The organism is Alteromonas sp. V450, assembly GCF_001885075.1.
Taxonomy (GTDB): Bacteria; Pseudomonadota; Gammaproteobacteria; order Enterobacterales; family Alteromonadaceae; genus Alteromonas.
On the sequence record NZ_MODU01000004.1, the window covers coordinates 4,152,344 to 4,210,014 of the forward strand.

46 protein-coding genes and 1 other RNA gene (2 of these 47 running past the window's edge) are annotated in these 57,671 nt (G+C 44.4%); 28 read left to right on the plus strand and 19 right to left on the minus strand.

What is annotated here, in order from left to right:
• On the minus strand, nucleotides 1–181 hold the 5' end (the start) of the coding sequence (locus tag BK026_RS18370) for a bifunctional diguanylate cyclase/phosphodiesterase (protein WP_071817231.1). Its footprint begins 1,709 nt before the window's first position; the window shows 181 of its 1,890 coding nt (coding positions 1–181); the start codon lies at nucleotides 179–181; the stop codon falls past the left edge of the window.
• A gap of 400 nt (nucleotides 182–581) precedes the next feature.
• On the opposite strand from BK026_RS18370, the gene BK026_RS18375 reads away from it, so the two are divergent.
• The 5 genes from BK026_RS18375 to rnpB all read left to right on the plus strand — a co-directional run bounded on the left by BK026_RS18375 (nucleotide 582) and on the right by rnpB (nucleotide 6,478).
• A complete protein-coding gene (locus BK026_RS18375; protein WP_071817232.1) occupies nucleotides 582–1,238 on the plus strand; it encodes a nitroreductase family protein in 657 nt (218 codons plus the stop codon).
• Nucleotides 1,239–1,409: 171 nt separating this feature from the next.
• Nucleotides 1,410–1,787 (plus strand): hypothetical protein, encoded by a 378-nt coding sequence (locus tag BK026_RS18380; protein WP_256253902.1) that lies wholly within the window; start codon nucleotides 1,410–1,412, stop codon nucleotides 1,785–1,787.
• A gap of 84 nt (nucleotides 1,788–1,871) precedes the next feature.
• Nucleotides 1,872–4,448: a protein translocase subunit SecD gene (gene secD / locus BK026_RS18385; RefSeq protein ID WP_071817772.1), complete on the plus strand. Its 2,577-nt coding sequence runs from the start codon at nucleotides 1,872–1,874 to the stop codon at nucleotides 4,446–4,448.
• 178 nt (nucleotides 4,449–4,626) lie between these two features.
• Nucleotides 4,627–6,090 (plus strand): potassium/proton antiporter, encoded by a 1,464-nt coding sequence (locus BK026_RS18390; protein WP_071817234.1) that lies wholly within the window; start codon nucleotides 4,627–4,629, stop codon nucleotides 6,088–6,090.
• A 37-nt stretch (nucleotides 6,091–6,127) separates the two neighbouring features.
• Nucleotides 6,128–6,478, plus strand: an RNA gene (gene rnpB / locus BK026_RS18395) — RNase P RNA component class A.
• Between the two features lie 140 nt (nucleotides 6,479–6,618).
• Here rnpB and BK026_RS18400 read toward each other — a convergent pair.
• Entirely contained in the window at nucleotides 6,619–9,012 is a 2,394-nt protein-coding gene (locus BK026_RS18400) for a TonB-dependent receptor (protein WP_071817235.1), read from the minus strand.
• Between the two features lie 367 nt (nucleotides 9,013–9,379).
• Here BK026_RS18400 and BK026_RS18405 point away from each other — a divergent pair, with 367 nt between their 5' ends.
• Complete coding sequence (locus tag BK026_RS18405) at nucleotides 9,380–10,324, plus strand: DMT family transporter (RefSeq protein ID WP_071817236.1); 945 nt, start codon at nucleotides 9,380–9,382, stop codon at nucleotides 10,322–10,324.
• Nucleotides 10,325–10,351: 27 nt separating this feature from the next.
• On the opposite strand, the gene BK026_RS18410 is transcribed toward BK026_RS18405, so the two are convergent.
• The 3 genes from BK026_RS18410 to BK026_RS18420 are packed head-to-tail and all read right to left on the minus strand — an operon-like array spanning nucleotide 10,352 to nucleotide 15,194.
• The gene (locus tag BK026_RS18410) at nucleotides 10,352–11,116 is read right to left on the minus strand and encodes an ABC transporter substrate-binding protein (RefSeq protein WP_071817237.1); all 765 of its coding nucleotides are present in this window, start codon (nucleotides 11,114–11,116) and stop codon (nucleotides 10,352–10,354) included.
• A 23-nt stretch (nucleotides 11,117–11,139) separates the two neighbouring features.
• Nucleotides 11,140–13,971: an ATP-binding protein gene (locus tag BK026_RS18415; RefSeq protein ID WP_256253903.1), complete on the minus strand. Its 2,832-nt coding sequence runs from the start codon at nucleotides 13,969–13,971 to the stop codon at nucleotides 11,140–11,142.
• Between the two features lie 47 nt (nucleotides 13,972–14,018).
• Nucleotides 14,019–15,194 carry an ABC transporter substrate-binding protein gene (locus BK026_RS18420; RefSeq protein ID WP_071817239.1) on the minus strand — a complete coding sequence of 392 codons (1,176 nt, stop codon included), beginning with the start codon at nucleotides 15,192–15,194 and terminating at the stop codon, nucleotides 14,019–14,021.
• A gap of 352 nt (nucleotides 15,195–15,546) precedes the next feature.
• On the opposite strand from BK026_RS18420, the gene BK026_RS18425 reads away from it, so the two are divergent.
• A complete protein-coding gene (locus tag BK026_RS18425) occupies nucleotides 15,547–16,050 on the plus strand; it encodes an exonuclease domain-containing protein (RefSeq protein WP_083575125.1) in 504 nt (167 codons plus the stop codon).
• Between the two features lie 3 nt (nucleotides 16,051–16,053).
• On the opposite strand, the gene BK026_RS18430 is transcribed toward BK026_RS18425, so the two are convergent.
• Nucleotides 16,054–16,542 (minus strand): hypothetical protein, encoded by a 489-nt coding sequence (locus tag BK026_RS18430; RefSeq protein ID WP_071817241.1) that lies wholly within the window; start codon nucleotides 16,540–16,542, stop codon nucleotides 16,054–16,056.
• Between the two features lie 162 nt (nucleotides 16,543–16,704).
• On the opposite strand from BK026_RS18430, the gene BK026_RS18435 reads away from it, so the two are divergent.
• Nucleotides 16,705–17,226, plus strand: coding sequence for a hypothetical protein (locus tag BK026_RS18435; RefSeq protein ID WP_143142145.1), 522 nt, complete (start codon nucleotides 16,705–16,707; stop codon nucleotides 17,224–17,226).
• A gap of 100 nt (nucleotides 17,227–17,326) precedes the next feature.
• Here BK026_RS18435 and metK read toward each other — a convergent pair whose 3' ends face one another.
• The gene (gene metK, locus BK026_RS18440; RefSeq protein WP_071817243.1) at nucleotides 17,327–18,472 is read right to left on the minus strand and encodes a methionine adenosyltransferase; all 1,146 of its coding nucleotides are present in this window, start codon (nucleotides 18,470–18,472) and stop codon (nucleotides 17,327–17,329) included.
• A 430-nt stretch (nucleotides 18,473–18,902) separates the two neighbouring features.
• On the opposite strand from metK, the gene tkt reads away from it, so the two are divergent.
• From tkt to BK026_RS18460, 4 genes are all read left to right on the plus strand, one after another.
• A complete protein-coding gene (gene tkt / locus BK026_RS18445) occupies nucleotides 18,903–20,894 on the plus strand; it encodes a transketolase (protein WP_071817244.1) in 1,992 nt (663 codons plus the stop codon).
• A gap of 18 nt (nucleotides 20,895–20,912) precedes the next feature.
• A complete protein-coding gene (gene epd / locus BK026_RS18450; RefSeq protein WP_071817245.1) occupies nucleotides 20,913–21,923 on the plus strand; it encodes an erythrose-4-phosphate dehydrogenase in 1,011 nt (336 codons plus the stop codon).
• A 116-nt stretch (nucleotides 21,924–22,039) separates the two neighbouring features.
• Complete coding sequence (locus BK026_RS18455; RefSeq protein ID WP_071817246.1) at nucleotides 22,040–23,215, plus strand: phosphoglycerate kinase; 1,176 nt, start codon at nucleotides 22,040–22,042, stop codon at nucleotides 23,213–23,215.
• Between the two features lie 323 nt (nucleotides 23,216–23,538).
• The gene (locus BK026_RS18460) at nucleotides 23,539–24,438 is read left to right on the plus strand and encodes a fructose bisphosphate aldolase (RefSeq protein WP_071817247.1); all 900 of its coding nucleotides are present in this window, start codon (nucleotides 23,539–23,541) and stop codon (nucleotides 24,436–24,438) included.
• 53 nt (nucleotides 24,439–24,491) lie between these two features.
• On the opposite strand, the gene BK026_RS18465 is transcribed toward BK026_RS18460, so the two are convergent.
• On the minus strand, nucleotides 24,492–24,839 hold the full coding sequence (locus tag BK026_RS18465; protein ID WP_256253904.1) for a hypothetical protein: 348 nt from the start codon (nucleotides 24,837–24,839) through the stop codon (nucleotides 24,492–24,494).
• A 422-nt stretch (nucleotides 24,840–25,261) separates the two neighbouring features.
• On the opposite strand from BK026_RS18465, the gene BK026_RS18470 reads away from it, so the two are divergent.
• Entirely contained in the window at nucleotides 25,262–27,274 is a 2,013-nt protein-coding gene (locus BK026_RS18470) for a S9 family peptidase (protein ID WP_143142170.1), read from the plus strand.
• A gap of 231 nt (nucleotides 27,275–27,505) precedes the next feature.
• Here the strand turns inward: BK026_RS18470 and ppx are convergent, their stop codons facing one another.
• From ppx to BK026_RS18485, 3 genes are all read right to left on the minus strand, one after another.
• A complete protein-coding gene (gene ppx, locus BK026_RS18475) occupies nucleotides 27,506–29,068 on the minus strand; it encodes an exopolyphosphatase (protein ID WP_071817250.1) in 1,563 nt (520 codons plus the stop codon).
• A 16-nt stretch (nucleotides 29,069–29,084) separates the two neighbouring features.
• Nucleotides 29,085–31,157, minus strand: a complete 2,073-nt coding sequence (ppk1, locus tag BK026_RS18480; RefSeq protein WP_071817251.1) for a polyphosphate kinase 1 — start codon at nucleotides 31,155–31,157, stop codon at nucleotides 29,085–29,087.
• A 139-nt stretch (nucleotides 31,158–31,296) separates the two neighbouring features.
• A complete protein-coding gene (locus BK026_RS18485; RefSeq protein ID WP_071817773.1) occupies nucleotides 31,297–31,806 on the minus strand; it encodes a glycine cleavage system protein R in 510 nt (169 codons plus the stop codon).
• A gap of 197 nt (nucleotides 31,807–32,003) precedes the next feature.
• Here BK026_RS18485 and BK026_RS18490 point away from each other — a divergent pair, with 197 nt between their 5' ends.
• The 5 genes from BK026_RS18490 (at nucleotide 32,004) to BK026_RS18510 (ending at nucleotide 38,970) form a co-directional block, all read left to right on the plus strand.
• Nucleotides 32,004–34,232 (plus strand): ABC transporter permease subunit, encoded by a 2,229-nt coding sequence (locus BK026_RS18490; RefSeq protein ID WP_071817252.1) that lies wholly within the window; start codon nucleotides 32,004–32,006, stop codon nucleotides 34,230–34,232.
• Nucleotides 34,225–35,781, plus strand: coding sequence for a phosphate ABC transporter permease PstA (gene pstA, locus BK026_RS18495; RefSeq protein WP_071817253.1), 1,557 nt, complete (start codon nucleotides 34,225–34,227; stop codon nucleotides 35,779–35,781). The genes BK026_RS18490 and pstA overlap by 8 nt, the downstream gene beginning before the upstream one ends.
• A gap of 16 nt (nucleotides 35,782–35,797) precedes the next feature.
• Nucleotides 35,798–36,604 carry a phosphate ABC transporter ATP-binding protein PstB gene (gene pstB, locus BK026_RS18500; RefSeq protein WP_071817254.1) on the plus strand — a complete coding sequence of 269 codons (807 nt, stop codon included), beginning with the start codon at nucleotides 35,798–35,800 and terminating at the stop codon, nucleotides 36,602–36,604.
• A 37-nt stretch (nucleotides 36,605–36,641) separates the two neighbouring features.
• Nucleotides 36,642–37,358: a phosphate signaling complex protein PhoU gene (gene phoU / locus BK026_RS18505; protein ID WP_071817255.1), complete on the plus strand. Its 717-nt coding sequence runs from the start codon at nucleotides 36,642–36,644 to the stop codon at nucleotides 37,356–37,358.
• Between the two features lie 340 nt (nucleotides 37,359–37,698).
• Nucleotides 37,699–38,970, plus strand: coding sequence for an inorganic phosphate transporter (locus BK026_RS18510; RefSeq protein ID WP_071817256.1), 1,272 nt, complete (start codon nucleotides 37,699–37,701; stop codon nucleotides 38,968–38,970).
• Between the two features lie 64 nt (nucleotides 38,971–39,034).
• On the opposite strand, the gene BK026_RS18515 is transcribed toward BK026_RS18510, so the two are convergent.
• A complete protein-coding gene (locus BK026_RS18515; RefSeq protein WP_071817257.1) occupies nucleotides 39,035–40,015 on the minus strand; it encodes a universal stress protein in 981 nt (326 codons plus the stop codon).
• A gap of 229 nt (nucleotides 40,016–40,244) precedes the next feature.
• Between BK026_RS18515 and BK026_RS18520 the strand changes: the two genes are divergently transcribed.
• Complete coding sequence (locus BK026_RS18520; protein WP_071817258.1) at nucleotides 40,245–41,153, plus strand: hydrogen peroxide-inducible genes activator; 909 nt, start codon at nucleotides 40,245–40,247, stop codon at nucleotides 41,151–41,153.
• A 15-nt stretch (nucleotides 41,154–41,168) separates the two neighbouring features.
• Here BK026_RS18520 and BK026_RS18525 read toward each other — a convergent pair whose 3' ends face one another.
• From BK026_RS18525 to BK026_RS18535, 3 genes are all read right to left on the minus strand, one after another.
• The gene (locus BK026_RS18525) at nucleotides 41,169–41,684 is read right to left on the minus strand and encodes a hypothetical protein (RefSeq protein WP_071817259.1); all 516 of its coding nucleotides are present in this window, start codon (nucleotides 41,682–41,684) and stop codon (nucleotides 41,169–41,171) included.
• 22 nt (nucleotides 41,685–41,706) lie between these two features.
• Nucleotides 41,707–42,363 carry a hemolysin III family protein gene (locus BK026_RS18530; RefSeq protein ID WP_071817260.1) on the minus strand — a complete coding sequence of 219 codons (657 nt, stop codon included), beginning with the start codon at nucleotides 42,361–42,363 and terminating at the stop codon, nucleotides 41,707–41,709.
• Between the two features lie 164 nt (nucleotides 42,364–42,527).
• Nucleotides 42,528–42,968 (minus strand): MarR family winged helix-turn-helix transcriptional regulator, encoded by a 441-nt coding sequence (locus BK026_RS18535; protein WP_071817261.1) that lies wholly within the window; start codon nucleotides 42,966–42,968, stop codon nucleotides 42,528–42,530.
• Nucleotides 42,969–43,105: 137 nt separating this feature from the next.
• On the opposite strand from BK026_RS18535, the gene BK026_RS18540 reads away from it, so the two are divergent.
• The 3 genes from BK026_RS18540 (at nucleotide 43,106) to BK026_RS18550 (ending at nucleotide 46,452) form a co-directional block, all read left to right on the plus strand.
• A complete protein-coding gene (locus BK026_RS18540) occupies nucleotides 43,106–43,534 on the plus strand; it encodes an organic hydroperoxide resistance protein (RefSeq protein WP_071817262.1) in 429 nt (142 codons plus the stop codon).
• A gap of 218 nt (nucleotides 43,535–43,752) precedes the next feature.
• Complete coding sequence (locus BK026_RS18545; protein WP_071817263.1) at nucleotides 43,753–45,693, plus strand: M1 family metallopeptidase; 1,941 nt, start codon at nucleotides 43,753–43,755, stop codon at nucleotides 45,691–45,693.
• A gap of 222 nt (nucleotides 45,694–45,915) precedes the next feature.
• Complete coding sequence (locus BK026_RS18550; protein ID WP_071817264.1) at nucleotides 45,916–46,452, plus strand: redoxin domain-containing protein; 537 nt, start codon at nucleotides 45,916–45,918, stop codon at nucleotides 46,450–46,452.
• Between the two features lie 134 nt (nucleotides 46,453–46,586).
• Here BK026_RS18550 and BK026_RS18555 read toward each other — a convergent pair whose 3' ends face one another.
• Genes BK026_RS18555 through BK026_RS18565 form a run of 3 tightly spaced genes read right to left on the minus strand, consistent with a single transcriptional unit; the run spans nucleotide 46,587 to nucleotide 48,984 of the window.
• The gene (locus tag BK026_RS18555) at nucleotides 46,587–47,189 is read right to left on the minus strand and encodes a YigZ family protein (RefSeq protein WP_071817265.1); all 603 of its coding nucleotides are present in this window, start codon (nucleotides 47,187–47,189) and stop codon (nucleotides 46,587–46,589) included.
• Nucleotides 47,190–47,218: 29 nt separating this feature from the next.
• The gene (locus tag BK026_RS18560; protein ID WP_083575126.1) at nucleotides 47,219–47,953 is read right to left on the minus strand and encodes a LytTR family DNA-binding domain-containing protein; all 735 of its coding nucleotides are present in this window, start codon (nucleotides 47,951–47,953) and stop codon (nucleotides 47,219–47,221) included.
• Complete coding sequence (locus tag BK026_RS18565; protein WP_071817267.1) at nucleotides 47,953–48,984, minus strand: sensor histidine kinase; 1,032 nt, start codon at nucleotides 48,982–48,984, stop codon at nucleotides 47,953–47,955. The genes BK026_RS18560 and BK026_RS18565 overlap by 1 nt, the downstream gene beginning before the upstream one ends.
• A gap of 225 nt (nucleotides 48,985–49,209) precedes the next feature.
• Between BK026_RS18565 and BK026_RS18570 the strand changes: the two genes are divergently transcribed.
• Together BK026_RS18570 and BK026_RS18575 are read left to right on the plus strand one after the other, a co-directional pair.
• The gene (locus BK026_RS18570) at nucleotides 49,210–50,205 is read left to right on the plus strand and encodes a hypothetical protein (protein WP_071817268.1); all 996 of its coding nucleotides are present in this window, start codon (nucleotides 49,210–49,212) and stop codon (nucleotides 50,203–50,205) included.
• A 219-nt stretch (nucleotides 50,206–50,424) separates the two neighbouring features.
• Nucleotides 50,425–51,717 (plus strand): TMEM143 family protein, encoded by a 1,293-nt coding sequence (locus BK026_RS18575; RefSeq protein ID WP_071817269.1) that lies wholly within the window; start codon nucleotides 50,425–50,427, stop codon nucleotides 51,715–51,717.
• Nucleotides 51,718–51,840: 123 nt separating this feature from the next.
• Here BK026_RS18575 and BK026_RS18580 read toward each other — a convergent pair whose 3' ends face one another.
• Complete coding sequence (locus tag BK026_RS18580; protein WP_071817270.1) at nucleotides 51,841–52,758, minus strand: LysR family transcriptional regulator; 918 nt, start codon at nucleotides 52,756–52,758, stop codon at nucleotides 51,841–51,843.
• Nucleotides 52,759–52,999: 241 nt separating this feature from the next.
• Between BK026_RS18580 and BK026_RS18585 the strand changes: the two genes are divergently transcribed.
• From BK026_RS18585 to sbcD, 4 genes are all read left to right on the plus strand, one after another.
• Nucleotides 53,000–53,968: an aldo/keto reductase family oxidoreductase gene (locus BK026_RS18585; protein WP_071817774.1), complete on the plus strand. Its 969-nt coding sequence runs from the start codon at nucleotides 53,000–53,002 to the stop codon at nucleotides 53,966–53,968.
• Nucleotides 53,965–54,366 (plus strand): heme-binding protein, encoded by a 402-nt coding sequence (locus BK026_RS18590; protein WP_256253908.1) that lies wholly within the window; start codon nucleotides 53,965–53,967, stop codon nucleotides 54,364–54,366. The genes BK026_RS18585 and BK026_RS18590 overlap by 4 nt, the downstream gene beginning before the upstream one ends.
• A gap of 183 nt (nucleotides 54,367–54,549) precedes the next feature.
• Nucleotides 54,550–56,367: an alpha-amylase family glycosyl hydrolase gene (locus BK026_RS18595; protein ID WP_071817271.1), complete on the plus strand. Its 1,818-nt coding sequence runs from the start codon at nucleotides 54,550–54,552 to the stop codon at nucleotides 56,365–56,367.
• A 208-nt stretch (nucleotides 56,368–56,575) separates the two neighbouring features.
• A protein-coding gene (sbcD, locus tag BK026_RS18600; RefSeq protein WP_071817272.1) for an exonuclease subunit SbcD crosses the window boundary here: on the plus strand, nucleotides 56,576–57,671 show its 5' portion. 371 nt of this gene lie beyond the right edge of the window; only the first 1,096 of its 1,467 coding nucleotides appear in the window; it begins with the start codon at nucleotides 56,576–56,578; its stop codon lies off the right edge, out of view.

Genomic DNA, 57,671 nt, shown 5'->3' on the forward strand with positions numbered 1-57,671 from the left:
GTGCACTACTTACTAATATGGTCCCAAGCAACAAAGCTTGGCCATATAAGCTGAGACTACCTAACGCGAAAAGAAATACTACGCCTATAACAGTTAAGATCTGACAAAGCGCAAACCGACGTCGATGACGAACCTGCATCATCTCTTGTTGCCCTGTGGTAGTTTCGTGGGGTTGGGTCATATCAATGTAAAATTGTTAGATTTCCGAATGAAAAAGTTGCAGGCGTTAGTCTTAACTGTGATTGTGATAGTTTGTCCATAATAGGTGAGTTATTTAAACTTATCAATGAACCTTTAATTTATGAGTGTGGCATGAAAAGTATTGAAATTACTTACTTTTACATAAGGCTTTTCTAATTAGAGACCCATCAAACTTAACGCTCTGCAAGAGAAATCTATTCTAAGCGGGCATCAATAGACATTTTTATTACCCCCTCATTATTTATCTTTGCTAACTCAAACTATTGTCAAAATAAATTTGAAACTGATTCGTCTTTTATCGGGATTATCATTGAAAAGCTTAAGCGATACTATACGTACAACTTTTAATTTAACCCCGACTATGTATTGAGGAGTTAGTAGTGTCTCATCCTATTATTGAAGATTTAAACAAGCGCTATACCGTAAAGCAATACGATGCCAACGAGCGTATTTCAGCCGACGAGCTAACGACGATACTTGAAGCATTGAGGTTGTCAGCGTCTTCAATTAATTCACAGCCCTGGAAGTTCGTCGTTGTCGAAAGTGACGAAGCTAAGCAGCGCTTACATGATAGCTTTGCCAACAAACACCAGTTCAATCAGCATCATGCAAAAGAAGCTTCGCATACTATTTTGTTTGCTTACGACCCTAAGTTCACAAAAGAGAAATTTGTTAAGCGTGTTGATGCAGAAGTATCTTCGGGTCATCTACCTGAAGATATGCGTGAAAACTTCATGGGTGCTTACGCATTTGCTGAAGCGAACACCGATGACAATGGCAATAACGCAGCGTGGACTAAAGCCCAAGTTTATCTCGCTCTCGGTAACGTACTACATACTTTGGCTCGCCTAGGGATCGCTTCTACACCTATGGAGGGTGTTGACTCTGATTTACTTGGTGAGTTGTTCAAAGATGAACTGGATGGTCACATCTGCGAGGTAGCGCTTGCCATGGGTTACCCTGATCTTGAGAAAGATTGGAATCACGGTCTTCCAAAAGCACGCCTAGCGAAAGAAGACGTTATTACAATCGTGTAACTTGTAGTAACGTGACGTTTAAACAAACGCACGTCACTCATATATACGAGATGTAAAAAGAGCCCTTAGCATGGGCTCTTTTTACTACAGCAATTGAATTTGCTTTTTTAGCCCCCACTGTACTTTGCTTACAGACAACAATCACTGCTTCTAACTGCGAATGGAACTCTGGTGAATACAACCTTTAAACGCTTTTACCCCTCTACATTTGCGCCTTTCCTCATGGCGTGGGTATTGTCGTATCTGGTTGTTAGTACTGGGTTTCAGCCACCCGATGTAGCGAGTAATGCCGAGGTAACATCACAGTCACCGCTTGCTAAGTTTGTTCATAACTCGCAAAGCTATTCTCTGCGGTTTAACGCCAGCAAGCTGACAGACAACAACAGTGAGCAGCCTACCGATGCGGATCTCTTAGGGCTAATACCTGCTTCGTTGCACTCGGTTTATGTAGGCCTTTTTGCTGTCAATACACGTTCAGCAGACGTTCCTTTTCAGTCACAAAAGTGGGTTAAACCAAGCCCTCGCGCACCGCCTTCTATCCTGATTTAACAACTCATATGCGTCAACGTGGGGCACACCTATTGTGTTCTTAAATTTGGCGACCTTAAAAACATTATTATTCAGGATTTCAAAATGGCACGATTTTCATTTCGTGGCTTTGTGTATGTGCTCATCGTTATGCTTGGTTTACTGAGCGCTGCGCCCAACATACTGCCACAATCAATTAAACAGCAGCTACCTACATGGTACACCACTTCCACGCTATCTTTAGGCTTAGACTTACAAGGTGGTTCGCACCTGTTATTAGCCGCAGACACCAACGCCCTGTTTGAAAAGCAGCTCAACAGCTTTTCGAGTGACTTGCTTAGCGACTTGCGAAGTCAAAACGTGCGCTATTCAAAAACATCTCATTCACTTACCCATAAAGCGGGAAGCGACAGTAGTCAAGGTAGCGTTGTCTTTACGTTGCGTAATACAGATGATGCGAGAAAGGTAAAAGACGCCGCATATCAAATTTCTGCTCAGCCAAATGGAACAAGCGCACTTGATGTAGAGATAAAGCAAAGCACCGTTACCCTTACGCTTAACGAGCTATATACCGAACAACTGGTTAAAGACACGTTAAGTCGAAGTGTTGAAGTAGTTCGAAAGCGTTTGAACGAAACGGGGCTTAATGAGCCTAGTGTTACGCTACAAGGTAAAGACGCCATTTTAGTTCAAATGCCGGGTATGTCTGACCCCACTCAAGTTAAAAAATTATTGGGCACTACCGCACAAATGACCTTTCACTGGGCCGCGAACAGCCAGTCTGAGCAGGTAATGAATAAGCAAGATGCAGCAGGTAATACCTATCGCTTAGAGCAAAAAGTGGCGCTAGAAGGTGAGCATATTACTGATGCAGCAGGTGTCTTAAGTGGTGAAAATGGCCAGCCAGTAGTGACGTTCCGATTAGACAGCGCAGGTGCCAAGCAGTTTGCTACTATGACCCGTGACAACATCGGCCGCGTGCTTGCCATTGTACTTGACGATAAAGTGGTTACCGCCCCCGTCATCAATAGCGTGATCCCAGGTGGTCGTGGTGAAATAACCGGTAACTTTACGTTGCCCGAGGCGGGTAATACCGCATTAATGCTTCGCACTGGTGCGCTACCTGTGCCACTTACCATTATAGAAGAACGCACGGTTGGGCCCGATTTAGGCAGCGATGCCATTCAAACCGGAGTGGAAAGCGGCGTGGCAGGGGCGTTACTGGTATTGGCATTTATGGTGGCGATTTACGGCAGGTGGGGCGCTATCGCAAGTTTTGCTCTGTGTATCAACATGGCACTGGTGTTTGGCGCATTAACCCTGTTTGGCGCAACACTGACGTTACCGGGTATTGCAGGTTTGATCCTGACCATGGGCATGGCGGTCGATGCGAACATTTTGATTAATGAACGTATTCGTGAAGAAAGTAAAAAAGGTCGTCCGGCAGCCAGTGCAATAGAAGTGGGTTTTGATAAAGCATTCGCGACTATTGTGGATTCAAACTTCACCACACTAATAGCGGTAAGTTTGTTGTTTATGTTTGGTAGCGGCCCCATTAAGGGCTTCGCCATTACTATTGCCCTTGGTTTAGTGTCCTCGGTATTTACTGCTGTAGCCTTAACTAAAATGTTAATGCTAAGAGTAGTTAAGTCGAAGCAAAAGAATACGCAAGATCGCGCGCAGCAGCGCGTTCCTTTGCGCTTTTCATCTCCACTTTTACGGTTAAGTGATAAGCTGAGCGGTATCAATTTTCTGGCAAAACGGAAAATTGCACTCGCTGTTTCGGTAGTGCTAACCGTGCTTTCAATCGGCTTGTTTGCTAAGCCTGGCTTACATTACGGCGTCGACTTTACCGGTGGTACTATGGTTGAGCTGACCGCACCAGCTCTTACTACCGATGAGCTAAGGAACGTGATTGAAAGTAATGGCTTTGATCAGATAGCTATTCAAGAATATGGCAGTGAACATCACTATTTATTGCGAGCCCCTGTTTTAGAAAGCAGTGGTGAGCTTGAAAATAGTAATGCAAAACAGACTGACGCCCTAAAACGAGCGATTTCGCAAGCTGACAGCGAGGTCAGTTTCGATAAAATTGATATGGTTGGACCCAAAGTCAGCGGGGGCTTTGCCGAGCTATCTATTCTAGCATTGCTAATTGCCGGTGGCGGTATGCTTGTGTACCTGTGGGCACGCTTTGAAGCGCATTTTGCAACTGCGGCACTACTTACGGTACTACTCGATTTAACCAAAACTATTGGCTTTTTCGCGCTTACAGGCATTGAATTTAACTTAACGGCTGTTGCGGCACTATTAGCACTCATTGGTTACTCAATAAACGATAAGGTGGTGGTGCTTGATCGCATCCGCGAACTATTGCGTTTAGATCCCAACAAGCCATTGGCAGATACCATTAATGAGGCCGTGAACAGCACGTTAAGCCGCACGGTTTTTACCTCGGTAACTACGCTGCTAGCGCTGCTTCCTATGGCTATTTTTGGTGGTGATGCAGTAGAAAGTTTTGCAGTGCCTATGGTCTTTGCTGTCGTAATTGGCACGTCTTCAACCTTGTTTATTACCTCCACTTTGCTGTATTTATTGGGAAGTAGACGAGAGAAGCAAGGTAAAGCGCAGCTAAAGCCCACTGCAGAAGAGATTAAGGCTTCGTTGTCGCACATCCCTTAGGCGGCACAAGTTCCTTAACCTTTATGTCTTAGCGCGTTTTTGTCTTTCAATACCCTTTGTATCTCAATACTTTGACACAAAAACGCGATAAGGTAGCAGTATTAACAGGAATCCTTGATGCGTGCACGCATAACGCTATATTTTGCGTGTGAGCATCAAGGGCAATAAGGAACGTATAATGTTTGCAGTTGATCACATTATTTTACTTAGCGCAGTGCTGGCCATCTTAGGTGTGCTGGCCAGTAAGCTATCTCCGCGCTTTGGCGTACCTGTATTGGTGCTATTCCTTGGTGTAGGTATGCTGGCTGGTGAAGATGGGATTGGCCGAATCTTCTTTGATAATGCCGATGCCGCCCATGCTATAGGTACATTTGCTCTCATCCTTATTCTATTTGATGGCGGTCTTCAAACATCTAAAAAGTCTATAATTCAAGCGTGGAAGCCAGCGGCTTTGCTCGCCACCTTTGGTGTAGTGGGCACGGCAGTGCTCACTGGCGTGGCGGCAATGATTATCCTCGATTTACCGCTTTATAAAGGCTTATTGCTTGGCGCTATTGTGGGGTCAACTGATGCAGCTGCGGTATTTTCGGTTTTGCGTAATGCCGGTATACGCATTTCCGCTAAGATAAAGTCGACGCTGGAACTGGAAAGTGCGTCGAACGACCCTATGGCTATATTCCTCACTATTGGTCTTATTACGCTTATTCAAGACAGCACCACTAAGCCAGTTGACTTACTTTCGCTGTTTGCCAGTCAAATGGGAGTGGGGGCGATAGTGGGCCTTGCCATTGGCGGTATTGCAGTATGGCTTTTCAGACGCGTCACCTTAATGGCGATAGGTTTGTATCCCGTTTTTGTGATGTTATTTGGTGTATTGTCTTTTGGCCTTGCTGCGAATTTAAATGGCAGCGGCTTTCTCGCTACCTTTATTACGGGGGTTATCGTGGGTAACAGTCGCTTTGCGTATCAGCGTAATACCTTTGTGTTTCTCGACGGGCTGGCATGGTTGGGGCAAATTGCCATGTTTGTTATCTTAGGTTTGTTGGTAACGCCCACCGAGCTGTTTGTTAATTGGAAAGAAGGCCTTTTAATTGCGTTTGTGCTTATTTTTATTGCACGTCCGCTGGTGGTTATGCCTATTTTGTTGCTCTCAAATTTCTCGTTCAAAGCATCATTGCTCATATCATGGGTAGGGTTGCGCGGTTCAGTGCCAATTATCTTGGCTATTTTCCCGCTGATATTCGGTATGCCTTACGCAGAGCTAATTTTCAATGTGGTGTTTTTTATTGTTCTGATCTCAGCCCTGTTACAGGGCTCAACCTTGCCCTACGCGGCGCGCAAGTTAGGCTTAGTGCTAAAAGATGAAGTAAAGGAATCGAGCACGCTGGAAATTGTGAAAGTTGCCAAAAGTAAACGAGAGCTTATAGAAATAGAAGTTTCTAAGTTATCACCGGCGCTAGATAAAACTATCAGTGAATTATCGCTTCCTGACAATACTGTAGTGGCGATGATTGCCCGTGGTGAAGAAACCCTTATACCCAAAGGAAGCACTAAGATAGAAACGGGTGATCAGATTTTTATTATCACAAAACTGCTCGATAAAAGCGCCGTTGAGCAATGCTTTTACAACGAGCAGGAATAGGGTGCTATTGTAGGGCACTTCATGTAGAATGCGCCGCGGAGTTGGCCAGGCAATCGCCGCTTTCGTAAGAAAGGGGAGGAAAGTCCGGGCTCCAAAGGGCAGGGTGCCAGATAACGTCTGGGCGGCGTGAGCCGACGACAAGTGCAGCAGAGAGAAGACCGCCTAAGCATGTTTACATGCCGGTAAGGCTGAAAGGGTGCGGTAAGAGCGCACCGCACCTCTGGTAACAGAGTGTGGCAAGGTAAACTCCACCCGGAGCAAGACCAAATAGGATCCCTCAACGTGTGGCCCGCATGGGGATCGGGTAGGTTGCTTGAATCAGTGAGCGATTGCTGATCTAGAGGAATGGTTGCCCACGACAGAACCCGGCTTACGGCCAACTCCACTCTTTTCTTAAATAGCTTTTTAAAGCGTGTTTATTGTGCCGCTAATAGATGAGACTTTTCCTAAAGTAGGCGAGGGCTATTCCTGTAGCAGGTGAGGCCTCTACCTGAAAGTAAACCCTCAGGCAGAGACATTTATCGCGCGTTACTGGAAGAAGTAGCGGAACGTTGCGCCTACTGTGCGAGGCTGGTTTACCGTAAATCCAAGTCGAGCACGTCCACCACGTTCTCTATCAAACGAAAGCTGTGCGTTTTCATCAAACAGGTTGTTGGCGTATAGCAAGATTTCGTAGTCATCGTAGGTAAGACCAAAGCTCATGTTCATTGTGCCGTAGTCGTCTAGCAACAAATCTAACTCTGTTGTTTCTGTACCGGTTGCACCACCAAAGGCAAGTCCTGAAGTGAATATACCTGCACCTGCAACTTGGTCACTAGGTTGTGTAATACGGTCACCTACATACTGGTAAGAACCTTGGAAGTAGGTGCTGTTTGACGAGAATAAAGGCTGCGCTAAATCGTAGGTAAATGAGATAGCGAAGCTTTCTTCTGGTACTGACGCCAAACGGTTGCCATCTTCAACGCCACCTAGCACCGCACCATCACCATCAACAACGGTTGAATCGAACTCAGCTTCGATGATGCTACCGGTCAATGAGAAAAAGAGCTGGTCGGTAAACTGACGTGTAAGTTCAAACTCAATACCTTGGGTATGCGCTTCAGGTACGTTAAATGACACACGTGACGAGCAAGAACCGGCATCCAATGTAACCTGAAGATCCTCAATATCGTTATAGAAAGCTGAAACGTTTGCTGTCCAGCCCCGTCCTGACGACTTCATGCCTATCTCATAGTTAGTTAGCTTTTCATCGTCATAGTCTTGGAACGAACCAAAGATGGCTTCGTCTTGGTCGGTACACAAGCTTCTATTCAGCGGGTCATTTACACCACCAAGCCTAAAGCCTTGCGATACTTGGGCATTTAAATTCACGTTTTCGTTAAGGCTATACTGACCAATTACGCGTGATGTGAAGCCGTCTGATTCTGTGGAATCAGTTTGGTTGTCGCCATTAGCAAATAAGCCGCCGGAAATAAATTGACGCTCTTCTTCATAATCGTAAAAGCGAGAGCCCACGGTCATCTTGAAGTCATCGTTAACTTGATAGTTCACTTCACCAAACACAGCAAGCTGCTTTAAGTCATAAGGCAAGTAGGCGTTGTACGGCGAATCGGCTTCAAAGCCATTGGCAACCGCTGCTGACGTGCCTTCACCTAATGTAGCATCTGTAAATGCGTCATACCCTGGAGTTGGAAGGGATTGATCGTAAACCCGTTCAGTTGAAGAGTAGAAAGCGCCAACTAACCAGTCTAGTGCGCCATCGTCATTAGACGCGGCGCGAAGCTCAAAGGTATCTTGCTCTACTTCCGTTCTGTCTAATAAGTTCGACGGTAATAGTACGGCTTCATCAGGAAAACCTAAGTCGATACTTACTGAGCCCGAAAGCGCGCTGGCATCGCGACTTACAAGAATATCTCGGTCGGTATAGCTATAAACAAAGGTAAAGTCGGCAACATCAGCTTGATATTCAGCGGTTACATCAGCTATCAAGGTTTCATCAGTAAACCCTTCCTCAAGCAACAGATACTGTTCGCGCTCACCTAATTGAATAGCAGGGCGTGTCGTGGTGTAAGGGTTTGCAAACACGTTATAGACTTCTTCTCTGTTAAACCCGTTCATCTCGAGTTCTTGGTAGATCAGTCTTGGCGTTATGGTGAGTTTATCATTAGGTGCGATAATAAATGCTACTCGTCCGCCAGTTCTGTCACCGTCATTAACGTCTTCGTTAAACGCGCCATTTTCACCTAACGCATCAATAAAGCCCGCGTAATCAGTGCGGTAGACCACCGCGCGCATAGCAACTGTATCTGAGATTGGTACGTTCACCATACCTTTTACATGACCGCCCACACCGCCGTCTGTCACACTATTAAGGTTAGCTTCAAACTTACCTTCAAATGTGTCTAATTCAGGCTGGTTGGTAATGTAACGAAGGGTTCCGCCGATAGAGCCAGATCCGAAAAGTGTACCCTGCGGTCCACGTAGAGTTTCTATGCGGTTAAGATCAAAAAGGTCGAGATCTGGGGTAAACAGCGATAGCGAAATAACGCTTTCATCAAGATAGACGCCTACTTGCTCTTTAACGCCAGGTTGGTCACGCACTATTTGCCCTGCCGATACGCCACGCATAGAAACCTGGCTTTGGCCTGGCCCCAAATTTTGAATAGAGACGCTTGCCACATTTCTAGCTACATCTTCTAAGTTCCCCGCGCCGCTGCGTTCAAAGTCTCGCTGCGTTTGCGCGTTAATTGAAAAAGGAATGTCTTCAATGGATTCAGCGCGCTTTGTAGCCGTTACTATAATCTGCTCAAAGTTATCGTCATCCGCTTGTTGTGTGTCCTGTGCAATTGCACCAGAGCTAAGCAGCCCCATTACCGCAATACTAAGCGTGCTTCGTCTAAACGATTTTTCTAATGTAAACATAAGTCCATCCAGGTTGGTTGTTTCTATTTTGTTATCAGGCAAGAGCGTAATGTGGCAAAAAAATGCAGGTATTTCTAGGTACTGTGAAATAAATATTTCTACTTTAGTATAAAAGAATGTATCTCATTCCTCGTGTTAATGGCGTGTTAATTTTTTGGCCTGCTTGGAATGTGCGTCTAAAAAGTCAAAAGAAGCGTCTATCTGGCTAATTACAAACCAAATATTCTCAGTATGATCACAGCAAGATTAAGTTACCCGTTGAGCTACACTTTACCTCTTTCATTAGAATTAGTATGAGGGATGCGTAGATAAATAAAACTTTATCGGGCCTTGGCAATAAAAGAAAAAGCGAAGTGAGAGAAGCGTAGTGGTTAAAGAAATAAGTGCAAATGATTCGTTCAAAGGTGCCTTGGCAATCATTATTGCAAGTTTTTTATGGGGAACGACAGGCACGGCAGCACAGTTCGCACCAGATATCAGCCCTTTAGCTATCGGCGCTTTTGCGATGGGAGTAGGCGGTGTGCTGCTGTGTGTAAATGCGCGAAGAACGTTGATAAAAGACATACGTATTCTTTTGGCTGCGCCTTTGACCTTTTTATTTGGTAGTGCCTGTGTTGCCATTTATCCACTAGCTTTCTACAGTTCCATGCGGCTGTCTGGCGTAGCAATTGGAACCGTAGTGTCCATCGCCAGTGCTCCTTTGTTCGCTGCGCTATTAGAGTACTTTGTAACCAAAAAGCCCGTGTCTTTAAGGTGGTTTATTAGCTTCGTTTTCGGCGCATTGGGAATTGGTTTATTAGCCGTGGGCAAATCACAGAGCACGCTCGAACTCACATCACCTCAAAGCGATCACATGTATGGTGTAGCATTAGGCCTATTTGCGGGTTTAACTTATGCAGGGTATTCATGGGCAGCGAAGCAACATATTGACGCGGGCGCGCACTCAAAATCAGCCATGGCGGGATTGTTTGGCTGTGCGGCAATTGTTTTATTGCCTTCCCTTTGGTTTACAGGGCAGAACATGTTCGCTAATGCTATCAACACTGGCGTTTCACTTTACATGGCTGTAGTACCTATGTTCTTGGGTTATTTGCTGTTTGGATATGGACTTCGCACTACAGAAGCCAGCAAAGCCACGCTTATTACGCTAATAGAACCGCTGGTTGCAACCCTTTTTGCTGTTTTCTTAATTGGCGAAGCATTTAGACCCGTGGGGTGGGTCGGCATGATGCTAGTGTGTTTGTGTCTTTTAATCCAATCGATAAAAATCCCTTTTGCTTTAAAGGGCCATGAGCGAGAGGTAACGACGTAACTTCGACACCGGAAAAACGCGTGTCGCTTATAATAAAAGATCAGAATACTTGTTAAGTATTCTATCAATTTCCCCTGTTTTTTTTAGTTCAGCAATTGCGCGGTTAATGTCGGGGAGCTTATCTTTATGTCGATTGTGAACACGCAAAGCCATTTTTCCAGCAGTATGGATGGGGCCCATTGTGATGTCTACGTTGTGTATTGAAGACCAGTAACGCGCCGCTGCTTCTTCCATTATGATGACGTCTATCCTTTTCATGCCGAGGGCTAAGATAAGGTTGCTCTCAGCTTGAAAGTCCATTCTGACGAACTTATCTGAATCAAAATACACATAGCCAGAAATCATCCCAACGGTTTTACCGTAGATAGAGGCTATAGTGTGGTATTGACTGTGATTTTCAGGCAGAGTTATAAAGTATTCAGTGATGTCTATAATTGGGGCTGAAAAAGTGAAGTCGCCCGCGGGTTCATCTTGAGACAACCAGCCTGGACTGAAAAAGTCGAAATCGAGAGCGCCTGTTTTAAATGCAAGCATGGCACGTTTGGTAGAAAGCATGACTTTTTCTGTCTTAATACCTGCTCTATCCATTATAAGCGGAAGGATCTCCACGAGGATCCCGGCCCTATCTTTGTCGACAGCATTTTCGTAAGGGATAGAGCTGCCTGATGTTCCGAGGTTGTATCGAAGTACTTCATCGGCAGTTGCGACACTGCAAAAAAGCGATATGCTCACTAACAAGATTAAGGAAAAAACTTTTTGTATGTGAAGGACTAATCTTGCTAAGGCGTTCACTCAAGAAGCTCCTCTATACTAAATTAATGAACCGCGCTTTCTTCACGGTTTCTTTCAATACTTGCCCAGTGCTCCACCTTATCAATAAGGTCAACGGCATCGAAAGGCTTACTTAAATAATCGTCCATTCCGGCGTTAACACAGCGCTCCTTATCACCTTTCATTGCATTAGCAGTGAGCGCAATAATGGGAACATTAACGTATCGTTCTCCTGCTTCACCCGACCGAATACGTTTGGTGGCTTCGAATCCATCCATATCTGGCATCTGGCAATCCATAAGTATGACATCGAACGTTACCTTCATTTTGCTGAGAGCCTGTAACGCTTCAACCCCTGATTTAGCACTCAGTGTAGTGTGTGCGGACAAGTGTTGTTTTACGATGATTTGGTTTATATCGTTGTCCTCGACTATGAGGACCTTATGTTTTTTCTTCTCTCCACTGTCATTTTTTAATGCTTTAGTGACAGTCGTTAGCTGTGATTCATCAGCTTCGCTTAACATAACCCTAAACGTGAATGTGCTGCCTTTATCTTTATCACTTTTAAGTTCAATATTGCCGCCCATCAATTCACACAGCTGTTTACTAATCGATAGGCCAAGGCCAGTGCCGCCGAATTTACGTGTTGTAGAGAGGTCTTCTTGAGTAAACACATCAAAAATAGTGTCTTGCTTTTCTTGCGCGATACCAATGCCAGTATCTTTTACGCTGCATGACAGAATGAGCTTTCCATTGGGCAATTTTTCAATTTTTGTTGTAACGTCTATGCTGCCAGCGTCAGTGAATTTGACAGCGTTACCAAGCAAATTAGACAAAATTTGTCGGAACCTGACATCGTCTCCTTGCACAACGTGATAATCTTGCAGATCGAAGTGAAAATGCAGAGCTAACCCTTTCTCTTGGCACAACACGGCGTATTGACTTTGCAAGTTTTCTAACGACTCAAGAATATCAAAAGCGCTTTCTTCAATTTGCAGTTGGCCCGCCTCAATTTTAGAGAAGTCTAATATGTCATTGACGATATGGAGAAGCCCCTGGATACTGAACTTTGCAAGAGATAAGTAATGCTTTTGACCGTCGTCTAGCTTTGAATCTGCCAGTAACTGCAGTACACCAGATATTCCATGGATAGGTGTTCTTATTTCATGACTCATACTGGCGAGAAAGCTAGACTTCAAGCGGGCAGATTCCTCAGCTTTGTGTTTAGCTTCTTGCAAAAATAGCTCTGTTTGCCGCTGTTGAGTAACGTCTTGCTGGAATCCGATATAGTGTGTCACTTCACCATTAATTTTTACCGGCGTTAAGTTTAGGCGGTTGTAAAACGTGCCGCCATCTTTGGAATAATTTAGTAACGTCGTTTCGATAGGTTCCCGATTATTTATGGCGTGCCGTATCGCCTCTACTGAAGCTCTGTCGGTATCATCACCTTGCATAGTGCGGCAATTATGGCCAATGATTTCCTCTCGGGTATACCCTGTCAGTGCTTCAAACGCATTGTTCACATAAATAATAGGCTGCCCGGGCTTCGTAATGTCTGAAATTATTATTGATACTGTTGCTTCATCTATAGCGTGAGAGAGAATTTTAATATGACTCTCAAGTGAGCGTTGCTTTGTTTCATCGCTTCCCACGTAAACATTTCCGCGCACGTTGCCATTTGCATCCGATAGTTGGGTCTTCGACCAGCGAACAAATTTATCTTGTCCCGTGGACACCGAAAAATGGGTGAGCTCACAGTGTTCTTTTGAAGCCAGTTGTCGAGTGATGTGCTTGAGGATGCTCTCTCTTTCCGTATATTGGTCGTTGCTAAAGTCATCAAAGCGTTTATTCGAAAGTATCGTTCGATTATTTTTGTCGACGACGACTAACATATCGCCCATCGACTCCAATACATTTGAAAATTGTTCATTTGATAGAGAGACCTCGGTGAGGTCCCAAAGAAGCTTATCAAAAGCCTTGCGTATATCGAGTAGCTCTTTAGCTTCGAAAGCCCTGAGTTTTCTCGGTTTCTCGGGGCGACTATTCAGCTTGTTTTCAATATCGTCAAATAATGTAGAAAGGGTGTTTTCTGCTAGCGTTCCTGTCATTTTTATCATGTGAAGTGTGATAAAAACAAAGCCGGCTATCATGCATAGAAGTACAACGCCCGTCCATGCAATCTCGCGATATGTTGTAACGGTAGGTTTTACGCTATACAAAACTAGGTTTTGCCACGCGGACTGCTTCAATGAATAACCACTATCGTCAAATGCATTTATGGATGATTGCGGTGCAATTAGTTCCGGCTGACTGCTAAAAAGGACATTCCCACTTTCGTCTGTTACCACTTGTTTCGTTAGGCGAGGAAAGGGGGCAAGCAGAGACTGCAAACTATCTACATACATTACCAACGCTCCTTCAGCTACGCCTTGCAGTAACACTGGTACGCTGATTAATACACCATACTGAGAAACAGAGGAAAATGCGTTAGAAGAGCCCAAGGTTTGTTGCCGCCATGTTGTGTCGAGCGAGGCGGGAAGATTGGCATTCCAGTTTTTGTTGATAATTTGCTGACCAGCAAAGTCGAAAAGCGCAAACTCGACGCTATTAGCTTGCGTTAAGTTCAGCGAACGGAAGAACATTGGTAAGTAATTGTCTCGCTGGCTAATGTCAACAAAGGAGTTAATGATTATATCGTTCGCTGCGAGGTCGGCGAGTTGGCGGGTAGTATCGTCAACTATAAATTTTAAATCCTGCTCTAAGCCCTCTATCGATTCTTGCTGTAAATCATCGGTTTGTTTAATAATAAAATGAAGTGACAGGGCGAGCAGAACGGTCGAAAACACTACGACTAAAACAGCCAGCCTAGGTAGCATATTTGATATGAGAAGCCTTCGTAACCTTTTAGGTTGCTTTTCCATGCTTACTGGCCCGACGTGACCAATTGGCCTTTTTTGTTAAATGTTGTCATAAAATAATCCTTTGACCAGAGCGCATCATGCCTGTCTTTTGTAAACGGTGGAGCGTACGTCTTCACTGCGCCCTCAAATGTTTCAAGTGACTCTAGAGCTCTGCGTAGTGCATCGATTTCTATACTACCTGCTTTATCGGCAGCCGTCGCGATTAAATGAACCAAATCATACGCATGTGCTAGACCCGTTACCCCTTCAATTGCATTGGGTTCTACCAAGCCGTATTGACTCACATAACGCTCATAAAGATGCTTCGCTCTATCATTCTTTTGATGATTAAAATGAAAGGTTTGTAAAACCGCGATGTCATATTGATCGATGGGTGTTGTTAGCCGTTCGGTAAGCTGGCCGGATGCAATGCCCCAATGCGAAATGATGGGAAGGTCTAGCAGCATGTGATTATTCATTTCTTCAAGTACCACAGCCGCTTCAGGAACATTAGTGACTAATATAATGCCATCAACCGCTGCGTCCTTGATGGCGTTAATATCCTCTGAAAAATGCTTTTGTTGCCAGTTTATCCAGTGAACGCCTTTAATCTCTATGCCGATTTCTTTTGCTGATTTTTGGAGTGATTCAAGGTTAGAACGCCCCCAACCAGTGCGCTCTAATACAAGTGCAACGCTACGTAGATTTTTTTCAGCCGCATGCTTAAGCAAAACCTTTGCGGCTTCAGCATCACGCACTGAAATACGAAAAACATTGTTAGGAGACATTCCATTGTCAATGATGGGGGTACCCGCAGCCCAAGGGACTAGCATTAAAATGTCCTTCTTGTGTATTGTTTCTATTTCCTCTAACAATACTGGTGTGTGGACACCGCCAACAACGGCAAGGAGATTTTCATTCTCGGCTAGCTGATTGAGATGATGTATACCACGAGCAGGGTTACCGCGATGGTCTTTAACCACAACCCTTACAGGTCTTCCTAAAATTCCACCCGATGCATTGATTTCTTCCGCTGCAAGTTCTACGCCTCTGGTTATCGCTACACCTCCTTCAACAGCTACTGCTGATAAGTCTGCATCAACACCTATAACTAGCGGCGTTGATTCTGCGCTCACTTGAAACGGTGCAAGGCATAACAATGCTGTAAATAACGAAAATAGAAGACCAAGTGAACGCATAGCAAGCAAACCTCAAGTGAATACCCTTAAAGTTTATAATAATGCGTTGCAGGTTTTTGAATTTGGATCTTGTTCTTTAGTCTAATTTTTGCGAAGTAAGCACGTTGCCATCCGTAGACATGGCAGGCAAAAATGTTTCGACCCAGGTCGTGTGATTTTGTTTGTAAAAATTAAGTTGCAGATTGGCACGATTCTACCATTGCTACGTAATACTTATATTTTGAAGCGTTACAAAAAAACGCTCACTTAGCGCGGTATCTCACTAGCGACGAACGTGCTTAAGATCTGAAAAGCGATACAACTGTGAATAGACTCTGCTGTTCTTACTGGTGTTTACGATGTTGGAGAACTGGTGCATAAAATAAAAATGCCATCAATTATTGATGTTGAAGCTAGCGGCTTTGGCGCCGCGAGTTATCCTATTGAAATAGGTGTTGTGCGCTATGATGGTGCAAAATGGTGCAAACTACTTAGGCCTCTGGATGATTGGACCCACTGGGATGTAAAAGCAGAACATTTGCACGGCATAACGCGAGAGATGTTGCAGTCAAGAGGTGAAGCACCTGCGGTGGTCTGTAAAGAGCTGAATAACTTTTTGGGTAATACAGTGGTATATAGTGATGGATGGGTAGTCGATCATCCATGGCTTATAAAGCTATTTGCATCAGTACAAATGGATATGTCATTCAGTTGTCGCGCACTCGAGTACATCTTGACCGAAGAGCAAATGGCGAAATGGCATGATGAAAAACAGAAAATTTCAGAGTGCTATAATACCAAACGACACCGCGCTAGTTCGGATGCCTTTATCATTCAGAAAACATTTTGCGCAACCCAGCAATACACAGAAAAGTGAGAACTAAAACACGTATTGTACGCCCAATGAAAGTGCAGTGTTTTCTTGCTCTCCCACCTCACGGCGTTCTAATTCAACCGCCATATTAAGACCACTATTGCCTCCGAGCAGCCAACCTAAGCGAGTAAAGGTGCCCACGTCATCAGGGATATATAACCACTCTGCGTAGTGAAGAATAGCGGTGTTGTTCGTTTTGTATACGGCATAAACGCGATTAGGGATACGCGTGTCGAATTGCCTACTTGCACTCATGACGCTTTGTGAGCCAGCGGGATAAGAATAGCTGTTGTCATAAATGTAGGCTTCGGTAGATGTTCTTTGCCGAAAGTCACTCATTATTCGCCAGTTTGCAATTTTTTCGCTTTTATAGGTTATTGGCCCATAGTTTGTGCCTAACACCCTTTCAAACTCTGCTGTTTGTGCTTGCAACGAACTTGCGAATAACGCCAATCCAATTACAAGGGTATAAATAATGCGATAGGCTATCTGCATGGAGAGTATCTCAAGTGAATGTTATCCCTACGTGAACCAACTGTATGAACAGTCGACTACTTTTTAAGCATAGCTGTAAAAAATAGATCATCAAAAGAAACTTGATGAAATTTTAATTCATGAGCTAGCTTTAACGAAAGTGCTTTTTTCTGTTGGAAACGGATGATGAAAGTTGAAGGGGAATTGGCTCGTAAATTTTTGGTGTCCTATGTACCAGAAGGGTTATTGGAAATTAGAAGCCCTGTGCTGGTTCGCCATGGTTACCTTACAAGCGACGCTGAGAGATATATCTGCGTATGCGACGAAGGTGGCAGTTATAGCATGACAATAAACCAAGGCATCGGTGGAAGGCGAAAGCACACGACCATTGCCCTTAGCGATTCACAATTTAGCGACTTGTGGCCACTCACGTCACATATGCAGGTTGAGAAAGAGCGATATCGAATTGCGTTTTTTGGCGACCAACTGCTCATTGATGTTTTCAAAAAAAGCCTAGCGCCATTAACGATGTTGGAGGTGCAATTTGATAATGAGATCAGCTGTCGACAGTTTTTACCCCCTGACTTTGCTGATATTGAGGTTTCTCATTATCGGGAATACACCAGTATGTCACTCGCGAAGTTTGGGTTACCAGACATGATGAACACGCATACGCGCGAAAATACGCCGGTATTTTCGGTGTGATACTGGGTAACACAATGCTCGCAGATTGAAGTTAACTGCTCTCCTAGAAAAAAGCCGCCAGATAAACTCTCTAGCGGCTTTGTTTAGGTGTGAGGAATTGCTAAATTGATGCTTTTAATGCAGCAGCTTTATCTGTCGCTTCCCATGGAAATTCGTCACGACCAAAGTGACCGTATGCAGCCGTTGGTCGATAGATAGGACGCTCAAGGTCAAGCATTTGAATAAGTCCGTAAGGACGTAAATCGAAGTGTTCGCGCACAAGAGCAACCAGTGTTTTTTCGTCCACTACGCCAGTACCAAAGGTATCGATGCTGATAGACGTCGGCTCTGCCACACCGATGGCGTAAGACACTTGGATTTCGCAGCGCTTAGCAAGACCTGCTGCAACAATGTTTTTTGCAACGTAGCGACCCGCGTATGCTGCGCTGCGGTCTACTTTCGATGGATCTTTTCCAGAGAATGCGCCACCGCCGTGTCTGGCCATACCACCGTACGTGTCCACAATTATTTTACGACCTGTTAAGCCGCAGTCGCCCATTGGGCCACCGATAACAAATCGACCTGTTGGGTTAATGTGAAAGCGCGTATTTCCATCAATCCATTCGCTAGGCAGTACTGGCTTAATGATTTCTTCCATGACCGCTTCGCGAACTGTTTCAGTGCTCACTGAATCACAGTGCTGGGTTGAAAGTACAACCGCGTCGATGCCCACAGGCTTGTCGTTTTCATATTTGAAAGTAATTTGGCTTTTAGCATCTGGGCGTAACCAATCTAGTTTGCCAGACTTACGCACTTCGGCTTGCTTTTGTACAAGGCGGTGAGAATAAGTGATTGGCGCTGGCATTAGTACGTCAGTTTCGTCGCTTGCATATCCGAACATCAGGCCTTGGTCACCTGCACCTTGTTCTTCTAGGCTTGCGCGGTCAACACCCTGGTTGATATCAGGAGACTGTTTACCAATTGCATTTAATACAGCGCATGAGTCAGCGTCAAAGCCCATATCTGAATGCGTATAGCCAATTTCTTTAACTGTTTTTCGGGTAAGCTCTTCAATATCTACCCATGCAGAGGTGGTCACTTCACCTCCAACTAAAACCATACCGGTTTTTACATACGTTTCGCAGGCCACCCGAGCGCGAGGGTCTTGTTCTAAAATAGCGTCAAGAACCGCATCTGAGATCTGATCAGCAATTTTGTCCGGATGTCCTTCAGACACTGACTCGGATGTGAATAAATGCGTGGCCATATATGCTCCGTAAGCGTTAAATTACCAAAATAGTCGTATATTGTACTAAAACAAGTTATAAATACCAGTCTTTACTTCTAGACGTCTAAAAGTCTTATCGTTACGAATTGTTGACACAATCTGATCACTTATACCTTGTTATAGGTTGTCGTTAGTGTTGTAACTCACATCGTTATTAAGAAACGAAGTGCTAGATGTAATTGTTTTTACTGCAAATGGAATACGTAGTTATTAAGGTATAGACCATTTTTTACTATGACTTTCACTATTGGCAATGAAAACCCATTGAACTGTAAGGTGGCATAGGTAAGAATAACGCCACATTCATTCGTATGAAGAAGTAGAGCGAACGCCTTACCTCTAGGTTCGTCTAGCTTGCCTAGCCCGCTAAGATACGAAACAAAAGATACAAAATAAATCAGGAGACAACATGCCCTCTCGTCGTGAACTCGCCAATGCAATCCGTGCATTAAGCATGGATGCCGTTCAACAAGCTAAATCTGGTCACCCAGGTGCCCCAATGGGGATGGCTGATATCGCACAGGTACTATGGGGTGATTTCTTATCACATAACCCTGCAAACCCATCTTGGGCTAACCGCGATCGCTTTGTGCTTTCAAATGGTCACGGCTCAATGTTGTTGTACTCTCTTCTTCACCTTTCAGGCTATGAACTGCCAATTGAAGAGTTAAAGAACTTCCGTCAATTGCATTCAAAAACGCCAGGCCATCCAGAATATGGTTATGCGCCAGGCGTTGAAACCACCACTGGCCCGCTAGGTCAGGGCATCAGTAACGCAGTGGGTATGGCGCTTGCCGAGAAAGTGTTAGCGGCACAGTTCAACAAAGACGGTCACAATATTGTTGATCACTACACTTACGCGTTCTTAGGCGACGGCTGCTTAATGGAAGGTATCTCACACGAGACATGTTCACTCGCCGGCACGCTAGGCCTTGGTAAGCTTATCGCGTTTTGGGATGACAACGGCATTTCAATTGATGGTGAAGTAGAAGGCTGGTTCACTGACGATACACCAGCACGCTTTAAGAGCTATGGTTGGGAAGTGATTGATGGCGTTGACGGTCACGATGCAGAGCAAGTAAAAGCCGCCATTGAAAAGGCGCAAGCGAATACGGCGCAGCCTACGCTTATTTGTTGTAAAACTACCATTGGTTTTGGCTCGCCTAATAAAGAAGGTACCGAGTCTTGTCACGGCGCGCCGCTAGGTGAAGACGAAATTGTTGCCACTCGCGAAAAGCTTGGCTGGAGCCATGGCGCGTTTGAAATACCAGACGACATTTATGCGGGTTGGGACGGCAAAGACAAAGGTTCAAAAGCAGAGAGCGCATGGAATGAAGCCTTCGCTGCCTATGAAGCCGCTTACCCTGAGCTTGCAGCAGAATTCAAACGTCGTGTTAATGGTGAACTACCTGCAGATTTCAGCGACAAAGCAGATGCTATTATTGCTGAGCTTCAAGCTAACCCACAAAATATCGCGTCACGTAAAGCGTCGCAAAATGCACTGAACGCGTTTGGTCCTCTACTTCCTGAGCTACTAGGCGGCTCTGCCGACCTTGCGGGTTCTAACCTTACCATTTGGGAAGGCAGCAAAGGTGTTGAAGCGAATGACGCATCAGGTAACTACATCTATTACGGTGTACGTGAATTTGGTATGTCTGCCATGATGAACGGTATTGCCCTTCACGGTGGCTTTAAAGCATACGGTGCAACCTTCCTAATGTTTATGGAATATGCGCGCAACGCGGTACGTATGGCAGCGCTAATGAAGCAGCCTGCAATTTTCGTTTACACCCACGATTCAATCGGTCTAGGTGAAGACGGCCCAACGCATCAGCCGGTAGAGCAGGTGGTTGCGCTACGTGCAACGCCTAACCTTGATAACTGGCGTCCTTGTGATCAGGTTGAGTCTGCTGTGTCGTGGAAGTCTGCCATTGAGCGCACTGACGGCCCAACAACGCTAATCTTCACGCGTCAAGGCTTAGCGCAGCAAGAGCGTACGGCTGACCAAGTGGCTAACATTGCCAAAGGCGGTTACGTACTTAAAGACTGTGAAGGTACGCCAGAGCTTATTCTTATTGGTACCGGTTCTGAGGTTCAGCTAGCCGTTGAAGCCGCAGCGAAACTAACCGAGCAAGGCAAAGCCGTTCGCGTGGTATCTATGCCATCAACTGACGTATTTGACCGTCAGTCTGCTGACTACCGTGAAAGCGTATTGCCTTCTAGCGTTGTTAAACGCGTTGCGGTTGAAGCGCTGTCTAAAGATAGCTGGTACAAGTACGTTGGCTTTAATGGCGCTATTGTAGGCATGGACACCTTTGGTGAATCTGCACCTGCCGGCGACCTGTTCAAGCACTTCAACATTACCACTGACGCTGTAGTAGAGGCTGCACTGTCTCTGTAAGAGGTAATAGATAAGCCTATGGTAAATATTGCCATAAATGGGTTTGGTCGCATTGGTCGCAACGTGTTGCGCGCGCTGTATGAAAGTGGGCGCAACAACGAATTTAACGTGGTGGCCATTAACGACATTGCTAAACCCGAAGGCATAGCACATTTACTTAAATACGATACCGCCCACGGGCGGTTCCGTTTTGATGTGGCCTTAAAAAACAACACGCTTAATGTGGCAGGCGACGATATTACACTGCTCGCGATAAGCGACATAAAAGACCTTCCGTGGAAAGACTTAGGCGTTGATATTGTGCTTGAGTGTACGGGGAAATTTGATGACAGGGCATCGGGGCAAGCGCATTTAGATGCAGGTGCTGGTAAAGTGCTTTTCTCGTCACCTGGAACACCCGATTTAGACAATACGGTTATTTTTGGTACCAACGAAGACACGTTGACCAGTGAACAAAAATTAGTCTCTAACGGCTCTTGCACCACAAACTGCATTGTTCCTGTTATTCAAGCGCTAGATACCGCGTTTGGTGTTGAAAGTGGTACGATCACAACCATTCACGCCTCTATGCACGACCAGCAAGTTATCGACGCCTATCACGAAGATTTGCGCAGAACGCGCGCTGCAAGTCAGTCGATTATTCCCGTTGATACACGCCTTGCTGCCGGTATTGAGCGCATTTTGCCTAAGTTTGCGGGTAAGTTTGAAGCCATTGCGGTTCGCGTACCTACTATTAATGTTACTGCTATGGATTTAAGCGTAACGCTTCAATCTAAGGTAACGATTGAGCAAGTAAACCAAGCCCTTCGCAATGCAAAAGCGGGGCGTTTACAGGGCATTTTGGATTACACCGAAGAGCCTTTGGTGTCGGTAGATTTCAATCACGACCCTCACTCGTGTATTGTAGATGGCACACAAACAAGAGTTAGTCACAAACAACTGGTTAAAACACTAGTGTGGTGTGACAACGAATGGGGTTTTGCAAACCGTATGCTCGATACCGCAAAAGTGATGTTCGACGCAAAATAAAGCATAGATGCTGCCAAGGGTTGGTGGCACCAGCCCGCGCAGCTTTCACCGTTAATTTGAGCGTGTTTTATTATTACAACGCGCTCTACTGAATTGAAATTAACTTAGGAAAGACGATGGCAATTCCAAGCATGAACGATATGGCCCTTAAAGGTCAGCGCGTATTAATTAGACAAGACTTAAACGTGCCGGTAAAAGACGGCAAAGTAACTTCTGATGCGCGTATCAAAGCATCTATCCCTACGATTAAAGCTGCCCTTGATGCAGGTGCGGCTGTTATGGTGATGTCTCACCTTGGCCGTCCTACTGGGGGCGAGCCTGCTGATGAATTTTCTCTTCAACCTGTTGTTGATTATCTTAACAACGCTCTAGATGTGCCGGTAAAGCTAGTAAAAGATTACCTGGACGGTGTTGAACTTAGCGAAGGTGAGCTCGTCATTCTTGAAAACGTACGCTTTAACAACGGCGAAAAGAAAGACGATGAAACGTTAGCAAAACAGTACGCAGCACTTTGCGATATTTTTGTAATGGATGCCTTCGGTACTGCTCACCGTGCACAAGCGTCTACCCACGGCGTTGCCAAATTTGCACCAAAAGCCTGCGCTGGCCCACTACTTGCGGCAGAGTTAGATGCATTAGGTAAAGCATTGGATAACCCTAAGCGCCCAATGGTTGCCATTGTTGGTGGCTCTAAAGTATCAACAAAGTTGACTGTGCTAAAAACGCTGGCTGAAAAAGTTGACCAGCTTATTGTTGGTGGCGGTATTGCCAACACTTTCATTGCTGCTCAAGGCCATAATGTGGGTAAGTCACTAGTAGAGATGGACCTTACCGAGCAAGCCACGCAGCTTATGAATGAAGCGCAGGCGAATGGCGGTAATATTCCAGTGCCAACAGATGTGGTCGTTGGCAAAGCGTTTGATGAAAATACCGAAGCGACGCTTAAACTTGTCAGTGACGTTGCCGACGACGATATGATTTTTGATATTGGTCCAGATTCTTCAAAAGCGTTAGAAGATATCATCAAAAACGCGGGTACTATTGTATGGAATGGCCCTGTAGGTGTATTTGAATTTGAACAGTTCAGTGCGGGTACAAAGGCGCTGTCTGAGGCGATTGCGGCTAGCGACGCATTCTCAATTGCAGGTGGCGGTGATACACTAGCGGCAGTTGATAAATACGGCATTGCCGATAAGGTTTCTTATATCTCAACAGGTGGCGGCGCGTTCCTTGAGTTTTTGGAAGGCAAAACATTACCTGCGGTAGCGGTACTAGAAGAAAAAAACAAATAAGCCTAAATGCTGCACATCAACGCAGCGTCGTATAGCGCTTGCGAGCCCGTATAAGCTCACGCAAGCGAAGGCCTAGTACAAATGTTACCCCAAAACGCGTCACGCTCAGTAACAGCACTTTTTGAGCGTGACGATTTGATCGGAAACGATTACACCTGCGATACAGTGACGTGCGCAGGCATAAATACCACGTTTATTACAGACATGTTTACTTAAGATACTGAACTTCCGTGTCTGAGAAAAACAGGTCTTTAATAAGATTGGTATAACAATAAACCCTACACCTGCCTGTTAAGGCAGTAACACACAAAAGGAGTGTTGCAATGGCATCACAAGCTCAGCAGGCAATGCTGGATAAACTGAAGACGCAAACCGGTTTTATTGCAGCGTTAGATCAAAGCGGCGGTAGTACCCCTAAAGCGTTGCGCTTATATGGCATTGAAGAGTCTGAATACAGCTCAGACGAAGAGATGTTCAACCTTGTTCACGAAATGCGTACGCGTATTATCACCAGCACCCCTTTTAGCGGCGAGCGCGTTCTTGGCGCAATTTTGTTTGAAAATACCCTTGATAGAGAAATTGAAGGTATGTCTTCTGCCCATTTTTTGTGGCAGAAAAAGCGTGTTATTCCTTTTTTAAAAGTGGATAAAGGGTTGGCAGAAGAAAGCAATGGCGTGCAGGTAATGAAGCCAATGCCAGGTCTTGATGCACTACTTGCCAAAGCAGTAGCGCAAGATGTATTTGGTACTAAGATGCGCAGCGTTGTTAAGCTTGCGAACCATCAAGGCATTAAAGATGTTGTTGCTCAGCAATTTGAAGTGGGCAAACAGATTTTAGCCGCTGGCCTTGTTCCTATTATCGAGCCAGAGGTTGACATACACAGCCCGCAAAAAGCTGAAGCTGAGGCGCTTCTTAAATTAGAGATCCTAACGCAGCTAAACCTTCTAAACGAAGGCCAGGAAGTGATGCTCAAGCTAACGCTGCCCACAGAAGCTAATTTCTATAAAGAGCTTGTAGACCACCCTCGCGTACTTAAAGTGGTTGCGCTTTCTGGCGGCTATAGTCGTGAAGAGGCGAATGCTAAGTTAGCGGAAAACCAAGGTATGATTGCAAGCTTCTCTCGCGCCTTGACGCAAGGCGTGTCTGCCAAACAATCTCAAGAAGAGTTTGATGCAACGCTTGACGAGGCCATTGAAGGTATTTATCAAGCGTCAAAAGCCTAATGTTGGTCTAAAAACGCATAAAAAAGAGAGTGCAAAGCGCGCTCTCTTTTTCATCACGCTGAAAAGTCAAACCGCTCAAAGAACCGTTGGGCCTCTGCTTTGTCAAAGCTATACCCTTTTTCGCGTAACGCGTCTAATGCCAAATCTACTGATTCATAAAATTGAAAAGGCACATCAGCTGCTTCATAACAATCAGAAACTTGCTGTTTTGTAGTAAGCATTATATCGGTATCTAAGATAACAACGGCGAGAAACGATAAACCACGCGCCTTGCGAATACGCGTGTGTTTTACAAAAATATTGAAAGCAGAAGGTGGCATTAAGCTTTCGCCATATAAGCAGCTAATTTGTGCCCAGCGAGTATCATGAGGAAATCTGGAAATATCTTCCGATAACTTCATTACCCCATTCCTAAGTGTTTCTTCATTCCACGGCCCTCTCGCAGAAAAAAATAACACGTGGCCATTAGTACTTGACTCAAACTCTCCATGTGGACGATTCATATAACAATATCAACAATGAGTTGTATTTAAACGGTAGCACCGCGAATAGATGATGCAACTATACATTGGATGAAATTTTAGTGATTTAGTTTTAATTTGGTGTGATTAATCGTTTGCACAGGGCGCTTCACCGCTTTGAGAAGATGCGCAGAATTTATCCAGTAATATATAAATCTAGGGCTTAGAAATAATCAAAAACAATAATGTTAAGGTAAATTATGATTGCTAATCAGAATGATGGCCTCCCTACAAATGGGTATAGGCAGGGGTTATGGACTTTCTTGTGTTGCCTCGGACTTTTGGCCTTCCCTATTTACGTTATGGCTGCGGCGCAATCTGGCGTTGACGATACGCGTCACTTTTTTAAGGCAGAAGATATTTTCGATTTGGAATACGTGAGCGAAGTTCAGGTGTCACCAAACGGGAGAACTATTGCGTACGTGCGTCGTTCAAACGACATCATGTCGGACAGTAGTAGAGCGAACGTCTGGCTAGCATCGGTTGATGGGAAGTCACACCGCCCCTTACTTTCATCGAAAAAGAGTTACTATTCTATTCGCTGGTCACCAGACGGCAGCCGTTTGGCCTACCTTTCTAACGAAGAAGGTAAACCGCAATTGTATGTGCGTTGGATGGATACAGGGCAAACGGCACTCGTAACAAATGTCACTTCAAACCCAAGCAACATTACTTGGTCTCCTGATGGTAAACATATTGCATTTACAATGAGCGTGGACGCAAAGGAAAAGCCGCTCGATGTTAAAATGCCCAAAAAGCCAGACGGTGCTAAGTGGTCTCCAAGCTTTCAATACATCACCAAAGCACGCTATCAAGCAGACGGACGAGGCGTGCTAGAACCCGCTTATACCCATATTTTCGTGGTGCCGTCAGACGGTGGTACGGCCCGCCAACTCACTTCAGGTAATTACCATCACAATGGCAGTCTAAGCTTTTCTCCTAATGGGGATAAGATTTTCTTTTCTGCAAATCGCAGTGATAACTGGGAGTATGAACCTGTTGAGGGAGATATATATTCAGTTGATATGAAAGGGAATATCACACAGCTGACTAACGAGAAAGGCCTTGAGTCATCGCCCGTGGTGTCGCCTGACGGTAAACATATTGCTTATGCACATCGCGATGATGAAAAGGTGATGTACAAAAATAGCTATCTGTATGTAATGAAAAGTGACGGGAGCGGCGCTCAAAACTTAACACAAGACATAGATAACTCTGTGTCTAATTTTCACTGGAAAGACAACAAACGTATCTATTTTCAGCAGTCGGTTCGCGGTTTAGCGCAGGTAAATGAAGTGTCTTTGTCGGGCAAAGTGAAGACGGTAGCCGGTGGTTTAGGTGGAACAACACTAGGGCGTCCTTATGTGTTTGCAACCTATCATGCAGTTGGCGATGTTGTGGCGTACACTAAAGGACGGACCGATCGACCCGCCGATTTGTTCGTTACCGCGGGCAAAGAGCGTCAGCTAACGGCACTCAATGAAGACGTTTTAGGTCATAAGCAACTTGGTGAGGTGAAAGAAATTGTTTATCAATCTTCTATTGATGGCGAAGAAATCCAAGGCTGGTATATTCTACCGCCAAACTATGATAGCGCAAAAAAGTACCCACTTATTCTGGAAATCCATGGCGGGCCAAACCTAGCTTATGGTCCCGTTTTTACTGCTGAGCTTCAGCGCATGGCAGCAGAAGGTTATGTGGTGTTTTACGATAACCACAGAGGCAGCACCGGTTATGGCGAACGCTTTGCGTTACTGTTGCAAGGAAAGTACAGCTCAGAATATGACTTTTCTGATCACATGTCAGGCGTTGATACCCTGATTGAAAAAGGGATAGCCGATCCAGAGCGCTTATTTATTACAGGTGGTTCAGCAGGGGGGATTGCTTCTGCTTACGCTATTGGTCTGACTAATCGATTTAAAGCAGCAGTGGTTGCTAAACCTGTTATTAACTGGTTGTCGAAAGTACTGACTGCTGATTCTGGGCTATACCAAATTCCGTTTCAGTTTCCTGGTAAACCTTGGGATAACGTTGAGCACTATTGGAAGCGCTCCCCGCTATCGCTAGTAGGGAATGTTACAACGCCAACCATGCTAATCACGGGAGTAGAGGACAAGCGCACACCAATGTCGGAAACCGAGCAATTTTATCAAGCACTTAAACTTCAAAAAGTCGACAGTGTATTAGTAAAAGTACCAGGTTCATCACACGGAATTGCATCAAAGCCTTCTCGAATGGTGGCTAAAATTGAAAATATTCTGGCCTGGTTCAAGAAATATGATGACAAAGCACTTAATGCTGATACGGCTAGATAATTACTCACCAAGCATACGTAAAATGTTTGTAATCGCAGGGTGTTACCTTAGGTATTGTGGTTTTACCTCAAGGTGACACAGCAAACAACACGGGCATTTTAAACGCGCCCTTTGAGTAAGCATTTCTGACACGGTCTTATATTAGGAATAATGTCGTGGCCAAAAGAGCAAGTTTTTTCATACTTGCTCTTTTGGTTTCTACAAACAGTGCCGTCGCGAGCGGTGAGCAGTTTAACTTTCGATTTGATGCAGCTGTGTGATGTCTGGGAATATAGTCAGTTTCAGTGCTAAGGCTTTCCAATACTGACTTTCTCTAAGTAGATCTGCAGAAATAATTGGTTTTTCGTCTAGCCACCCGTCAGGGAACGTAATCCGCAACTCATTTTGCTCCACCTCAATAATAAGGTCAGGAACAAACCCTTCTTGACGCTTGATATTAAGCAATACGCCCAACCGCAATAATGCGATGAGACGTTTTATAGCTTGCTCATCAAACAGGTTAAAACCTGGTAATTCACTTGTGCGGATTTTTTTGCGATGAAAACGCACTAAGGTCGCCAACAATAGCTGCTGCTCTTGGGTAAAACCAGGCATGTCAACATTGGCTAGTATGTAAGCACTGTGTTTTTGAATACCACGAGAGTTAATTTGCATACCTACTTCGTGCAGCAAAGCCGCCCAGCCAAGCATACTTTTAAAGTCCTTTCCGCGAAGCTTCCAGGCGCTTTCAGCCTCACTGTAAAGTGTTAGCGTTGTATTTAATACCATCGTCGCTTGTGAGGTATCAACGTCGTAGCGTGTTGCTAAGCTGCTTGCCGTTCTTCCGCGAATATCTGCGTGGTGCAACTCATCTTCCATTTGATACAGTACGCCCTCGCGCAACGCGGCTGGGGAGTAGACTAATCCTTCGATTTCTAGGGCTTTAAATGCGGCAATCAAAATAGCAAGGCCGCCAGCAATAACAACTCTGCGGTCTTCACTAAGGTCTGGGTAGTCGAGTTTATCGATATGACCTGCATTCACGAACTGTTTCATCAAGTGTCGTAAACGCTTAAGTGTCACTGGGGTATCGTGACCATTTGAGCGGTCTTGCTGACATAGTGTAAACAGTGAGCGGATGGTACCCGACGTACCTATACACTGCACCCAGCCAAGACGGCGATATTTATTGTCAATCAGTTCGAGCTCTTGTGCCGCTGCAGTGATTGCTCGCTGAAAGGCTTTCGATTTCAACTCTCCATCGGGGAAAAAACGCTTGGTGTAGCTGACGCATCCCATCTGTAAGCTACGGCATAATAGCGGCGTAAATCCTTCTCCAATAACAAATTCGGTGGATCCTCCGCCGATGTCAATGACCAACTGTTGGCCGTCGGCATGATTGGTATGTGCTACACCGGAATAAATGAGTCGCGCTTCTTCTACGCCCGATATGACCTCGATAGGGTAGGGAAGAATGTGCTTGGCTGCGTTAATGAAGTCTCTAGCATTTCGCGCTTTTCGCAGTGTATGGGTAGCAACAATGCGAACAGAATCTGGTTCGAAACCTTTAAGGCTTTCTGCTACTACCTTAAGCATAGCAAGCCCGCGCTCCATTGCCTCATCTGATAAGATATCGTCGTCGCTGAGCCCCTCAGCCAAGCGCACTTTTTGCTTTACCCTATGCAGAATTTGCACAGACCCGGCCACAATGCGGGCAACAACTAGGTGAAAACTATTTGAGCCAATGTCGAGTGCTGCAACTTTGTTGACTTCGCGGGTTTCCACGTCATTAAAAACTGATTCGTGTTGGGTCATGTACTAATTTTTTATCCTACAATGTGTCTTCTAACTTCTTTAAATAGCCATAAATTTCTATTTGAGAACGAAGCTTTTTACGATTTCCCCTTTGAACGTACTTGTTGCTCTGATCCTTGTCAATGACTCGCGCTTTCAGGGTATCTTTAAACTGCAGTTCCATGATATCAACAATGCGTTGTTGAAGCCCTTTGTCATAAACCGGGCAGCCAACTTCAATGCGGTTATCCATATTTCGAGTCATCCAGTCTGCAGATGAAATATAAACTTTTCTCTCGCCGCCACCTTCAAAAATCATCACCCTTGGATGCTCTAGAAACCTGTCAACAATTGAGATTATCTCTATGTTCTCACTGATGCCTTTCAACCCAGGGTTCAGTGAACACATACCGCGCACTATCCCGCGAATTTTCACTCCCGCTTGACTTGCACGATACAAATCATCAATTAATTCCTTATCAACAAGGTTATTAATTTTGAACGTGATTTGAGCCTTTTGACCTTGATTCAGATGTTGAATCTCTTGTCTAATGAGCGACTGAATTTTGGTTCTGGCGTTTAATGGCGATATTTGCAAATGCTGGAACTTGTAGCGGCGGTACGGGTATTGGATAAGATCAAATACCGCTACACCTTCATCGGCCAGTTCTTGATTGCGGGTGAATAAGCTGTAGTCGGTATAAATTTTCGCTGTTTTCTCGTTAAAGTTACCTGTACCGAAATGCGCGTAATTAATTAAACTTCCTCGCTCTTCACGCGTAACAATACACAGCTTAGAGTGAATTTTAAGGGTAGGCACACCTAGCACTACACGTATACCTGCATCGGTCATACGTTTCGACCATTCTATGTTGGCTTCTTCGTCAAAACGTGCGCGAAGCTCCACAACAACGGTTACTTTCTTTCCATTGTCGACTGCATCTATCAGTGAATTAACGATCCTGGAATTGCTCGCAACGCGATAAATATTAATGCGGATCGCTTTTACGTTAGGATCAAATGCCGCTTGTCTTACAAATTCAGTAAAATGCAAGAAGCGGTGATAAGGGTAGTACAATAAGATATCACCAGCGGTTATGGCATCGAAAACAGTGTTATGTTTAGAAAAAGCATTACTGTCAATGGCTGGAAGCGGGGCGTGCTCGAGATACTCGCGCCCTACGTTAGGAAAGCCTATGAAATCTTTAAAATTGCGGTAATGTCCTGCGGCATGCATGGTATCGAGTTTAGTGATTTTTAAACGCTTGCGTAGGTCTTGCTGCATATCTTGCGGCATATCATTATCATAAATGACCCGAACAGGCTCTGCTATCAAACGCTGCTTCATACTTTCAGACATCTTTTCTACAAAACTTTCATCAATTTCTTCATTGATTGAATATTCTGCATCTCGGGTCATTTTAAATGAGAAAGCTTCAATTTCATCAAACTTTACAAAACCGCGAAAAATATCTTCTATACACAGTTGAATCATGTCATCTAGCATAATGATATTTTTCTTTTTACGGCTTTTCTGAGGCGGAATAAGCATGAACCGTGACATTTCAGATGTGGGCACCTGAATGACCGCAAATTTGGGGTTACGCTCAGTGCGTCGCAGTGCCACATAAAGATAGACTGAATTGCCGTTTAATCGGCTAAGCAAGTCTGTCTTTTTGTCTATCAGAATAGGCGCAATATGTCGAAGGGCTTTATTTATGAAGTAGTTTCTAACCCACTGCTTTTGATAGTCATCTAAATCGTCTTTTCGCAAAATATGTATGTTATAGCGGGCGAGTGCCTTAACCACGTCTTTGTGAATTTGATCAAATTTTTCAGAGAGTTGAACCACTTTCTTCTGGATTTGTGCCATAAGCACGGTTTGTCGTTCAGCTTCTTCTTCATTACCGTCATTTTGGGCAATGGTAATCTGACGCTTTACGTCTGCGGCGCGAACGCGATAGAACTCATCAAGGTTGTTGGAGTAAATACCAAGAAAGCGAATTCGCTCTACAGCGGGGTTATTCTTGTCAGCGGCCTCTTGCAGTACGCGTTCGTTAAATGCAAGCCAGCTAAGCTCTTTGGGATAATATAAAACGTCGTTATCCATAATGTCTCAATTTACGTTTATAAAATGGCTCAAAGAGTGCCACTAGTCAGTGACACTTCTGTGACAAGCCGCTAAAACTCAAGTGTCAGGACAAGGTGAACACAAGGTAAACCCACCCTTTCAATTCGGCAAACGCGGGTTAATCGCGATTAGCAGAGATATCCACGACAAGGTCGTTGGCAAGGGACTCTAATGCTCTTTGCAGGGCATCGTCGTCAAAATCCTCAGAAACCGCTATTTCTGCTTTTGCCTTGAAGATCAAACTTCCCCAGTTTGGCGCGCTTTCACAGTGAGATGAAAAAGTGAGAATATTTAGGTTAAATTGGTTTAAAACCGAAGTAAGTTCCTGAACGATACCGGTTTTGTCATTACCCATAACATCAACTGTTAATTTTGTCGTATTCGTTGTTATGTCTTTAGTGGCACTCACTGATTGTACAGACAAGTCCTTCAAAGCATCCAGCGCATTGATGAGGTGTTGTTGATGTTCTTCAGACACGTGAACCTCAACGAAGCCGGTAAACATGCCTGCCATGTGTGCGAAGCTCGAGCCCTGCCAGCTTCCTTGATGCTTGTATATGCACTTAGCAAGCGTGTCTACCAAACCCGGCTTATCTTTACCCATAATACTTATAACCAATGACTGCATGTGTAGCTCCTTTGTGGGCGACGAGAGAAATGCTTTGATCGTCTTTCTTTTGGGTAATACCATAGACGAAAAGTTCGTGGTGCTTGAGTAAAAACTTTCACTTGCTATTAGCATAACAAAACTTACACTGCTCACCAGTGCAATTTTGATCTTAATCTCATAAAAAACAAGCAATTCAGTAGATAAGAATTATAAGCATGAGTTTCATAAGCAACAGCATCACTAAAAAGCGTTTGCGTACAGATAAATGGGCACGGTTAGTGATAGCTGGCTTTGGCGGTTTGGTGCTTTTGACTCTCGTTATTTTAATAACGCACCTTATAAGTCAGGCACTCCCCCTAGCGTATATCCCTTCTTTAAAACATCTCACTACGCTATCTGCGCCTCGCGGCGAGCCAATAATTAGTGCCGGGGATGTTATTAACGGACAGCCATTGCTGGTTAAAGCAGAAAATTGCCGCATTTCGCTTCAATTACTACAAAACGACAATAACAAGGGAAGCGCGCTGCAAAGCCACCATGAGTACATTCGTCCGTGCGAACATGAGTTAATAAGCCACAGCGTTATGGGCGAAAATTATATTGTAGATGTATCGCCAAAAGGTCAGGTGCGCGTTCTGCCGGTAAGAACAGTGCCATTAAGTGGTATCAATAAGCCAATGGGCGATGGCGCTGAACTGAACGATACATTGGGTAATGGCGCGTCAAGTTTCAGTTTGCCCACAGACCAATGGGCCAAAAGGGAAAAATGGAGTTTTGCCTTGTCGACGCAGTGGGTTGTAGTTGCCATAGAGCGTAACGAGCACGTTTTTGTACGGTGGGTAAATCGCGAGCGCCCCACGCAAGTTATCGATAAAGTTCTACATAATGTTGATAGATTAACTTTGCTGCCTGGAAGTGAAAATATGCTTTTCCAGCGCGGCAACGCACTTTTTCTTAAAAGGCTTCGCGATACTGGGGAGACGATCACGCCCATAGTGGGTAATGTTTCGCAAGAGCCCGGCGCAATCGCTATTTTTCCATTGGAAAAGCATCGTGCGTTTTTTCTCTTTAATCAATCGGATGGACTGTTAACTCGCTGGGTATTAAGCAGAGGGACAAAGGGGCTCACTTTTGAGCAAACTTATCAGGTTGCGTTAGCAAAAAATGAACATGTGGTTGATGTTGCTGAACATGCCAGTATGAATGTATTAGCAATTTTGGTTGGCAAGCACGTAGCAGGGCCTGAGCAAAGTCAAATGCAAAAAATGCTATTGGTCAATCGTGTATCAGGTGATGTGGTTAAAACAGAATCACTAAAAAACTCTGCAACAGAGCTTACGTGGTTCGGAGATAAGCTTTACGGTACAAGTCGCGACACCTTAAGCATCTGGCAAGGAGAGCACCTTAGCGGTATTACAACCTGGTCATCACTGTTTGAACCTCAGCATTACGAAGGTTATGAAACAAGAGAAACCGTATGGCAAACCACCAGTGCTTCTGATTATCAAGAAGCAAAGTTTAGCTTAACGCCCTTAATAATAGGCAGTGTAAAAGCCTCATTATTAGCGCTATTAATTGCAATCCCGGTAGCCATTGGTGCTGCGGTATATACGGCTTATTTTGCCAAAAATAAACTTCGTAACGTGATAAAACCCGCTATCGAACTACTTGAAGCTATTCCTAGCGTACTTATAGGGTTTATTGCGGCGATATGGTTATCGCCAAAAGCTGAGCAGTTTTTGTTTTCTTTTGCATTTTTTCTTATCGTTATTCCCTTCATACTAATTGCCGTTTCTGTAGTGCAACGTCCCATTGCCGAAAAACTGCCAAAGCGCTTTCGACACGGGGCTGAACTCTTATTTGCAATAGGCGGCGCGTTCATTCTTGGGTATGTAAGTGTGGTGTTTGCTCCGTCTATTGTATTTTCCATTTTAGGGGTCGACGGTTTTACTTTGCTGGCATCGGAGTCAAATAGCCCAATTGGCAAAACCACGATCGTTGTGGCACTTGCTTTGGGGGTTGCTATTTCACCAAGTATCTATTCATTAGCAGAAGACGCCATTAACGGTGTGCCCAATGATTTAAAGCATGCCTCTTTTGCGTTGGGCGCTACGCGACTTCAAACGCTAATGCATGTAGTGCTTCACGTTGCTCTTCCTGGCATAGTTGCAGCCATCATGCTCGGGTTTGGTCGGGCTTTTGGTGAGACAATGATTGTTTTAATGGTGACAGGGAATACACCGATATCAAGTTGGGGGCTTATAGAGGGCTTGCGAGCGTTGACAGCTAACTTGGCTATCGAACTTCCCGAAGCTGATGCGTCCTCGGCTCATTATCAAATTCTGTTTTTTACCGCCTGTATTCTGTTTTTATTTACCTTTTTAGTGAATACCGTTGCTGAGCTTGTTAGACAAAAAATAAGGAGCAAAACCTTCAATGGGTAATCGTTCTTTTGTTGGTCTGAATACCGTTCAGCGGCAGTCTTTGATAATCAGTCTAACCGCGTTTTTTACAAGCCTTTTGTTGATTGCGCTAGTGAGCGTGTTGTTGCTTATAGGATTTAGAGGAACATCGTACTTCTGGCCAGAACGCATTTACAACGTTGAGTTTAAAAGCGGTGACGGTGCTGTCGAGACAGTGCTAGCGAACTATTTTGATAATGCTGAAGACGAGATAATTTTAAAATACGCAGATAGCCAACATCCCTATGGGTCGCAGTTGCTCTTGTCTAAAGCGCATATTGTATCAAAGCAGTTAGCCATAGATAGCGCAGAAATTAAGCTTAATGATGGCCGGCGTATTCTTGCGGTTCCGCAGCACATCGTTTTACCTGATGAGAAGTTTCACGATCTGTCAGAACTTGCGGATGTTATGAGTGAAGTAACATCAATTACTGCGCAAATCGAAGCATTAAACGAGGCACAACTAGCGCCTATTCATGAAGCGCTTTCTCAATTTGATAAACGCAACGTAGCGGTTGATGCGCCAGCACGAGAAAAACTTGTTACATCGTTCAAACGCTATCAGCAGGAAGTGTTGGCACTAGAAAACAGAAGAGCAGAATACCAGCTCCAAGTGCGCTTTGCCGATGGCATATCTTTTTCTATCCCCATATCAAGCATTCAAGACCTCGACTTTGTTAGCCGGTTAACAACGTTTGAAAAGTGGCAGGTTGCTGTCAGCGGAATAGGGGTCTTTTTAAGCGATTCCCCTAAACAGGCCAATACATCAGGCGGTGTTTTTCCTGCACTCTTTGGAACCGTTTTGATGGTATTTTTGATGACAATAATTGTGACGCCTTTTGGTGTGCTTGCTGCAATATACCTGAGTGAATATGCCCCTAATACAGCGTTAACAACAGTTATTCGAGTTAGCGTTAGCAACATGGCAGGCGTGCCTTCAATTGTTTATGGAGTCTTTGGGTTAGGCTTTTTTGTTTATACCCTAGGTGGCAACTTAGATGAATTGTTCTTCAGCGATACGCTTCCTGCCCCTACTATGGGAAGCCCTGGCGTGTTTTGGGCAGCGCTAACAATGGCAATTTTAACGTTACCCATTGTTATTGTAGCGACCGAGGAGGGCTTGAGACGCGTTCCAGAGGGGTTAAAAGCAGGAAGTTACGCCTTAGGAGCAACTAAAATAGAAACGATTGTACGCACGGTAATTCCTATTGCTTCTCCCGGAATTATGACAGGGGTTATTTTAGCAATAGCGAGAGCGGCTGGCGAAGTCGCTCCGCTTATGTTGGTTGGTGCAGTAAAATTTGCGCCTGCCTTGCCTATAGATGGCGAGTTCCCGTTTCTGCATTTAGATCGGCAATTCATGCATTTAGGCGTTTTGATCTACGACGGCGCTTTCCATAGTCAAACGGATGCTAAGAGTGCAAGTATGATGTTTGCTGCGTGCTTGTTATTACTTGTCGTCGTTTTCGTACTCAATATTCTGGCTGTCTTGCTACGAACGCGTCTGCGCAAGCGCTACCTTAAAGGATAATAAAGGTGTCTTACCCATGTTGAAGTTGTTCGAGCACAACACGTTAAACGTCAATGATATAAGTGAAGAGCAAACTGCGGTGGACGTAAAGCAGTTGAATTTGTGGTTTGGCAACAAGCATGTGCTAAATGATATCAGCATGCGTATACCAAAAAATAAAATTACAGCACTCATCGGGCAAAGTGGGTGCGGTAAGTCGACGCTTATTAACTGCTTTAATCGACTTAATGACTTACATGACGGTTGTCGTTATACCGGTGAAATCGTTATTGATGGACGTGACATAAATAGTCGGAAAGTCAATGTTTCTAGACTGCGCACTAAGGTTGGGATGGTGTTTCAGCGACCTAACCCGTTTCCAATGAGCATTTATGAAAACGTATGCTACGGGTTAAAACTTCAGGGCGTTAAAGTGCGTCGTCATCTTGACGACGCCGTTGAAAGTGCACTTAAACAAGCAGCACTTTGGGATGAAGTGAAAGACAGACTATTTGAGTCTGCGCATGTGTTGTCTGGTGGACAACAGCAAAGACTTGTGATTGCAAGGGCGCTAGCCCTTAAGCCTGAAATATTACTCCTTGATGAGCCGACATCTGCGTTAGACCCGCTTACCACGTTGTTCATTGAAGAGCTTATGGACTCGTTAAAAAAACAATGCACTATTATTATCGTTACGCACAACATGCAGCAGGCGGCACGCGTTAGTGATTACACTGCTTTTTTTCATCAAGGTAAGCTGGTGGAATACGCCGATAGCGATACCTTGTTCACTATGCCTGATAAAAAACAGACAGAAGACTATATTACCGGGCGTTATGGATAAATTAACGAGCGCAGAAGAATAACCAGAGGACATTGCTATGCGTCAAGTTGCACTTAATACGCACATCTCGGGTACGTTTAATATCGAATTGGAGAATCTTAGAAATTCGGTGTTGACCATGGGAGGAGAAGTAGAGCAACAGTTAACGGATACACTCAAAGCGGTAAAGCATAATCATGCCGCGCTTGCCGAAAAGGTGGTGCTAAACGATCTCAAAATCAATTCAATGGAAGTGCAAATTGACGAAGAGTGTTTACGTATTATCGCTAAGCGTCATCCCACGGCGAGTGATTTGCGTTTGATCATGACCATCTCAAAAGCCATTACTGATATTGAGCGAATGGGGGACGAAATTGAACGTATTGCCAAGCTGGTGACAAGAAATAAGCTCCCTGCCTCAGACACAATAAGAAGTAGCATGTTGCTTATTGGAGAGCGCGTAGCGGCGATGATGCGCGGTACATTTGACGCGTTTGCTCGTCAAGATGAGACGGCAGCACTTGATGTTTATGACCAAGATAACCGAATAGACAGTGAATATAAGCGGTTGCTCTCGTATACCACATCAGAAATGGAGAAAAGCCCAGAAGGTATGCAAGACTGGCTTGATGTGCTCTGGGCATTACGTTCGCTAGAGAGAATTGGCGATAGATGTAAAAATGTTTGTGAGTATGTTGTTTATTTAACACGAGGCACTGATGTTCGTCATACCCCACTTGAAAATATTCAGCAGAAGCTTGAAGATTTGACGTGATCTTGTCCAGTTGGTCAGGGTAATTTTCTATAGTTGACGATTATAGTGAGTGTTTACGAAATTTATTTGTCATAAAAGTGCAATATTTGGTGGTTTTATCATCGCTTTCAAATAATTCCGCATACTTTTATCGTTTTTCGATGATTTTCTCTATGGCTTCGAAGACGATTACGTTATCATGCGCCGCAGCCAAGAACAGATCGTGCAAAATTTAATCGAACCTTATGATAAAACACAATTTGTCTTTAACTTTATTCTCTCACCACAGTGGTGAAGAGAGCGTGCTACAACGTCGTGTAGCATCCAGCCTAAATCGCGTTTAGCTCGGGAGCGATTATCCGTGGAATTTTTTGAAAGTTATGGCCTAATTCTTATTCTTCTTGCCGCTGGCGTAGGCTTCGTCATGGCATGGGGTATTGGAGCGAATGACGTTGCCAACGCAATGGGTACGTCTGTAGGTTCTAAAGCTTTAACTATAAAACAAGCGATTGTTATCGCAATGATATTCGAGTTTGCTGGCGCTTACCTTGCGGGTGGCGAAGTAACCTCAACTATTCGAAAAGGGATTATCGACTCATCATTCTTTGTAGACATACCAGAATACTTAGTACTTGGTATGATCTCGTCGTTACTTGCAGCCGGTATTTGGCTTGCTGTTGCGTCATGGCTTGGATGGCCTGTCTCTACAACTCACTCAATTATTGGTGCGATAATCGGCTTCACCGCAACAGGTGTAAGCATGGATGCCGTTGCGTGGGATAAAGTCGGCGGGATTGTTGGCAGTTGGGTAGTTACACCAGCGATATCGGGCATTATTGCATATTTCATCTTTATGAGTGCGCATAAGCTAATATTTCAAACCTCGTCTCCGTTTGAAAACGCCAAACGCTACGTGCCGTTTTACATGGCGCTTGCGGGCTTTGTAATGTCACTTGTGACCATCAAAAAAGGGCTGAAGCATGTTGGTCTTGAACTAAGCGCCACAAACGGCTATTTACTTGCTATCGCTATAGCTGTGCTGTTAGCGCTGTTGGGCAAATGGTTCATAGGGCGTATGAAATTTAGTGGCTCTGAAGACGCTGATCTTCAGGCTGCGAATGTTGAAAAGGTATTTGCATTGCTAATGGTGGTTACGGCATGCTGCATGGCGTTTGCCCATGGTTCGAACGACGTAGCGAATGCTATTGGACCGCTAGCAGCCGTTGTAAGTGTTGTCAGCAGCGGAGGCGCCATTAACTCCAGTACAACATTAGCACCGTGGATCCTTCCGCTCGGTGGCTTGGGTATTGTTGCTGGCCTAGCCTTGTTTGGACATCGAGTTATTAAAACAATTGGTCAAGGTATTACGCATTTAACGCCAAGCCGAGGTTTTGCAGCAGAACTCGCGGCGGCTTGCACCGTTGTTATTGCCTCAGGTACGGGCTTACCTATTTCAACAACGCAAACCCTAGTAGGGGCCGTGTTAGGTGTTGGATTAGCTCGTGGTGTGTCGGCACTAAATCTAGGTATTGTTAGAAATATCGTTGTATCTTGGATTGTTACACTGCCAGCAGGTGCAATTCTTTCGATTATTTTCTTCTATATATTGAAAGCGGCATTCGGTGTAGCGTAATTAATTTGTAAAAGAAAACCGCGTTTTGCGCCAGCAAAACGCGGTTTTTTACTTTGTACCGCAGTTATTTTTTTACCGATATAGGGGTTTCAAACCCTCTTGGCTTCACACCCACCACGGCGCACTGCAATTGGTGAATGGTTTCTTCTGCTGTTCCGCCCATTATAAAGCCTGGTACACCGAGTCTTGCCACAGTACCCATAACTACAATGTCAGTGTCTAGTGAAGTGGCTGTTGCCGCTATTTCCCTGCGCGGGTAGCCGTGAACAATATGCTGTTGTGGTTTAAGATAATCGATGACGTCTTCATCAAGTTCATTCGATAACTCACTAAGTAATCTGTCTAGTTCGGTTTCTCGCTCAGCGTGAATTTTTGCTAAATCTGTTTCCATTCTGTCATTGTCGACTGAGATAAAACCGTCTCTTGCTATATTTTCTGGAACCGCATCAAACACATGCACAATATGCAGTTGCGCAAACTCCAACAACGCTATTTGACTAGCGTGTCGTAGAATGTCTCTATTGAGATCTCTGCGCACAGACACTTCGTGCTGTGGATAGTGATAATTAAGGTCAAGTGCAGCAACTACGTTTTTATACTGACTGCGAGGCTTGTGATTAATCACCCATACAGGACAAGGACACTTTCTGAAAAGCCGCATATCTAAACTGCCAAACAGTTTATCAAGGAAGCTTTCCTCAGCACGCTTGATCACGAGGTCAATATTGTTCTCAAGCACGTAGCTCACAATATCAATAAGTGGTTGGCCTACCGTCACTTCTGTTGAAACTGAGTAAGATTGTCCCCAGCCTTGTGCTTGTTCTGCTAACCAATGTTTGGCTTGTGTTTCCATCGTTTGTTGAGAATCAACATACGAAAAAGATTCCATTACCATACTTGCATTAGGAGGCAGTGATTCTAGTGAAAGCATGATAGTAAGCGACGCCTGATGCGATTTAGCAATGTGCAATGCTTGAGCAACGGTGTCATCCTGTCGATGCGAATCACTCAAAACACACAATATATTTCTGTAGTGTCCTTTCATAGCGTTCTCTTAGGTAAAAATAATAGTCTACATAATGTAGTTTTCGCGCGCTGTTACTTCTTAAGCGTAATCGACCTTTAATTCGCTTTCCAGCGTTGCAGAGGTAAAAAAATCAAATCCAGCAGCCTTCATTTGAGTGTAATGGTGGGCGCGTCATAATCTTTATGATAGATTAAAGATAGCTATCTTAATCCATTTTTATTTTGATTAATTATTTTGTGAGAAGTCTATGAAGTGGCCAAACCTTAAGCATTTACATTACTTAGTTACGCTTCATCAAGAGCAGCATTTTCATCGTGCGGCTCAACGCTGCAATGTAAGTCAGTCAACTTTAAGTACGGCAATTCAAAATTTAGAAGAACACTTTGGAAGTCAGCTACTTGAGCGCGAACATAAAACTTTCGTTTTTACATCATTGGGTCTCGATATTGTTGAACGCAGTAAAGTGTTGCTCCAAGAAGCGGGTGAATTAGTTGAATATGCACAAAACGCTGGAAATTGGCAACGAGGAACGTTGAAACTTGGTGTTATCCCCACTATCGCGCCATTTCTCTTTGAAGGCATGATGGGAGCATTTTCAACATTTCTTCCCGAAATAAATTTAGAAATGCAGGAAGATACGACAGAAAAGCTTCTGCAGCAGTTAACGGATGGCAGACTCGATTTGCTTATTCTAGCGCTCCCTATGGAAACGCCTGGCTGCAAACAAATGGTGTTAGGACACGATCCCTTCCACTTGATAGCGCATAACGACATGGCGACACAGCTGCCAAACCCTGTTGATATATCAACATTACCTAAAAAAAGCATTTTTCTTTTGCAGCAAGAACATTGTATGACCGGTCATGCAGTAAGTGCATGTAACTTGCAGCACAGCGACCAGATAAGCAGTGTAGCGGCAAGCAGTTTGTACACGCTGGTTCAGCTTGCCAACAGCAAGCTTGGATACACTTTTTTACCGGAACTTGCGATAAACCAGTCAATATTAGCGCATACCGGGTTAAAAAGTTTTCCCGCAGAAGAGCAGGGATACCGTGAAATTGGATTAGTGTGGCGTGCAGGAACTACGCGCATGCAGCTTTTTCGTCGTATAGGAGAAATTATTTCGCCTTTGCTGCCTATCCCTACCTTAAAGTAGGCAATGTAACAAACTTTAAACCTTCGGGGCGGTATGACCAAGAGCTGCCGCCCATGCAAGCTCTCCTCTGACTAAACCGTTTGCGGCGTTTGCGCCAAAGCTATGAAGCGCGTTGTAGGCACTATTAGAGGGAATGCGACAATAATGGCATAGCGCGTAGAAAAGTAAGCTGCAGCGATGTTGAGACCCATCGCAATGCAAGTATATCTTTGCACCCTCAATCAGCATTTGCGAAAGCTCATGAAGGTATTGGTGAAGGTGGACATCTTCGGTAGGCGACGCTGATAAAGGGTGCGCAAACGGGACCCATAGCCATTCTAACCCTGCCGCTATTGAACGGTCGCGGATAACAGGCGCTTGCTCTTCACTGGTTTGTACTGTCGCGATATGCGTTACTCCCAGTGACCTGAGTCGGACAAAATCGTTTTCGACGGGCTTTTTACCTAAGCATATATGACCGGCGCCCAGAGAAAACCACGCGATACTAGGCGTTGCTAAGTTGCTACCTTTTTTATTCTCATCTTCTTGCATACAGCGTTATCAAGAGCCTTTTTTACACGACAAAATAATAAATAGAAAAGTAATGACAGCTACATCCGCCAATCACAAACAAGTGCCATATTGCATGAGTGTACTTTACCTTTTTTGCTACATAAAAGCACACGCCTACACTAAAACACAGCCCGCCCGCTACTAATAACCAAAGACCTGCACCGGGAAGGGCAACATAAAGAGGGTATATCAGACCCAGTGCAATCCAACCCATCAGCAAATAAGTCATTACGGATATTTTTGGGAAACGGTGCTGCGCGATAAGTTTAAATGCTACGCCTCCAATCGCTAAGCTCCAAATAATCGCTGTCATTGTAATACCCAACACGCCACCAATCGAAACCAGTAACAATGGTGTGTAAGTACCTGCTATCAATAAGTATATTGCGCTGTGGTCAAATAGCTTGAGCCACCCCTTCGCTTTTTGGTGGGAAATAGCGTGATAAAGGGTTGAACTTAAAAACACCAGAATAAGTGTCGAGCCATAAATAGCGGCAGTGGTTAGCGCGAGCGTATCTTCTGCTCGGAACAACATGAACACCAAACCTACAATAGCAGCAATAAAGCCAACGCCATGGCTGATACTGTTCAGCCACTCTTCCACTACGGAATAAGCTTTGGCAGAAATTGTTTTGGTGTGTTCTTTTACCTCTGTCATCCCTTCTCCTTATCTGGTATCGATAGCAAAACGTGGCTTCTTGTTGTCTACTCTTACCACTATGACAATTATAGCGAACAGTTGTTCGCTCAGTACCGAAATAATAGCAGAAAAAGCTGCCTGCGTGATGACATTGAGATTACAAAATGGGAGGGAGTTCTTAACTACACATCAGCATTTTCAAAACAGCTACCTAACTTGTCTAGAAGGGCTATTAGAGTGCGGCTTTCTTCGGCATTCATGCCATTAAGTTTACATAACATCTGAGCAGGCACTTCCTTTGCGATGGCTTTCTTTTTCTTGCCCGTTTCAGTGAGTTGAACACGTTTAACCCGTTTGTCAGCTTCATCTTTAGTGACAATTAAAAAGCCTTTGTCGTGTAATTTTTTAAGAATAAGCGACATAGCCCCACCGTCGATAGCGGTTTTCTCAAGAAGTTCAGCAATTGTAATGCCGTCATTTTCCCACAGCGCCATTAGGGTGACATATTGAGGATAGGTGATATCTAGCGCCTTAAGAAGGGGGCGATAAGCGCGCGTAAATGCATTCGACAGCGTGTAAAAACGATGGCAAAGCTGATTTTCTAACTTCAATAACTCAGACATTCATTTTAACCCTTATCGATACCACTTCTTCTTAATAGTAATATTTTGCATACAAAGCACTTGATCTGCAAGTTGGTTTGGTGATAATTTATTTTGCATGCAAAGTATGTTTTGACAAACCCACAAGGAGAACAATCATGCACAAGCTTCAACAGGTCGTTTATACTGGAAGCGCAACCGCAACGGGCGGTCGCGAAGGTACAGCAAAATCAAGCGACGGTAAGTTAGATCTTAAACTGTCGACACCCAAAGAGTTAGGTGGTGCAGGTGGAGACGGCACTAACCCTGAGCAAATGTTCGCAGCAGGCTATTCGGCGTGTTTTATTGGTGCACTTAAGCATGTGGCTGCATCGCAAAAAATTAAGCTTGCCGATGACATCAGTGTTACTGGCGACGTGGCAATTGGCCCTATTGAACAAGGCTTTGCTATTGCCGTTCAACTAACGGTTAATCTTGGCGATATGGATAAAGCACAAGCACAAAGCTTGGTGGATACAGCGCATCAGGTATGCCCATATTCAAACGCAACCCGCGGCAACATAGAAGTTAATATTAGTCTTGCCTAATTAGTTGGTGACGGGTAGTTAAATGAGTGCAGATAGCTACGTCCTCGTCAGGGGGAGGTGGTAGTCTGCACTTATGCACTTTGCCTGCGTTTATTCAGCTAACCGCGACGGCTTTTCGACAACCAGCGGCGTTTCAACGCACTTCTTCGAATTAGAGTCGCCAGTCATATAACAGATTGATACACTGCGTTGGTATCAATCATCCTTTAGGAAGTTATATGAAAAAATACGGATTACTGGCTACATTCGTATGCGCGCCCGTGTTATTCGCATGCAGCGAAAACAGCAGCGTAGACGCAGCCAAGACAGATAAAGATCAAACCGTAAGCGCTAGTTCAGAAACTGAAGCGCCAAAAACTGAAGTAGAAAATCGAGCCGATGCGGCGATTGCCTCTGGCGTAGATTATCACTCCTTCGCAAACCCAAACGAGATTCGGGTTACTCACTTAAGCCTAAATTTAACGGCAAACTTTGATACTAAGCAGCTTGTTGGCGATGTATTGCTTGATATAAAGCGAGAAAAGCCCGACAACAATACGCTAGTGTTAGATACGCGAGCATTAGATATTCAAAATGTTACCGTAGACGGAGAAAGTGTTCCTTATGAAATGGGAGAGACTGACCCTGATTTAGGTACACCGCTTTCCATTACGCTACCTAGCGCCGCAAACACAGTAACGGTTGCATATTCAACTTCACCTGAAGCGTCTGGTGTGCAATGGTTAACGCCAGCCCAAACTGCCGGTAAAAAGCACCCATTCCTATTTACCCAAGCGCAAGCGGTTCATGCCCGAAGCTTTATACCGCTTCAAGATTCACCGCAGGTGCGCGTAACCTATGACGCGACCATTAAAACACCTGAAGCCCTGCTAGCCGTGATGAGTGCGTCGAACGACCCTACCACTGCGCGCGACGGTGAATATAAGTTCACTATGCCACAGCCTATTCCTTCGTATCTTATTGCATTAGCGATAGGTGATTTGGAATTTAAAGCCATGGGTGAGCGTACTGGCGTGTATGCTGAGCCAGCGCTACTTGAAAGTGCCGCAAAAGAATTCGAAGATACCGAGGCAATGTTAGAGGTAACGGAAGAAACCTATGGGCCTTATCAGTGGGACCGCTACGATTTGCTAATTCTACCGCCGTCATTCCCGTTTGGTGGTATGGAAAACCCTCGATTGTCATTTATCACGCCAACGGTTATCGCGGGCGATAAAAGCTTGGTTTCGTTGATTGCCCATGAACTGGCGCACAGCTGGTCGGGTAACACAGTAACAAACGCTACATGGCGTGACCTGTGGTTAAACGAAGGTTTTACTACCTATTTAACTTACCGAATTATGGAAATGATCTACGGCCACGATCGTTTCAAAAAAGAAGCGGTTTTAGGTTATCAAGACCTAGAGAACGATGTGGCAGCCTTAGAAGAGAATGATGAGATCCTGGCTATTGACCTTCGTGGTCGCAATCCGGACGATGTTTTCTCAAATATTCCTTACGAAAAAGGCGCACTGTTCTTACGTGAAATTGAACAAAAGATTGGCCGAGAAAACTTTGATGCGTTCTTAATGCAGTACTTTAAAGACTTTGCTTTTAAGAGCATTACTACCGACACGTTTATTGCTTATTTAGATGATACCTTGTTAAAACAGTACCCGGATAAGCTAGACGCGGAGCGCATCCAAACGTGGATTTTTGAACCAGGCATTCCCGAGGGAGCGCCACAGCCAGAATCTGATGCGTTCACTAAAATCGATGACACACGAAGCGCGTGGCTTTCTGACGACGTGAAAGCGGCGGATATTGAAACCGCGCAGTGGACTGTACACGAGTGGTTATATTTTCTAAACAACATGCCTGAATCGCTAAGCAACGCACAGCTGGCTGAGCTGGATGCAGCATTTTCACTCACCTCGACTAAAAACAACGAAATTGCTCACAGCTGGTTGATGATTGCAGTAGAGAATAGCTATCAGCCTGCCTATGATCGTTTGTATAGCTACTTGGTGTCGATAGGGCGTAATAAGCTTGTTAAACCCCTTTATCGCGAGCTATCAAAAACACCAGAAGGTAAAGCTTTTGCAAAGCGCGCATTTGAAGAAGCGAAGCCGGGCTATCATCCACTAACGGTAAAAGCGAATGAAGGCTACGTGAAATAAGAAAGCCCATACGATCAGTTCGAATAAAAGCAGTGCGTCAGCGCTGCTTTTTTATTTCTACATCAAGTAAAAAGAATAAAAAATTTGAACGATTGTTCAAAGTGGCGATCTTAACGTTAAGATTTGCGTACCAACAAGTACCCAGTGTAGTTCAAGTACACCTATGCTGTTTATCTGCTAGGCGTACGCTGAAGGATTTGAATTAAACGTTAAGGAGTTTTTATGTATACACAAAAGATGCATCCAGCTACTACCTTCCCTGAGGTGAGTGCCACGCTATCAACGGGCGAAGCTATATCGCTGACCGAAAAAAGCGAGGGCTGCGATTGGAAAATGGTGGTGATTTATCGCGGTAAGCATTGCCCAATTTGTACAAAGTTTTTGAATAAGCTTGAAGACTATAAAGGCCGTCTTCGTGAGCTTAACATTGATTTGGTGGCTGTAAGCGGCGACAGCAAAGCACAGCTTGAAGCGCACTTAGATGACTTGTCTATCAATTTCCCCATTGCCTACGGCTTATCGCAAAGTGACATGGAAAAGCTAGGCCTGTACATTTCTGAACCTCGTTCAGAAAAAGAAACCGATCACAACTTTGCAGAGCCCGCATTGTTTGTGCTTAACGGTGATAACGAAATTCATATTGCTGAAATTGCAAACGCGCCTTTTGTGCGCCCCGACTTAGAGCAACTCGTATCGGGCCTAGAGTTTATACGCAACCCTGAGAATAACTATCCTATTCGCGGTACGTTCAAAGGCTGAGGCTAATGGGTAATAATGGTGATAGGTAGTTAAAAGTAAGGCCCTAGTGTTTACTAGGGCCTTTGTATTTTTGCACGTTTGCAAACACCTGAAGTGACTTTTAAAGCCATTGTAAGACTCTTATTTTCTGAAGCTTACTTGTTTTTTGCAGACACCGAAAAAGCAATGGGCGCCATCTGCTTTTTGAAGTCATTTAGTGCATCTACAGGTAGCGCAACGTCTATTTCTACACGGCTTCCATAGCTGCAGTTGGCAATGTTGCCTTCAGCTTGTTCCACCAAATGACGTACAAACTGCTCGTGTTTGAAATCGATGGCTACGCTAAGCGGTTCCAGCGTTATCTCTTGTCTTACTTCAAGCGCATCAATGGCTTGCTGTGCTGCAGCCGAGTAGGCCCTCACCAAACCACCCGCACCTAATTTAACTCCGCCAAAATACCGCGTGACAATAATCATAATGTCGCCGATATCTTTGTGCTGGAGTACATTTAATATAGGTTTTCCTGCGGTACCGCTAGGCTCGCCGTCATCAGCCATTGCTGCACTACTAGGCGCGTTGGGGTTGCCAAAAATATACGCCCAGCAATGATGGCGTGCGTCGGGGTATTGTTGTTTAACGCTTTCTAAGAGCGCCATTGCACTTTCGCGAGAATTAGCAAAACCGGCGCAGGCAATAAATTTACTTTTTTTAATTTCGTACAGGGTTTCAACCTGATTTGCGGGTACCGGATACACGATGAAAACCTATATTGATATCTGTCGATATGCTATGGCACATGTCGCTGCAATCGACTTTTTAAACACTTCTGATAAGACTTACTAATAGAAAATTCAAGTGTACCAATCTCTAAGTAATCTTTATGAATAACATCCACATGTAAAAGATTTACGATGTGTGAACGGTGTATTCTAACAAAATCTTCGCTAGGAAGGCCATCAAGCGCATTTCCCATGCTTTGCAAAACGATATAGCTACCTTCTACACAATGATAAACCACATAGTCACCGCAAGCCTCAATATACTTTAAATTCGCGAGGTCAATGCGTTGATGGTGATTATCTACTTTAATAAAAATAAACTGGTGAGCAAGCGAACTCGACTGCACTGTGAATGCTGATGTGTTTTCTTGTTGTGAGCTAGATGGTGTTGAAGCCGATAGCATCAGCTTACTGGTAGCCTTGAAAAAGTCGGAATATTTTAACGGCTTGAGTAAATAGTCAACGGCATTGTGCTTAAACCCCTGCAGTGCATATTCACTATGAGCAGTAATAAATATTACCTTTGGCGGATAGCTCATCGATGATAAAAGTTCAAGGCCATCTAGTGTGGGCATGTTTATATCAAGCAATAGTAAGTCGATGGCGTTTGATGACAGATAAGCAAGGGCATCTAATGCATCTTTAAAACTGGCTGATAACGATAGAAAGTGTGTTTTATTGACATAATCGGTGAGCAAATCAATAGCAAGCTTTTCATCATCAATAATTACGGTTTTCAGCATCACGTCAACGTCATCCTTGCGGTGAATACATTGCTCTTGGTCGAAATTTCGAGCGTGTGTTTGTCTTTGTAAAGTAAGCTGAGCCTGCGTTTCAGGTTTGCTAGACCCAGCCCGCCGTTTTGAGTCGTAGTAACTTGTGTGCGCTTATTCGCGTTGGCAATTGGGTTGGATATTTCAAATGAAATTACATTGTGTTTAACCGCTAGCGCAATTGAAATAGTGGTTTTATCTTTAGTACTCACTCCATGCTTAAATGCGTTTTCTACCAATACGATAAGTAGCATGGGGGCAATATGTGTATTTGCATTGATATCTCCTTTTTCAAACCGCAGCTCAACGTCATCGGAGAACCGCAACATCTGCAAGCGAATATAATTGTCGAGATATTCTACTTCGTTTCGAAGTAATACTTTCTGAGAATTTGACTCATATAGCATATACCTGAGAAGGGAAGATAACTGCTCTATGCCTTGTGACGTACGCGTGTCGCCAAACATATAAGACGTGCTGTACAAGCTATTAAGAACGTTAAACATGAAGTGCGGACTCACTTGTTGTTTCAATGCGGCCAGCTCAAGATGCGCAAGCGCGAGGTTTTGTTCTTTTGCTAATTCGGCGCGTTTTAAATTGCGTAGAAAGCGCTTTATGGCCACAGAAAGCAATGACCACATAGTGTGCTTGAATAAAAATGGCAAATAATCGCGGCTAATGCTGATCCGGTCAATCGTGCGGCCAACACTGTAAATACAGTCTACTGTTGTAAGGATGCACAAGGCGGCAAGATATGCTGCAATTGCCCCGTAAAAGCCAGCGTTTTTTTTGCAAAACGGAACTGCAAAATAGCACCAGTAGAACGTAAGCAAAACGAATAACGATGTTGATGCTGGCTGAGGAGGGCTAACGGTGGTTTGTTCAAGGGTAGTAATATAAAAATCTAAATTTTGGCTAAGCGAAAAATAGAGCACCCATAGCGTGAGATGTACACATGCTTCTATAAGTAAATAAGGTTTATTAAACAAAGTGGGCTTCACGTAAATTTTTCTCAGTTTATCGCAATGTCGTTGTTGTTATGGCCAATACTCTACGAATGCGTCTTTATTATCTGTAAAAGGTCTTATATCCCCTATAAATAAACAAAAGGGCGCTTTTATTATTCAGCGATGATATGCACTTACTTATCGATTCCCACGCTTTCCATATTTTCTGTGTTTTATATTCATCAATCTTCAATAGCGCTGAATAGGAATATCAAGTTTATGATAAGAAAGCAAAAATTCGCTACTAAAACTGTTTTTTCAATACTATTTGCTGGTGCATTAGTTACCAGTATGCAGAGCCGTGGACAAGTAAATACACATCCTCAAATAGCCGCAACTGGGGCTGAAGGATTTACTACTTCCCTTATTGTAAAAAATGAAGCATTTCGGCTGTACGGCGAAAAAAATAGTTCACTACGCCGAGAGGTAGGCGAAATTGAAAATGCTGCACGCACTTTTACCGATCGATTTGGTGCGTTCGGCACACTTGATATTGTTGTCGTAGAGAACCCCATGTCGCTATTTCTCATCGATCATTCTCAATATCAGCCTCACTTTTTGCCTTTGCTTAGCTACGCCGCACTGGCTAGCGCTAACAGCGACGAGGACGTGTTTGGCAACAAAGATAAAAACATACTTTCCCATGAAGTGTGTCATAAGTTCATGATCTTACTGATGGAGCAAAAAGGGCTGCAAAACAAAACCTACGCTAAACCGCGCTACGGGCATACCGAGTTACCAGATTGGTTCGATGAAATTGCAGCAATAAGTTGTGAGAGTGAGGCTATGAAAAAAAAGCGACTTAGTGACTTTTATGCAAAAGGTAACGCAGATAGTTTGTTGCCAATTGCTGAGTTTTTGTCTGTCGAGCACCCATCGCTAAAAGTCATGGAAAAGCAACTTTCTCAGTTGGTTGCAAAGGCTAAAGCCAATGTAAATGCAAGTGGTTTTGCCATGGAGGTGATGGAAATAAATGAAGAGAAAAGTGAAGAATTTATCACCGAATATTATGTACAGGCGTTATTGTTCGATAGATTTATTGAGGCTTCGCTAGGTGAAGGAGCAGTAAAAGAGTTGGTCGAACTACTCGCTCAGCAACGTTCAGTAGAAGCTTGGTTGGTAAACAAATTAGCGTTAGACAGTATTGAAGATGTGGACAGCGCGTTTAAAAAGTTTGTGAGTGAAACTTACGCTATTCACAAAAACAGCGTGTAATTGCAACGCTATAGGAGAATACCAATCCGCATTAATAATCGCCCACGTCGCGATAATCTATGCGGGTTGGTAATAACGAGTACCGTAGCGTAAGTTCAAACGTTGGGGCTATCAAAAAACGACGTTAATCATTAGGTTAAAATTACGGTTTATTAGTTGAGATAAAATGGAGAGTGAGGTATCAATCGACTCAGAGAACGATAATTAAAAATAACGACTATGCCTTTTGAGCGATTTATTCCCTTTCGTAAGCGAGACATGATTGCGGTATGCGAAGCCTTAATCAGCCAACAAACAACGTTGTTTCGCACCTTTGCTTCACTCCTAGTTAACCGGATCCACTATGAATATCATCAGCAACTAGAAGAGTTGAAGGACAGCTATAGCCATTTCGACCCTAATAAAGATACGCGCGACTTATCTTTTTCAAGCCATAGTGAAAAGAAAGAAAATCAACAAACGTTTTCTAAGGGGTTTGCTCGCCTTCTTGATGCGGCCAATTTCGAACAGGTGACAGACGAAGACCTAGAAGCAGCGTTAAATGAAGAATCATTGTTCAAAGTGCGCCTGGCGGTTAGCTTCGACGACTTTGAAGACGTGGTTTTTTATCGGCGAGGCGAGTCGGTAAAAACTGAAACTATACGTACTTTTTTCGGGTTGCGAAAAAAGCAGGTGTCGTTTACCAACTACGACAAAGTGGCCGTTTATATTACGTTTAAAGATGAGGCTTATTTTAAAGAGAAGGGACAAACACCAGTCAGCTTCAAACCCGGTTCCACCATAGTAAAGCTTTTTCAAAACGTACCTAAAGCAGACTTGGAAATGCTGTTTCCAAACAGTGAAGTTAAAATGCGCCCGTTAGATAAGCTAATTATTAGTGCATCGGCGGCCATTGGCGGCACTATGGTGCTAGTGACTAAGTTAGGTGCATCATTACTGCTTATGGCGTCGTTTTTAGCCTTTTGGCTTGGCTTTAAAGACGACCAGGTGGAATTGACTAAGCAAAGCCTAATCACTTTTGGCGTAGGCATGGGGGTATTCGGTAGTTTTGTCTTTAAGGAATGGACCAAGTTTAAAAATAGAAAAATCCGGTTTATGAAAGCCTTGTCTGACAACCTCTATTTCAAGAATTTAGACAACAACGCAGGCGTGTTTCATACGCTAATAGATGCAGCAGAAGAAGAAGACTGCAAAGAGGCCTTATTAGCTTATACATTTTTACTTAAATGTAGTAATACATTCTCTGAAAACGCCGCATCATTTGGCGCAGCACGTTCAAAAAACGAGATTACCGCTGGTGGGATGACACTTGCAACGCTCGATAGCGTGATAGAAAGCTACTTCTTAGAAAACCTTGATTGTACGCTCGATTTCGACGTTACTGATGCTATTACTAAGCTGGTGGACATGGAACTAGTTGAACAAGACGGCGATGTCTTTGTCGCGCGGACGCTTAACGATGCTGTGAAGATACTTGATGACTACTGGGATAATATTTATCAACCTGTTTGATTGACCCTTTAACATCGATAATAGTGCGCCAAGGAAAGAAAAAGCCTATGCGAAGCTTTCTAGTCCTGTGGCTACTCACTACGCAGGTGGATAGCGGCAGATAAACGCTGATAGCTCGCGTACTTATCCACTAAAATAACCTTCGTGTTGTGCTTGTTTAACTGTGTCTAAAAAGGCTTTTATTCTTAGCGATTGATGGGGGCGCTGTGGGTGTACAACAAACAGCTGACTGGTGCTTTTTGTTGGAGGCACACTTGGTGTCGACCCCGGCTTAATTTCTTCAAAAAGCGCGACCAGTTCACCCGCCTTACTATGCTTTTTTGCCACGTAGCTTGGCAGCCTTGCAATGCCGCGGCCTTCCAATACATGCTGAATTAGCGCTAAATTATCGTTAAGCTTTAAGCAGCCTTTAACCACTGTGCGCTTACCGTTTATAAGCCAGTTATCTTGGTCGGGGCCACAAAAGCATTGGTGCGCACCCAAATCGCTTAACATTTTGGGCGTGCCGGCTTGCTTTAGGTATTGCGGTGCCGCAACTATAGTGTGGCTATAGGTAAACAATGGCTTGGCCACCATATCTTGCGGCGGGTTGTTAGTAGAGCGAAACGCCAAGTCGAAATGACCCTGGTTTAAGTCGTGCCTTTGATAGCTGGTATCTAAATGAAACGAAACATCAGGATGCTGCTGCGAGAAGGAAAAACACAGTTCGCTTAACAAATAGTGTGCAAACATATTAGGCGCCGTAATGGCTATTATTCCCTCAAGTTGCGTTTGCTCTCGTACTAAATTTTGCTCAAGTTCAACCACGCTGCGATTAATCTTCTGTGTATCGGCATAAACTTGTTTACCTTCGTTGGTAAGGCTTACTTGGCGTGTTGAGCGCTGCAGTAACTTCACGCCTAACGCAAGTTCAAGCTCCCTTATTTGCTCCGACAGGTAGCCCCTGGAAATTTGCATTTTCTCTGCCGCAGCACCAAAGCTTAAGGTTTCTGCTACCGCACTAAACAGCATCAATCGCTCGACTTTTTTATGTGGTTTCATTGGCTTGTTACTTTTTAAAGAAGATCCATAGGAGATGAAAATTCACAATGTGTCCTAAAACCGCGTCTTTAATAACGTCATATCAAAAATTTTCACTTAGTGATTATATATGGAATACAGCTATTCGCTATAAAGAATAATGATTTCGCTATTGTGCGCTGAAAGGTGGTAACCGCAAGCGTAAACTTGGGCTATCGATAGGCGTTAGAAATACGTTATTTTCTTTTTTGAGTGAGACATGATGAAAAACCTTCCTTTAAATCAGTACTTCCCGCACGCCAGTCAGCTGGTTTATGGCTGTATGGCTATTGGTGGAGAGTGGGACTTTAATCCATTAACCCAAGATCAAACCCAGCATGCCTTTGCGGCAGTTGATGCTGCGCTAGAAGCCGGTATTACCGTTTTTGATCATGCTGATATATACCGAATGGGTAAAGCAGAACAAGTATTTGGCGAAGTGTTAAAAGCATGCCCTCACTTACGGGAAGAGATAGTGCTGCAGTCTAAATGCGGGATCCGTTTTGAAGATGAACACGGGCCTAAACGTTACGATTTTTCGAAGCAATGGATTGTCACTTCTGTTGAGAACACGCTTTCGCAATTAAATACCGATTATCTCGACCTGCTCTTGCTGCACCGCCCAGACCCATTGATGGAAGAAGAGGAGGTTGCCGCTGCTTTTGATGCCTTGTTTGATAGCGGTAAGGTTAAGCACTTTGGCGTGTCGAATATGAGCGGCGTACAAATGCAGCATCTTAATCACTATATTAATCAGCCGCTTATTGCGAATCAGGTTGAGATGAGCCTTACTAACTTAGGCTTTGTGGATGAAGGTATTTATGTCGGTAACCCAGATGGGCAGCATGTGAATTTTACAGCGGGTACACTTCAATACGCAAAGCAAAACAACATTCAAATGCAGTCGTGGGGGCCAGCAAGCCAGGGGAAATACACCGGAGCACCCGCTGCGCTAACTGCGCAAGAAGAAGCGACTAAAAAACTCGTTGTGACCTTAGCGCAAAAATATGGTGTATCGCCCGACGCAATCGTGTTGGCTTGGTTAATGCGCCACCCCAGCAACATTCAGCCAATTGTTGGTTCGGCAAACCCCAAGCGTATTAAAGCAAGTGCAGAAGCCGTTACCGTGACGCTTACTCGGGAAGACTGGTACGCATTGTACGTAAGTGCAAAAGGGGTGGAGTTACCATGATGGGTTCCATTTCTTTAGCGCAAGCTCAATCAATGATTACAGATAGCATTCATTGGGCGCAAGAAAACAATCAACACATTGCCGTGGCTGTTGTAGACAGTGTGGGTGAACTTATCTCGTTCTCTCGTATGGATGAAACTAGTCCGCAAACCTGTCTACTAGCGCAGAACAAGGCTTATACGGCAGCCAGAGACAGGCAAAAAACCAGTCAGCTTGCTGCGTGGGCAAAAGAAACGAGCAAAACCATTAACTTTTGGACCGATCCGCGTATCACAGGTATGGCGGGTGGTGTACCGGTAAAAGATAAGGCAGGCAAAGTAGTGGGTGCAATAGGAATTAGCGGTATGGCGGAGTTTGATGACGAAGCGCTGGCAGAAAGCATTCTCGCTCAGCGTTAGCTTACGTAAGCGTGCTTTATGGCGCAGGTAATTATCTTAATGATGTATGTTAAATACCTGCGCCTAATACGCAAAGCCTAAACTACAAGTGCGGCAAATAAGCGAAATGAACAAAAGCTGCGTGCTTAAATTACTGTTATCAGAAAGCGATGCTCAAAGACAAGAAGAATAAGGAACAGGTTAATGATTCGAACACCATTTAAAATGGCAGTAGCCACTACCGCAATAATGCTTTCACTAGCGGCCTGCAGCCCATCTATCGTCCATAGTGCGCCTGCAAGCAGTGCCCCTACTAGTAACGAGAGCAGTAATGCATTACAGCCACAACGTCATTACCTACAGCGAGACGTGCGCGAAGACGTGTTCTACTTCGTTATGCCAGACAGGTTTAACAATGGTGATGTAAGTAACGACAGCGGAGCACCAAAAGGCTCAATTTCTCACGGAGGGTTAGACACCACGTCTAAATGGGCTTTTCATGGCGGTGATATGGCGGGTATTGAACAAAAGCTGGATTACCTCAAGTCTATGGGGATCACGGCTATTTGGATGACACCTATTCTGCGCAATAAAGCTGTGCAAAGAGGCGGTTTTGCTCACCATGGATATTGGATTGTCGACTTCACCGAAATTGACCCTCACTTTGGCAGTAACGCCGATTTAAAGCGTTTAATTGACACTGCACACAAAAAAGATATTAAAGTATTTTTCGATATCATTACTAACCATACGGCAGACGTGATTAAGTATGAAGAGTGCCACAACGCAGACGGTTCGTTTAAAAGTGAACTAGACCGGTGCGCTTATCGCAGTTTGCAGGAAGTGAAAGAGCAAGGGACTTACCGTGCTTTTGTTCCAGAAAAAGAGCAGGGAGAGAAATTTCCAGAGTGGCTAAACGACCCACGCTATTACCACAATCAAGGTGATACAACCTTTGAAGGTGAAAATAGTTTATATGGTGATTTTAATGGGTTAGATGATATCAATACCGAAGATCCAGAAGTGGTTAAAGGTATGATTGATATTTACACCAAGCTTATCAGTGAATTTAAACCCGACGGCTTTAGGATTGATACAGTAAGGCACGTACAGCTACCGTTTTGGCAAGCATTTTCACCGGCAATTATGGCGCACGCAAAAGCCGAAGGCATTGAGAACTTTCATGTATTTGGTGAGGTGTATGACCCAAACCCTGAAGTGCTAAGTTCGTTCACTACAGAGGGTAAACTGCCTGCGGTACTTGATTTTGGATTTCAAAGTGCGGTGGGAGGCGTGTTCTTTGAAGACAAGCCAGTGTCAACCATTGAGGCTTTAATAGCACAAGATTACCTTTACAATGACGAGGACAGCAACGTTAATCAATTGCTTACTTTTTTAGGCAATCACGATATGGGGCGCCCCGGCTTCTTCTTAAATAAACATTTACCCAACGCGTCTAACCAAGAAAAGCTGCAGCGCAGTATGTTGGCGCATGCCATGATGTTTTTCTCTCGCGGCGTACCCGTTGTTTACTACGGCGATGAGCAGGGCTTTACCGGTGATGGTAACGATGTAGATGCAAGAGAAGATATGATGCCATCCAAGGTAGCTAGCTATAACGACAATCCGTTGTTAGGTACTGACCAAACCACTAAAAATGACAACTTCAACCCTAAGCACCCGCTATACATGGCTATTGCAGAGTACGCTGCCATTCGCAAGCAGCAGCCGTTGCTTCAATATGGTGTGCAGGAAAATACCTTCTTTGATGATAAAAAGCAGGTGTTTGCCTTCACCCGCATAGCGAATGACACAATGCCAAACGGGGGCGGAGCGCAACAAAAGAACCATGCGCTTCTTGTTGTGTTTAATGTGTCAGCCGCGCAACAAACGGTAACGGTTTCTAAGCAGTATGAAAACTACTTAGTTGTTTCAGGAGCCGCTACAATTTCCGCTTCTGACAACGGTAAAACACAAATTACTCTGCCAGCTTTTAGCTTTGGATTGTTTTCGTCAAAATAATATCCTGCGCACCAGACGTTTATTAAAGCGTGTGGTGCCTCTTTTTTTACCTGTTCCCTGTGAACATGTAACACAGACAAACCATTGTCATAAAACCACAAAATCTCTATAGTTGCTTCAAGGGGCGTTGATCAACATCGACATCCCTTAGCAACAGCGCCGAAGGCGTTTCTCTATCTCCAATGCAACAAGCCTGGTTCACTTCTACATGAAAATATTGCATACGTCTGACTGGCACTTAGGTCAGAGTTTTTTTACAAAAAGCCGCAAAAATGAACATGCCGCCTTCCTAAAATGGCTTCTTCAGCAGGTAGAAGCGCATCAAATAGATGCGATTATTGTTGCGGGTGATGTGTTCGACACGGGCACGCCGCCTAGCTACGCCAGAGAGCTCTACCATGCGTTTATCGGTGAACTTCAGGGCATGCAATGTACATTGGTGGTGCTGGGGGGAAATCACGATTCAGTGTCGGTATTAAACGAAAGTAAGGCACTACTGAAATACTTAAATAGCCACGTAATAGCCAGTACCTATGGCGATTTAAGTGAACAAGTCATTACCCTTAACGATCGCAAGGGGCAGCCCGGTGCGGTACTGTGTGCCGTACCGTTCATTCGACCGCGTGATGTGCTAATAAGCGAGGCAGGACAAAGCGCCACTGACAAGCGCCAAGCGCTTGGCGATGCGATAAAGCAGCATTACGGGACGCTCTACAATGAAGCCCTGTCATTGCGCGCCAAAATAGAAGAAAAGCGAATTAAAGAGGGCATTGAAAATAGCGCTGCCATTCCTATTGTTGCTACAGGGCACTTAACCGCTTTAGGCGTGAGTCAGTCAGAAAGTGTGCGTGATATTTACATTGGTACCCTTGAAGGCTTTGACGCTAAGGGTTTTCCGCCCGCTGATTACATTGCACTAGGTCATATTCACAGGCCACAAAAAGTGGCTAAAACCGAACACATTCGCTATTCAGGCTCACCCATACCGCTAAGTTTTGATGAACTAAACACACAAAAGCAAGTAGTGTTGATAACGTTTGAATCTGAAAGCACAACGCCTACTATCTCAACGCTTCCGGTGCCGCGCTTTCAGGCCATGGAAGTAATAAAAGGCGACTTAAAAGCGATTGAGGCGGCCATTAATAAAAGCGAGGCCATCGCGTTAGCTTCTCAAACAGATGGTGCCGCTGGCGAAACGGATAACGCCATTAGCCCTAAAGATCCTGTGTGGTTATGCATTGAAGTTGAAACAGAAGACTACCTGACTGATTTGCAGCAGCGTATTCAAGGTTTGTTAGAGGGGA

Excerpts from the sequence above, each read along its gene's own strand:
- secD (WP_071817772.1), top strand. The coding sequence starts at position 1,872 with ATGGCACGATTTTCATTTCGTGGCTTTGTGTATGTGCTCATCGTTATG.
- BK026_RS18390 (WP_071817234.1), top strand. The coding sequence starts at position 4,627 with ATGTTTGCAGTTGATCACATTATTTTACTTAGCGCAGTGCTGGCCATC.
- BK026_RS18400 (WP_071817235.1), bottom strand. The coding sequence starts at position 9,012 with ATGTTTACATTAGAAAAATCGTTTAGACGAAGCACGCTTAGTATTGCG.
- BK026_RS18415 (WP_256253903.1), bottom strand. The coding sequence starts at position 13,971 with ATGCTACCTAGGCTGGCTGTTTTAGTCGTAGTGTTTTCGACCGTTCTG.
- BK026_RS18420 (WP_071817239.1), bottom strand. The coding sequence starts at position 15,194 with ATGCGTTCACTTGGTCTTCTATTTTCGTTATTTACAGCATTGTTATGC.
- BK026_RS18430 (WP_071817241.1), bottom strand. The coding sequence starts at position 16,542 with ATGCAGATAGCCTATCGCATTATTTATACCCTTGTAATTGGATTGGCG.
- BK026_RS18435 (WP_143142145.1), top strand. The coding sequence starts at position 16,705 with ATGATGAAAGTTGAAGGGGAATTGGCTCGTAAATTTTTGGTGTCCTAT.
- metK (WP_071817243.1), bottom strand. The coding sequence starts at position 18,472 with ATGGCCACGCATTTATTCACATCCGAGTCAGTGTCTGAAGGACATCCG.
- tkt (WP_071817244.1), top strand. The coding sequence starts at position 18,903 with ATGCCCTCTCGTCGTGAACTCGCCAATGCAATCCGTGCATTAAGCATG.
- epd (WP_071817245.1), top strand. The coding sequence starts at position 20,913 with ATGGTAAATATTGCCATAAATGGGTTTGGTCGCATTGGTCGCAACGTG.
- BK026_RS18455 (WP_071817246.1), top strand. The coding sequence starts at position 22,040 with ATGGCAATTCCAAGCATGAACGATATGGCCCTTAAAGGTCAGCGCGTA.
- BK026_RS18460 (WP_071817247.1), top strand. The coding sequence starts at position 23,539 with ATGGCATCACAAGCTCAGCAGGCAATGCTGGATAAACTGAAGACGCAA.
- BK026_RS18465 (WP_256253904.1), bottom strand. The coding sequence starts at position 24,839 with ATGAAGTTATCGGAAGATATTTCCAGATTTCCTCATGATACTCGCTGG.
- BK026_RS18470 (WP_143142170.1), top strand. The coding sequence starts at position 25,262 with ATGGCTGCGGCGCAATCTGGCGTTGACGATACGCGTCACTTTTTTAAG.
- ppx (WP_071817250.1), bottom strand. The coding sequence starts at position 29,068 with ATGACCCAACACGAATCAGTTTTTAATGACGTGGAAACCCGCGAAGTC.
- ppk1 (WP_071817251.1), bottom strand. The coding sequence starts at position 31,157 with ATGGATAACGACGTTTTATATTATCCCAAAGAGCTTAGCTGGCTTGCA.
- BK026_RS18485 (WP_071817773.1), bottom strand. The coding sequence starts at position 31,806 with ATGCAGTCATTGGTTATAAGTATTATGGGTAAAGATAAGCCGGGTTTG.
- BK026_RS18490 (WP_071817252.1), top strand. The coding sequence starts at position 32,004 with ATGAGTTTCATAAGCAACAGCATCACTAAAAAGCGTTTGCGTACAGAT.
- pstA (WP_071817253.1), top strand. The coding sequence starts at position 34,225 with ATGGGTAATCGTTCTTTTGTTGGTCTGAATACCGTTCAGCGGCAGTCT.
- pstB (WP_071817254.1), top strand. The coding sequence starts at position 35,798 with ATGTTGAAGTTGTTCGAGCACAACACGTTAAACGTCAATGATATAAGT.
- phoU (WP_071817255.1), top strand. The coding sequence starts at position 36,642 with ATGCGTCAAGTTGCACTTAATACGCACATCTCGGGTACGTTTAATATC.
- BK026_RS18515 (WP_071817257.1), bottom strand. The coding sequence starts at position 40,015 with ATGAAAGGACACTACAGAAATATATTGTGTGTTTTGAGTGATTCGCAT.
- BK026_RS18520 (WP_071817258.1), top strand. The coding sequence starts at position 40,245 with ATGAAGTGGCCAAACCTTAAGCATTTACATTACTTAGTTACGCTTCAT.
- BK026_RS18525 (WP_071817259.1), bottom strand. The coding sequence starts at position 41,684 with ATGCAAGAAGATGAGAATAAAAAAGGTAGCAACTTAGCAACGCCTAGT.
- BK026_RS18530 (WP_071817260.1), bottom strand. The coding sequence starts at position 42,363 with ATGACAGAGGTAAAAGAACACACCAAAACAATTTCTGCCAAAGCTTAT.
- BK026_RS18535 (WP_071817261.1), bottom strand. The coding sequence starts at position 42,968 with ATGTCTGAGTTATTGAAGTTAGAAAATCAGCTTTGCCATCGTTTTTAC.
- BK026_RS18540 (WP_071817262.1), top strand. The coding sequence starts at position 43,106 with ATGCACAAGCTTCAACAGGTCGTTTATACTGGAAGCGCAACCGCAACG.
- BK026_RS18545 (WP_071817263.1), top strand. The coding sequence starts at position 43,753 with ATGAAAAAATACGGATTACTGGCTACATTCGTATGCGCGCCCGTGTTA.
- BK026_RS18550 (WP_071817264.1), top strand. The coding sequence starts at position 45,916 with ATGTATACACAAAAGATGCATCCAGCTACTACCTTCCCTGAGGTGAGT.
- BK026_RS18560 (WP_083575126.1), bottom strand. The coding sequence starts at position 47,953 with ATGCTGAAAACCGTAATTATTGATGATGAAAAGCTTGCTATTGATTTG.
- BK026_RS18570 (WP_071817268.1), top strand. The coding sequence starts at position 49,210 with ATGATAAGAAAGCAAAAATTCGCTACTAAAACTGTTTTTTCAATACTA.
- BK026_RS18575 (WP_071817269.1), top strand. The coding sequence starts at position 50,425 with ATGCCTTTTGAGCGATTTATTCCCTTTCGTAAGCGAGACATGATTGCG.
- BK026_RS18580 (WP_071817270.1), bottom strand. The coding sequence starts at position 52,758 with ATGAAACCACATAAAAAAGTCGAGCGATTGATGCTGTTTAGTGCGGTA.
- BK026_RS18585 (WP_071817774.1), top strand. The coding sequence starts at position 53,000 with ATGAAAAACCTTCCTTTAAATCAGTACTTCCCGCACGCCAGTCAGCTG.
- BK026_RS18590 (WP_256253908.1), top strand. The coding sequence starts at position 53,965 with ATGATGGGTTCCATTTCTTTAGCGCAAGCTCAATCAATGATTACAGAT.
- BK026_RS18595 (WP_071817271.1), top strand. The coding sequence starts at position 54,550 with ATGATTCGAACACCATTTAAAATGGCAGTAGCCACTACCGCAATAATG.